This window comes from Methylomonas sp. LW13, from assembly GCF_016865255.1.
Classification (GTDB): Bacteria; Pseudomonadota; Gammaproteobacteria; order Methylococcales; family Methylomonadaceae; genus Methylomonas.
Map to the genome: position 1 here is coordinate 4,785,134 of NZ_CP033381.1, position 55,847 is coordinate 4,840,980.

At 52.2% G+C, this 55,847-nt stretch carries 61 protein-coding genes (2 of these 61 running past the window's edge); 17 read left to right on the forward strand and 44 right to left on the reverse strand.

The window, feature by feature from the left end; translation table 11 throughout:
• From JL719_RS21735 to JL719_RS21760, 6 genes are all read right to left on the reverse strand, one after another.
• A protein-coding gene (locus JL719_RS21735; protein ID WP_033159374.1) for an ABC transporter ATP-binding protein crosses the window boundary here: on the reverse strand, positions 1-137 show its beginning. 808 nt of this gene lie to the left of the window's left edge; the window shows 137 of its 945 coding nt (coding positions 1-137); its start codon is at positions 135-137; its stop codon lies off the left edge, out of view.
• An 86-nt stretch (positions 138-223) separates the two neighbouring features.
• On the reverse strand, positions 224-1,702 hold the full coding sequence (locus tag JL719_RS21740; RefSeq protein WP_033159375.1) for an efflux transporter outer membrane subunit: 1,479 nt from the start codon (positions 1,700-1,702) through the stop codon (positions 224-226).
• Between the two features lie 160 nt (positions 1,703-1,862).
• Positions 1,863-4,934 carry an efflux RND transporter permease subunit gene (locus JL719_RS21745; protein ID WP_033159376.1) on the reverse strand — a complete coding sequence of 1,024 codons (3,072 nt, stop codon included), beginning with the start codon at positions 4,932-4,934 and terminating at the stop codon, positions 1,863-1,865.
• The gene (locus JL719_RS21750) at positions 4,931-6,124 is read right to left on the reverse strand and encodes an efflux RND transporter periplasmic adaptor subunit (RefSeq protein ID WP_225892922.1); all 1,194 of its coding nucleotides are present in this window, start codon (positions 6,122-6,124) and stop codon (positions 4,931-4,933) included. Before JL719_RS21750 ends, JL719_RS21745 begins: the two co-directional genes overlap by 4 nt.
• Before the next feature lie 141 nt (positions 6,125-6,265).
• Positions 6,266-6,724 (reverse strand): PaaI family thioesterase, encoded by a 459-nt coding sequence (locus JL719_RS21755; protein WP_033159377.1) that lies wholly within the window; start codon positions 6,722-6,724, stop codon positions 6,266-6,268.
• Between the two features lie 84 nt (positions 6,725-6,808).
• Positions 6,809-7,624 carry an oxidoreductase gene (locus JL719_RS21760; protein ID WP_033159378.1) on the reverse strand — a complete coding sequence of 272 codons (816 nt, stop codon included), beginning with the start codon at positions 7,622-7,624 and terminating at the stop codon, positions 6,809-6,811.
• Positions 7,625-7,725: 101 nt separating this feature from the next.
• On the opposite strand from JL719_RS21760, the gene JL719_RS21765 reads away from it, so the two are divergent.
• Together JL719_RS21765 and JL719_RS21770 are read left to right on the forward strand one after the other, a co-directional pair.
• The gene (locus tag JL719_RS21765) at positions 7,726-8,169 is read left to right on the forward strand and encodes a winged helix-turn-helix transcriptional regulator (RefSeq protein WP_033159379.1); all 444 of its coding nucleotides are present in this window, start codon (positions 7,726-7,728) and stop codon (positions 8,167-8,169) included.
• Positions 8,170-8,340: 171 nt separating this feature from the next.
• The gene (locus JL719_RS21770; RefSeq protein ID WP_033159380.1) at positions 8,341-9,066 is read left to right on the forward strand and encodes a glutathione S-transferase family protein; all 726 of its coding nucleotides are present in this window, start codon (positions 8,341-8,343) and stop codon (positions 9,064-9,066) included.
• On the opposite strand, the gene JL719_RS21775 is transcribed toward JL719_RS21770, so the two are convergent.
• Positions 9,063-9,983, reverse strand: a complete 921-nt coding sequence (locus JL719_RS21775) for a LysR family transcriptional regulator (RefSeq protein ID WP_033159381.1) — start codon at positions 9,981-9,983, stop codon at positions 9,063-9,065. The genes JL719_RS21770 and JL719_RS21775 overlap by 4 nt on opposite strands.
• A gap of 301 nt (positions 9,984-10,284) precedes the next feature.
• Here JL719_RS21775 and JL719_RS21780 point away from each other — a divergent pair, with 301 nt between their 5' ends.
• Complete coding sequence (locus JL719_RS21780; RefSeq protein WP_033159382.1) at positions 10,285-10,764, forward strand: tautomerase family protein; 480 nt, start codon at positions 10,285-10,287, stop codon at positions 10,762-10,764.
• A 174-nt stretch (positions 10,765-10,938) separates the two neighbouring features.
• Here the strand turns inward: JL719_RS21780 and pmbA are convergent, their stop codons facing one another.
• Genes pmbA through JL719_RS21810 form a run of 6 tightly spaced genes read right to left on the reverse strand, consistent with a single transcriptional unit; the run spans position 10,939 to position 16,780 of the window.
• The gene (pmbA, locus tag JL719_RS21785) at positions 10,939-12,270 is read right to left on the reverse strand and encodes a metalloprotease PmbA (protein ID WP_033159383.1); all 1,332 of its coding nucleotides are present in this window, start codon (positions 12,268-12,270) and stop codon (positions 10,939-10,941) included.
• 57 nt (positions 12,271-12,327) lie between these two features.
• The gene (gene tldD / locus JL719_RS21790) at positions 12,328-13,767 is read right to left on the reverse strand and encodes a metalloprotease TldD (RefSeq protein WP_033159384.1); all 1,440 of its coding nucleotides are present in this window, start codon (positions 13,765-13,767) and stop codon (positions 12,328-12,330) included.
• 43 nt (positions 13,768-13,810) lie between these two features.
• Entirely contained in the window at positions 13,811-14,275 is a 465-nt protein-coding gene (locus JL719_RS21795; RefSeq protein ID WP_033159385.1) for a hypothetical protein, read from the reverse strand.
• 2 nt (positions 14,276-14,277) lie between these two features.
• Positions 14,278-15,144, reverse strand: a complete 867-nt coding sequence (locus tag JL719_RS21800; protein ID WP_033159386.1) for a 23S rRNA (adenine(2030)-N(6))-methyltransferase RlmJ — start codon at positions 15,142-15,144, stop codon at positions 14,278-14,280.
• Positions 15,145-15,185: 41 nt separating this feature from the next.
• Positions 15,186-15,536: a DMT family protein gene (locus JL719_RS21805; RefSeq protein ID WP_033159387.1), complete on the reverse strand. Its 351-nt coding sequence runs from the start codon at positions 15,534-15,536 to the stop codon at positions 15,186-15,188.
• Complete coding sequence (locus JL719_RS21810; RefSeq protein WP_033159388.1) at positions 15,533-16,780, reverse strand: multifunctional CCA addition/repair protein; 1,248 nt, start codon at positions 16,778-16,780, stop codon at positions 15,533-15,535. Before JL719_RS21810 ends, JL719_RS21805 begins: the two co-directional genes overlap by 4 nt.
• Before the next feature lie 93 nt (positions 16,781-16,873).
• Between JL719_RS21810 and JL719_RS21815 the strand changes: the two genes are divergently transcribed.
• The 7 genes from JL719_RS21815 to pqqE all read left to right on the forward strand — a co-directional run bounded on the left by JL719_RS21815 (position 16,874) and on the right by pqqE (position 21,626).
• Positions 16,874-17,662 (forward strand): sulfite exporter TauE/SafE family protein, encoded by a 789-nt coding sequence (locus tag JL719_RS21815; RefSeq protein WP_033159421.1) that lies wholly within the window; start codon positions 16,874-16,876, stop codon positions 17,660-17,662.
• A 154-nt stretch (positions 17,663-17,816) separates the two neighbouring features.
• Positions 17,817-17,891: a pyrroloquinoline quinone precursor peptide PqqA gene (pqqA, locus tag JL719_RS21820; protein WP_054760176.1), complete on the forward strand. Its 75-nt coding sequence runs from the start codon at positions 17,817-17,819 to the stop codon at positions 17,889-17,891.
• Positions 17,892-18,000: 109 nt separating this feature from the next.
• A complete protein-coding gene (gene pqqB / locus JL719_RS21825; RefSeq protein WP_033159389.1) occupies positions 18,001-18,912 on the forward strand; it encodes a pyrroloquinoline quinone biosynthesis protein PqqB in 912 nt (303 codons plus the stop codon).
• An 11-nt stretch (positions 18,913-18,923) separates the two neighbouring features.
• Positions 18,924-19,652 (forward strand): pyrroloquinoline-quinone synthase PqqC, encoded by a 729-nt coding sequence (pqqC, locus tag JL719_RS21830; RefSeq protein WP_033159390.1) that lies wholly within the window; start codon positions 18,924-18,926, stop codon positions 19,650-19,652.
• A 2-nt stretch (positions 19,653-19,654) separates the two neighbouring features.
• Positions 19,655-20,218, forward strand: a complete 564-nt coding sequence (locus JL719_RS21835) for a Uma2 family endonuclease (protein WP_033159391.1) — start codon at positions 19,655-19,657, stop codon at positions 20,216-20,218.
• 33 nt (positions 20,219-20,251) lie between these two features.
• Positions 20,252-20,524, forward strand: a complete 273-nt coding sequence (gene pqqD, locus JL719_RS21840) for a pyrroloquinoline quinone biosynthesis peptide chaperone PqqD (protein ID WP_033159392.1) — start codon at positions 20,252-20,254, stop codon at positions 20,522-20,524.
• Positions 20,502-21,626, forward strand: a complete 1,125-nt coding sequence (gene pqqE, locus JL719_RS21845) for a pyrroloquinoline quinone biosynthesis protein PqqE (protein ID WP_033159393.1) — start codon at positions 20,502-20,504, stop codon at positions 21,624-21,626. Before pqqD ends, pqqE begins: the two co-directional genes overlap by 23 nt.
• 45 nt (positions 21,627-21,671) lie before the next feature.
• Here pqqE and msbA read toward each other — a convergent pair whose 3' ends face one another.
• The gene (gene msbA, locus JL719_RS21850; protein ID WP_033159394.1) at positions 21,672-23,435 is read right to left on the reverse strand and encodes a lipid A export permease/ATP-binding protein MsbA; all 1,764 of its coding nucleotides are present in this window, start codon (positions 23,433-23,435) and stop codon (positions 21,672-21,674) included.
• Positions 23,436-23,492: 57 nt separating this feature from the next.
• On the opposite strand from msbA, the gene JL719_RS21855 reads away from it, so the two are divergent.
• The 5 genes from JL719_RS21855 (at position 23,493) to JL719_RS21875 (ending at position 28,207) form a co-directional block, all read left to right on the forward strand.
• Entirely contained in the window at positions 23,493-24,605 is a 1,113-nt protein-coding gene (locus JL719_RS21855) for a glycosyltransferase family 9 protein (protein WP_051670517.1), read from the forward strand.
• Between the two features lie 69 nt (positions 24,606-24,674).
• Positions 24,675-25,403 carry a glycosyltransferase family 25 protein gene (locus JL719_RS21860; protein WP_033159395.1) on the forward strand — a complete coding sequence of 243 codons (729 nt, stop codon included), beginning with the start codon at positions 24,675-24,677 and terminating at the stop codon, positions 25,401-25,403.
• An 11-nt stretch (positions 25,404-25,414) separates the two neighbouring features.
• Entirely contained in the window at positions 25,415-26,635 is a 1,221-nt protein-coding gene (locus JL719_RS21865; protein ID WP_033159423.1) for an O-antigen ligase family protein, read from the forward strand.
• A complete protein-coding gene (locus tag JL719_RS21870; protein WP_033159396.1) occupies positions 26,628-27,377 on the forward strand; it encodes a glycosyltransferase family 2 protein in 750 nt (249 codons plus the stop codon). Before JL719_RS21865 ends, JL719_RS21870 begins: the two co-directional genes overlap by 8 nt.
• A complete protein-coding gene (locus tag JL719_RS21875; RefSeq protein ID WP_033159397.1) occupies positions 27,374-28,207 on the forward strand; it encodes a glycosyltransferase family 2 protein in 834 nt (277 codons plus the stop codon). Before JL719_RS21870 ends, JL719_RS21875 begins: the two co-directional genes overlap by 4 nt.
• Here JL719_RS21875 and JL719_RS21880 read toward each other — a convergent pair.
• The 29 genes from JL719_RS21880 to hxlA form a co-directional block, all read right to left on the reverse strand.
• Positions 28,204-28,626: a DUF2802 domain-containing protein gene (locus JL719_RS21880; RefSeq protein ID WP_033159398.1), complete on the reverse strand. Its 423-nt coding sequence runs from the start codon at positions 28,624-28,626 to the stop codon at positions 28,204-28,206. The genes JL719_RS21875 and JL719_RS21880 overlap by 4 nt on opposite strands.
• Positions 28,626-28,790, reverse strand: a complete 165-nt coding sequence (locus JL719_RS21885) for a hypothetical protein (RefSeq protein ID WP_165385994.1) — start codon at positions 28,788-28,790, stop codon at positions 28,626-28,628. The genes JL719_RS21880 and JL719_RS21885 overlap by 1 nt, the downstream gene beginning before the upstream one ends.
• Before the next feature lie 28 nt (positions 28,791-28,818).
• The gene (locus JL719_RS21890) at positions 28,819-29,292 is read right to left on the reverse strand and encodes a chemotaxis protein CheW (RefSeq protein ID WP_033159399.1); all 474 of its coding nucleotides are present in this window, start codon (positions 29,290-29,292) and stop codon (positions 28,819-28,821) included.
• Positions 29,293-29,313: 21 nt separating this feature from the next.
• Complete coding sequence (locus JL719_RS21895; protein ID WP_033159400.1) at positions 29,314-30,045, reverse strand: chemotaxis protein CheW; 732 nt, start codon at positions 30,043-30,045, stop codon at positions 29,314-29,316.
• Entirely contained in the window at positions 30,042-30,845 is an 804-nt protein-coding gene (locus tag JL719_RS21900; protein WP_033159401.1) for a ParA family protein, read from the reverse strand. The genes JL719_RS21895 and JL719_RS21900 overlap by 4 nt, the downstream gene beginning before the upstream one ends.
• Positions 30,842-31,723 carry a flagellar motor protein MotD gene (gene motD / locus JL719_RS21905; protein ID WP_033159402.1) on the reverse strand — a complete coding sequence of 294 codons (882 nt, stop codon included), beginning with the start codon at positions 31,721-31,723 and terminating at the stop codon, positions 30,842-30,844. Before motD ends, JL719_RS21900 begins: the two co-directional genes overlap by 4 nt.
• 10 nt (positions 31,724-31,733) lie before the next feature.
• A complete protein-coding gene (locus tag JL719_RS21910; RefSeq protein ID WP_033159403.1) occupies positions 31,734-32,480 on the reverse strand; it encodes a flagellar motor protein in 747 nt (248 codons plus the stop codon).
• Positions 32,480-33,574, reverse strand: a complete 1,095-nt coding sequence (gene cheB / locus JL719_RS21915; protein ID WP_033159404.1) for a protein-glutamate methylesterase/protein-glutamine glutaminase — start codon at positions 33,572-33,574, stop codon at positions 32,480-32,482. Before cheB ends, JL719_RS21910 begins: the two co-directional genes overlap by 1 nt.
• Positions 33,575-33,583: 9 nt before the next feature.
• Positions 33,584-35,794 (reverse strand): chemotaxis protein CheA, encoded by a 2,211-nt coding sequence (locus tag JL719_RS21920; protein ID WP_033159405.1) that lies wholly within the window; start codon positions 35,792-35,794, stop codon positions 33,584-33,586.
• Between the two features lie 10 nt (positions 35,795-35,804).
• Positions 35,805-36,527, reverse strand: coding sequence for a protein phosphatase CheZ (locus JL719_RS21925; RefSeq protein ID WP_033159406.1), 723 nt, complete (start codon positions 36,525-36,527; stop codon positions 35,805-35,807).
• A gap of 17 nt (positions 36,528-36,544) precedes the next feature.
• Positions 36,545-36,919 carry a chemotaxis response regulator CheY gene (locus tag JL719_RS21930; RefSeq protein WP_033193930.1) on the reverse strand — a complete coding sequence of 125 codons (375 nt, stop codon included), beginning with the start codon at positions 36,917-36,919 and terminating at the stop codon, positions 36,545-36,547.
• Positions 36,920-37,018: 99 nt separating this feature from the next.
• Positions 37,019-37,765, reverse strand: coding sequence for an RNA polymerase sigma factor FliA (locus JL719_RS21935; RefSeq protein ID WP_033159407.1), 747 nt, complete (start codon positions 37,763-37,765; stop codon positions 37,019-37,021).
• On the reverse strand, positions 37,762-38,595 hold the full coding sequence (locus JL719_RS21940) for a MinD/ParA family protein (RefSeq protein WP_033159408.1): 834 nt from the start codon (positions 38,593-38,595) through the stop codon (positions 37,762-37,764). Before JL719_RS21940 ends, JL719_RS21935 begins: the two co-directional genes overlap by 4 nt.
• Positions 38,596-38,626: 31 nt before the next feature.
• On the reverse strand, positions 38,627-40,042 hold the full coding sequence (gene flhF / locus JL719_RS21945) for a flagellar biosynthesis GTPase FlhF (RefSeq protein WP_033159409.1): 1,416 nt from the start codon (positions 40,040-40,042) through the stop codon (positions 38,627-38,629).
• Between the two features lie 15 nt (positions 40,043-40,057).
• The gene (gene flhA / locus JL719_RS21950) at positions 40,058-42,163 is read right to left on the reverse strand and encodes a flagellar biosynthesis protein FlhA (protein ID WP_033159410.1); all 2,106 of its coding nucleotides are present in this window, start codon (positions 42,161-42,163) and stop codon (positions 40,058-40,060) included.
• Positions 42,164-42,182: 19 nt separating this feature from the next.
• Positions 42,183-43,310 (reverse strand): flagellar biosynthesis protein FlhB, encoded by a 1,128-nt coding sequence (gene flhB, locus JL719_RS21955; protein WP_033159411.1) that lies wholly within the window; start codon positions 43,308-43,310, stop codon positions 42,183-42,185.
• Positions 43,311-44,087 carry a flagellar biosynthetic protein FliR gene (gene fliR / locus JL719_RS21960; RefSeq protein ID WP_033159412.1) on the reverse strand — a complete coding sequence of 259 codons (777 nt, stop codon included), beginning with the start codon at positions 44,085-44,087 and terminating at the stop codon, positions 43,311-43,313.
• The gene (gene fliQ, locus JL719_RS21965; RefSeq protein ID WP_020483676.1) at positions 44,084-44,356 is read right to left on the reverse strand and encodes a flagellar biosynthesis protein FliQ; all 273 of its coding nucleotides are present in this window, start codon (positions 44,354-44,356) and stop codon (positions 44,084-44,086) included. The genes fliR and fliQ overlap by 4 nt, the downstream gene beginning before the upstream one ends.
• Positions 44,357-44,365: 9 nt before the next feature.
• Positions 44,366-45,112, reverse strand: coding sequence for a flagellar type III secretion system pore protein FliP (gene fliP / locus JL719_RS21970; RefSeq protein ID WP_033159413.1), 747 nt, complete (start codon positions 45,110-45,112; stop codon positions 44,366-44,368).
• Complete coding sequence (gene fliO / locus JL719_RS21975) at positions 45,105-45,548, reverse strand: flagellar biosynthetic protein FliO (protein ID WP_033159414.1); 444 nt, start codon at positions 45,546-45,548, stop codon at positions 45,105-45,107. Before fliO ends, fliP begins: the two co-directional genes overlap by 8 nt.
• A complete protein-coding gene (fliN, locus tag JL719_RS21980; protein WP_020483679.1) occupies positions 45,548-46,000 on the reverse strand; it encodes a flagellar motor switch protein FliN in 453 nt (150 codons plus the stop codon). Before fliN ends, fliO begins: the two co-directional genes overlap by 1 nt.
• Before the next feature lie 18 nt (positions 46,001-46,018).
• Positions 46,019-46,999: a flagellar motor switch protein FliM gene (gene fliM / locus JL719_RS21985; protein WP_033159415.1), complete on the reverse strand. Its 981-nt coding sequence runs from the start codon at positions 46,997-46,999 to the stop codon at positions 46,019-46,021.
• The gene (locus JL719_RS21990; RefSeq protein WP_033159416.1) at positions 47,000-47,548 is read right to left on the reverse strand and encodes a flagellar basal body-associated FliL family protein; all 549 of its coding nucleotides are present in this window, start codon (positions 47,546-47,548) and stop codon (positions 47,000-47,002) included.
• A 283-nt stretch (positions 47,549-47,831) separates the two neighbouring features.
• Entirely contained in the window at positions 47,832-48,911 is a 1,080-nt protein-coding gene (gene fbaA, locus JL719_RS21995; RefSeq protein ID WP_033159417.1) for a class II fructose-bisphosphate aldolase, read from the reverse strand.
• A 101-nt stretch (positions 48,912-49,012) separates the two neighbouring features.
• Positions 49,013-49,999: a transaldolase gene (locus tag JL719_RS22000; RefSeq protein ID WP_033159418.1), complete on the reverse strand. Its 987-nt coding sequence runs from the start codon at positions 49,997-49,999 to the stop codon at positions 49,013-49,015.
• A 285-nt stretch (positions 50,000-50,284) separates the two neighbouring features.
• Positions 50,285-50,968: a hypothetical protein gene (locus tag JL719_RS22005; RefSeq protein ID WP_225892923.1), complete on the reverse strand. Its 684-nt coding sequence runs from the start codon at positions 50,966-50,968 to the stop codon at positions 50,285-50,287.
• A 71-nt stretch (positions 50,969-51,039) separates the two neighbouring features.
• Positions 51,040-53,055: a transketolase gene (gene tkt / locus JL719_RS22010; protein ID WP_033157851.1), complete on the reverse strand. Its 2,016-nt coding sequence runs from the start codon at positions 53,053-53,055 to the stop codon at positions 51,040-51,042.
• 202 nt (positions 53,056-53,257) lie between these two features.
• Positions 53,258-53,791, reverse strand: a complete 534-nt coding sequence (gene hxlB, locus JL719_RS24195) for a 6-phospho-3-hexuloisomerase (protein ID WP_020483686.1) — start codon at positions 53,789-53,791, stop codon at positions 53,258-53,260.
• 3 nt (positions 53,792-53,794) lie between these two features.
• On the reverse strand, positions 53,795-54,442 hold the full coding sequence (hxlA, locus tag JL719_RS24200; RefSeq protein ID WP_033159179.1) for a 3-hexulose-6-phosphate synthase: 648 nt from the start codon (positions 54,440-54,442) through the stop codon (positions 53,795-53,797).
• 433 nt (positions 54,443-54,875) lie between these two features.
• On the opposite strand from hxlA, the gene thpR reads away from it, so the two are divergent.
• Entirely contained in the window at positions 54,876-55,382 is a 507-nt protein-coding gene (gene thpR, locus JL719_RS22020) for an RNA 2',3'-cyclic phosphodiesterase (protein WP_033159180.1), read from the forward strand.
• A gap of 23 nt (positions 55,383-55,405) precedes the next feature.
• Complete coding sequence (locus tag JL719_RS22025) at positions 55,406-55,753, forward strand: phenylpyruvate tautomerase MIF-related protein (protein WP_033159181.1); 348 nt, start codon at positions 55,406-55,408, stop codon at positions 55,751-55,753.
• Between the two features lie 87 nt (positions 55,754-55,840).
• Here the strand turns inward: JL719_RS22025 and JL719_RS22030 are convergent, their stop codons facing one another.
• A protein-coding gene (locus JL719_RS22030; protein ID WP_033159182.1) for a ComEA family DNA-binding protein crosses the window boundary here: on the reverse strand, positions 55,841-55,847 show its end. Its footprint extends 320 nt past the window's final position; only the last 7 of its 327 coding nucleotides appear in the window; its start codon lies beyond the right edge, outside the window — the gene reads right to left on this strand; it ends in the stop codon at positions 55,841-55,843.

The following is a 55,847-nucleotide window of genomic DNA, read 5'->3' on the forward strand; positions in this document are numbered from 1 at the left end:
TTGCCTGCGCCATTGGCACCGAGCAAAGCAAATATTTCACCGCGCCGGATGTCCAGGTTGATATTTTTCAATGCCTGAAAACCGCCGGCATAGGTCTTGTTGACCCCGCGTATGGAAATAATAGGGTCGTTATTCATGGACAATACGCGATTAAGGGTTGCCGATAAGATTTAGTCATGTGGTTTCCTGTGGGCAAAAATTGATATGACTTTCGTTGATGTTGCTATTGCTTGTCGCGGCTAGCGATCGATTCATTGTCGATCCCACTCACCAATGAATCAACTGTCCAGCCGCCGCCAAACGCCCGGTACAACGATACCATCGCCACGCCGACCGCCGTTTCGGCTTTGGCGCGTTCGTCGCTCACAGACAGTTTGCTGCGTTGGGCATCCAAAACGGCCAAATAATTCCCTGCGCCGCGACTATACAAGGTATCGACCAGCCGGTAGGCTTTTTCCGCAGAAGCTTCCGCTTCAGTCAATTTTCCCAAGCTATCGGTGGCGGAACGATGGGCGACGAAGGCGTTTTCGACGTCTTCCAAAGCCAGCAAAAAAGTCTTCTCGTAATTAGCCGCGACTTGCTCCAGCCGGGCATCGGCGGCGGTAATCTGGGCGCGGATGCGTCCGGCGTTGAATATGGGCGCCGAAAGCCCCGAGCCGAGCGCATAAACGCTATCGGCCAGACTCGGAAAACCGCCGACCGCAATCGCGCCTAGACCGCCACTCGCCGACAAAACGATCTTGGGATAAAGATCGGCCCGCGCCGAACCTAGGCTGGCCGCCGCCGCGCTGACTTCGGTTTGCGCCAAACGCAGATCCGGCCGTTGCGCGAGCAAATCGGCCGGCAGTAGCGTGGGCATGATCGGCGTTTGTTTCGGCAACGGGCCGACAGCGGCCAGCCGCGTTCCCAGGCTTTCCGGCGGCTCGCCCAGCAACACGCCCAAACGATGGATCAGGTTTTGCTCGGCGTTGACCAATGTCGGCAGAGTCGCTTCGGTACTCTGTAACAGCGTTTGCTGGCGGGCAAGGTCCGCCTCGTTAGCCAGTCCGGCTTTAACAAATACCTGTACCGTCCTCAACCGCTCGCGCTGCAAGGCGATATTGTTTTGCAGAATGCCGGTGCGTTGCTGCACGCCGCGCAGTTCCAGATAATTGGTCGCCACCTGGGCCAACAGGCCGACTTGCGCCGCATGCAAGCCTTCCTGGCTGCCTTCGGCTTGCGCGGCAGCGGCTTCCGCTTCCAAATGCCGGCCACCAAACACGTCGATTTCCCAACGCGCCGCCAGTCCGCCGCTGACGGCATCGGCGGTCGGCGTAATCAATTTGATGCCTTGCCCGTCCGGCACGCCGACGATGCGGTCGATGCGTTTTTCCCGGCCGCCGGACAGCGAGAAATCCAGACTGGGATACAGCGCCGCTTCGGCAACGGTGACCATGGCGTTGGCTTCGCGGACGCGAGCGGTGGCTATTTTCAGATCGTGGTTGGCGGCCAAAGCCTTGTCTATCAATTCGTCCAGCAAGGGATCTTTGAAACCTTGCCACCAAGTCTTTAGGTCCACCGTTTCGGCGGTTTGAGTATTGGGTGCGTGTTGCCAGGTTGCCGGGCTGTTGAGTGCTACTTGGTCGCCGACGCGGGTTGGTGTACAAGCGATTAGACCAACCAAGGATAGAATGGCTAGCGGTGTTAAATATCGGTTATTCATCGTAAAACTCCGTGGGCGCCGTAGGGTACGCAATGCGTACCCTACGGCTATTTTTTCTCCCCTCTTTGGAAAAGAGGGGCTGGAGGAGATTTTTCAAATAAATCCCCCTCGATCCCCCTTTGTCAAAGGGGGAAGTGTCGTTGATTCGATAGCGTTGCCATTAGCTGAGGGCTTTAACACCTCCGTCCTTGCGCTCTACCCTGAACCACGCCGCATACAGCGCCGGCAGGAAGAACACCGTCAACACAGTTGCCACCGTCAGCCCGCCCATGATGGCGATGGCCTGCGGGCCGAAGAAGTCGTTGCGCGACAATGGAATCATCGCCAGGATCGCCGCTGCCGCGGTCAGCATGATCGGCCGGAAACGCCGCACCGTCGATTCGACGATGGCCGACCAGGTGTCGAGCCCCGACTGTTCGTCCTGATCGATCTGATCCACTAAAATCACCGAGTTGCGCATGATCATGCCGGCCAGCGCCAGGATGCCGAGCAGCGCCATAAAGCCGAACGGTGCCCCGAACAGCAGTAAGGCGAAGGCGGCGCCGATCACGCCCAGCGGCGCGGTGCTGAACACCATGAAAGTCCTGGACAGGTTCTGCAACTGCATCATCAACAAGATCAGCGTGACGATCAGCACCAGCGGAATCCAGATCAGAATCGACTTCTGCGCGGTCCAGGCGTCTTCCTTGGTGCCGCCGGTCTCGATGAAATAACCGGCCGGCAGACTGTCTTGTATCGGTTTAAGTTTCGGGATGATTTGCGCCGACACGTCGGGAGCCAGCATGCCGTCGACCACGTCGGCGCGCACCGAAATGGTGGGGAAGCGGTTGCGCCGCCAGCGCACGCCGTCTTCGAACACGGTCTCGAATTTGACGAACTGCGACAGCGCTACCGACTTGCCATTAGCGGTGCGCACCGCGACGTCCGGCAATTCATCGGCAGCGGTGCGCAATTCGGGACTAGCCCGCCAGACGATGTCGATCAATTTATCCTGCTCGCGCAACTGCCCGACCGGGATGCCGGTGTAATGCGCCTGCAAGGCTTGCGACAGGCTAGCCGTCGACACGCCGAGGGCGCGGGCCTTGTCCTGATCCAACATCAGGCGGAACGACGGCATGCGGTCATGCCAGTCGTCGTTGACGTCCACGGTGCCGGGATGCTCGCGCACGACCTCGGCTACCTGGTCGGCAATGCCGCGCACGATGTTGGGGTTTTCGCCTAATACTCTGAACGCCACCGGATAATCCATCGGCGGACCGACATTCAGGCGCTTGACCCGGCCCCTGACATTCGGGAAATCCGTCTCCAAAATCCGCCGGACGCGCTGCATCACCCGCTCGCGGGCCTGGTTATCCTTGGTCATCACCACCAATTCGGCCAGATTGGTATTCGCCAATTGCTGCACGATCAGCAGGAAAAATCTCGGCGTGCCGCTGCCGATATAGCTGGCGACATGTACCACGTCTTCGTCCTTGGCTAACAGCACTTCCATGCGTTTGGCGGCGGCTTCGGTTTGCTCGAAGGCGCTACCCTCCGGCAGCCACAGGTTGACAATGACTTCCGGGCGGTTGGAAAGCGGGAAGAACTGTTCGGGGACGTGAACCAAGGTCACGATACCGAGGCCGAACAACGCCAATGTGGCGATGATGACTTTGTTACGGTGCGCCACGCAGGCATCCACCCAACGCCGCAGCCGTTTGTAGAACGGCGTATCGAACAAATCGTGGATAGGACCATCGGCGGCGGTATGGACTTTGAGGATCAAAAATCCCAAATAAGGAGTGAACACCACCGCGCCTATCCACGACAGTAGCATAGCGATGCCCACCACCTGAAAAATCGACACAGTGTATTCGCCGGCTTGCGACTTGGCCAAACTCACCGGCAAGAAACCGGCGGCGGTGATCAAAGTCCCGGTCAACATCGGAAAAGCGGTGGCAGTGTACGCATAAGTCGCGGCACGAATCCGGTCCCAACCTTCCTCCAGCTTGCGGGCCATCATCTCGACGGCAATCATCGCATCGTCCACCAACAGGCCCAGCGCCAGAATCAAAGCACCCAAGGAAATCCGTTGCAAATCGATGCCGCAGAGCAACATCACCAGCAAGGTCGCGGCCAGCACCAGCGGCACGGTCAGGGCCACCACGGAACCGGTGCGCCAGCCCAGGCTCAAGAAGCTGACCACCAACACGGTGGCCAGAGCTTCGAAAAAAGTGCCGCCGAATTCAGACATTTGCGTTTTTACGACATGCCCTTGATTGGCGACCGGCTCCACATCCATACCCAACGGTAACTCGCTTGCCATACCGGCAAGCGTGTCATCCAAGGCGTGCTCCAGGTCGATCACATTGCCTTTCTTGTTCATCGTCACGCCGAGACCAAGAGCTGGCTTGCCGTTGAAACGCATCTTGAATTCGGCGGGATCAATATAGCCGCGCGTCACCTGGGCAAAATCCTTGACCTTGAAGGTGCGATTGGCGATGCGTACCGCCATATTGGCGACGCTGTCTTCCGAGTCGAACGAGCCGGTCAGGCGTATCGGCAGATTGCGTTGCGCGGAATATACCGTGCCGGCCGGGGCCATGCCGTTCTGTGCCTGCAAAGCCTGAGCAACCGCCGCCGTGTCCAAGCCCAGTTCGGCCAGCTTCTTGTCGGAAAACTCGACGAAAATCTTTTCGTCCTGCACGCCGATCAGATCGACTTTCTCGACATCCTTGACCCGCAACAGCTGTTGGCGAACCGAATCGGCCGCCAGTTTGAGGTCGGCATAATTAAAGCCGTCGCCAGAGAAGGCATAGAGCAGACTATAGGTATCGCCGAACTCGTCGTTGAAAAACGGCCCGATGCTGCCGGGCGGCAGCGTCATGCGGATGTCATCGACTTTTTTGCGCACTTGATACCAAAGCTCGGGAATCTCCTTGGGTGGCGTATCTTCGCGCGGGGTGACGAAAATCACCGATTCGCCGGGTTTGGAGTAACTGCGCAGATAATCCAGGTTAGGCAATTCCTGAATTTTCTTTTCCAACCTATCGGTCAACTGCTGCTCGACTTCCAAAGCGGTAGCGCCGGGATAGAGGGTCTTGACCACCATGATACGGAAGGTGAACGGCGGATCTTCCTGCTGGCCCAGCGTGTAATAAGCAAATATCCCACCAAGCATCACCAATACCAGCATGAAGCCGGTGAAGGAACGGTGGTTTAGCACCCATTCGCTGAGGTTGAATGCTTTCATAGCTGTTCCTTGGATAGAGGTTCCTGGCCACCGTGATTGTTAGGCAATCCCGGTTGTTCCGGCAAGCGGACAGCCTGGCCCTCGGCCAGGCGCTGCACGCCGGCGCTGACCAGCAATTGGCCGGGAGTTACTCCATCGACGGCAATGCGTTCGCCGGGCTGCGTCTCGCCCAACTTAACTGGCACGGCTTTGACGGTGGCGGCCTGCTCATCGATCAACCACACGGCGGGATGATCGGGTTGGTTTTGCGGGGTATAGACGGCGGACAGCGGGATGGCGATACCGGAAGCGGTGTTCGCCGTTATATGAACGGTCGCCGTCATGCCCAATTGCGCGGCGTCCAGACCTTCTAGCAAGCTGGCCTTGACGCGATAGGTGCGGCTGGCCGGATCGGCGGCCGAGGCGATCTCGCGGATTCTGGCCTTGAGCGGCCGATCATCGTCTAACCACAACGACACATTAACTTCTTGTTGGCGCTGGATTTCCGCCAGTCTATGCTCGGGCACGTCGAAATGGATTTCCTTTTCGTCGAGCTGGGCCAACGTCACCACTGCCTGACCCGCCGCCAACACTTGCCCGGCCTCGACAGCCAAGGCCGTGACCACGCCGTCGCGGTCGGCATGCAATTCGGTATAGCTCTGTTGGTTATGCGCCTCGGCCAATTGCGCTGCCAGCGCCGCCGTCCGCTCCCGCGCCGTGGTATAGGCGGTTTCGTGCCGTTCGAACTCCGGCGGGCTGATGACTTGCTGGGCCAGCAGTTCGCGGTATCTCACCAGATCGTCGCGTAGAAAAGCGCTGTCGGCCTGAGCGGCAACCAGCTGAGCCTTAATGGCCTGCACGGCGAGGCGGTAATCGTTGCCATCCAGTATCGCCAGCAGTTGGCCTTTGTGCACTGGGTCGCCGACGTCGACTTTGCGCTCCAGCAGTTTACCGCCCACCCGGAAGGATAAGGGCGTCTCGAATCTTGCCCTGACTTCCCCGGCAAAGCTTCTGGCGGCGGCGACGGCGTTTTGCTCGATGCGAAACACCTTCACCGGGCGGACAACCGATTGTGTGGGTTTGTCCTGGTCGCTGCAGCTGGCATTCATCATAAGCGGCAACAGCCCAGCCAGCAGCCAGCCTTTGTTGGTGAAGCGGAATTGCGGCCGGTCAGGGGCAATCGGTGTAAACGGCGTATTTGGTTTCGGCATGTGGCTGCCTCCTTCGGTAAAAGGTTGAGTGATATTCGAAATAATCATTCGCTGCTGTTATTGATCAGGATCTCGGCGGCCAACTTGGCATCGACGGCTGCAGGGGAATTACGCTGCAATGGTTCGGCAAAGCAATGGCCATCAATTAGCCTCTCGCCCGAAAATCAATAATGTCGATGACGCCGAGGCATAGAGCTGGTCTTCTGCATCAATCAGACGGGCTTCGGCAAAAGCGACTCGCTTACCTAACGACAAAACCCTGCCTTCCGCTCTTACCAAGCCCGTGTGCTTGGTCATGGCCTGATGATAGGCAATTTTCAATTCCAAGGTGGTATAGGCCTGCTTTCCGGTTAGTCTGGAATGAACGGCACAGCCGCAGGCGGAATCCAGCAAAGTGGCCGCATAGCCGCCGTGAACGGTGCCCAGGGGGTTATAAGCATGTTCGCCAGGCTTGCCGGCAAACACGGCTTTGCCTAGATCGACTTCCAACAGCTCGAAATCCAGCGACATCAACATTCCCGGCTTACGCTCAGAGGCCATCAGGGCGCGCAACTGGTTTAAGCCATTGAGCCCGGCGCCGGTTTTGGTCACAAGACTCATATCGCTACCGTTCCTTCTCGGACATGCTTACCCAATGTCATGGCATTCTTAGATGAATAGATCATGTGCTTATCTTCCAATCATTCAGACTATCGGCAGCTGGTTAAACTGGCGCAAGCTCTTGTCCACCAAGGCTTCCGGCATGAAACGGCGCAGAAAACGCACCTGGCCGGCTTGTTTTCCGGCGGTATAGCGCCTTTTGGGAGCCACGGCAGTCGCGGCTTTCAAAACCGTGTCGGCGACCACCTGCGGAGCGTCGCCCGCATTCACGCCATTGCGCATGACCACTTCCATACCGGCACGCACCGAGTCGTAGACGGCCAGCGGTTGATCGGGCTTGGTTAGGCTGGCTTCGAACGCGGTGCGGGTATATCCCGGTTCAACCAATACCACCCGGATGCCGAAGCTGCGCAGTTCGTGGTCCAGCGATTCGGAATAGCCTTCGACCGCATGCTTGGTCGCGGCATACAGCGCGTTGTAAGGCGCTGGGATAAAACCAAGGGCGGAGCTGATATTGACGATTCTGCCTTTCCCTTGGTTGCGCATGGCCGGCAACACGGCATTGGTCACGCGAGTAATGCCGAACACGTTGACGTCGAACAAAGCCTGGGCTTGCGCGGTGGACGATTCTTCCGCGCCTCCTAGCAAGCCGACGCCGGCATTGTTGACCAGCAGATCGATGCGTCCGGCCTGTTTCAAGACCTCGGCTACCGTGTTGTTTACCGACGCTTCGTTGGTCACGTCGCAGCTCAGCATGGTGATGCCGTCGACGCTTGCAGTTGCCTTGCGGCTGGTGCCGAATACGCGGTAACCCGCGCGTTGCAGGGCCTTGGCCGTTACCAACCCAATGCCAGAGGATGCACCGGTGATCAAGGCTACGGCTTGGTCTTTATTATTCATATCAAGTCTCCCGTGAGGTGGATTGTCTATCGCTTAAGTGTTACTATCATTTTGAAATCAATGTTACTATCAATTTAATATTAAGTCACTACTAAAAACGTATGAACGATAAAAATATTTGTGCTGATCCTTGCCCTATCGCGCGCAGCCTGGCTTTTCTCGGCGACGCCTGGAGTCTATTGATTCTGCGGGACGCGCATTTTGGCCTGACGCGCTTCGACCAGTTTCGGAAAAGTCTTGGCATCGCGCCGACGATGTTGACCCGGCGCTTGGCGACGCTGACAGAGGAAGGTATCTTGGAAAAGCGGCTTTACTCGGAGCGTCCGCCGCGCGAGGAGTATGTGTTGACGGCCGCCGGCCGCGATTTTCTGCCGGTGTTGATCATGATAGGTGCATGGGGTAGCCAACACCGTAGTGGCGGCAAACTGGTGTATATCGAGGACGCCGAAACCGGGCAGGCAATTAAACCGGTGGCCATCGACGAGGTGACGGGTGCAAAGATCGGTTCACGACCGATTCGCTTTGTGTTGCCGGATGTGGGCTAATTTTTGGCCCATTTCTGCGTATAGACCAACCGCATGTCAAGAGCCGGATTCAGCCAAACACTGCATGGTACTATTCGATCACGACACCGTTTGTTTTATAGAGGATGCAATGGCCAGCTATTTCTAAGGAGCATGTCGCCAGTGTTTACAGAGACATAAACAAAGTTCCGCATGATTACGTTGTATCAATTTCCCAGAGCCTGGAACATCCCCAATCCAGGCCAGTTTTGCGTAAAGCTGGAAACCTATCTGCGCATGGCCGGCATCGAGTATCGGATCGCTGAAACCCTGCCGCTTTATGCCCCATTGGGCAAACTACCTTTTATAGAAGACAACGGCCAAAAGCTTGCCGATAGCCGGATGATTATTCGCTATCTGCAACACCATTACGGCGACAGCCTGGATGAGCATCTATCGACCGAGCAAAAGGCCATAGCTCTGGCTTGGCAACGCTTATTGGAAGAACATTTGTATTGGGTGTGCATGTATAGCCGTTGGCAATACGGATCGGAAAATTGGCAAATCAATAAGCAGGCGATCTTTCAAGGGTTGTCGCAACCCATGGCGGATGTGGTGGCCGCACTCTATCGGCTGCGGATTCGGGGGCAACTGCGCGGCCAGGGCATTGGCCGGCTAGCCGCCGCCGACATTTTCGAATTGGGCCGGCGCGATGTGGCGGCTATTTCCGCCGCGCTTCAAGGCAAGGCGTTTTTGTTGGGAGACCGGCCCAGCAGCGTCGATGCTTCGGCCTTTGGCTTATTGATCAATCTATTGGCCTGTCCAGTCAATTCGCCGGTTAAGGATTATGCCTTAACGCAATCCGTGTTAGTCGATTATTGTCGGCGCATCCAGGTCCGCTATTTTCCCGAGCTGGGCGAGCCGAAGTTTGGCGATTAATGGTTCAGCGTAGCGCAAGCGGCGCGAATTTCATCACGTAGCCAGCGGTTGGCGACATCCTGGTCTTGCAGCGGATGCCAGACCATGACCGTGTCGTAATGCGGTAAATCCAGCGGCAAGGGCACCCATTGCAATGGCAAGTTCCGGACGAATTGCTCGGCCGTTCGTTTGGGAAAAGCCATGACCATGTCCGTTTGTGCCACGATCAACGATGCGGACAGAAAATGCGACACGGTCAGCGCCACACGCCGCTCGCGACCGTGTTCCGCCAACCAGGCGTCTACTTGCCCCATACCGGCCCCGGTTCTGGATAGCAGAATATGCGGCAGGTCGATATAGTCTTCCAGCGTCAATGCCGCATTCACTCGCGGGTGGCCTATGCGGGCCACGCAGACCATGAAATCGTCGAACAGGCGTTCACGAAGTAGATGCTTGGGCGGATTCAACATCACTTCAAAACCCAGTATCAGGTCTATCTCGCTTTGCTCCAAGGCATTAATAGGAAAGCGGCTGCTGGTACGTTTGAAATGAATATCTACGCCGGGCGCCTGGCGGGCGATGCGCGGCGCCAGTATCGGCAACAGCAAGGCTTCCACGTAATCCGTTGCTGCAATGGTAAAAGCGCGCCGGCAGATGGCGGAATCGAACGGCGCCGGCGCGCGAATCAAGTTTTCCACCTCTTTAAGTACCGCCGCTACGGGAGCCACCAGGGACAAGGCGCGTAGCGTCGGTGTCATACCCTCCGGGGTTTTCACCAGCAACGGGTCTTCCAATTGTTGCCGCAAGCGTTGCAGCACGTGGCTCATTGCCGATTGGCTAATGAACATTTTTTCCGCCGCCCTCGATACATTGCGTTCCTTCATCAGCAGATCGAAGGCGATCAATAGATTCAAATCAAACGTTCTTAAGTCGGCCATGGCTGGGTTTCCGGAATGTAAACGCAGGCTATGTTACCGAAAATGCCTGGGGCGTTTGGCATCAATTATTTTCATAGGCGCATGAATACAAAGCATTTTACCGTTTGCCTCCTCAGGCATAGATTTACCGCCGACGCAGCCGCCGGCGCTTAGATCCCCCCAAGGAATTTGCAAGTCAACGCGGTGGCGTCGCCTCACTCTCAATCGTGCATCAAGCCTCAGTTTTTGGCGGGATGCTGATTAAGAACAACAAGGCGGTCAGTGGATCACCAAAACTTACTCAATTATCAGGAGAATCATCATGCCTTTGTGGAAAGTCTACCATCCCAGCGGAGCCTTCAGCGCAGAAGACAAACAGGAACTGGCTGAACAAATCACCAGCGTCTATGCGGCGGTGCCAATCCCAAGATTTTACGCCGTCGTTATTTTCGAAGAAGTGGTTAAAGGCAATTGTTTTGTCGGTGGCGTGCGGAATGACAAGTTTATTCGCTTTAAGGTTGACCAAATCGCCCGGACATTGCCGGGGCCAATCATACGAGAATGGTGGATGCGAACGCTTGACGACGTGATTGCGCCTTTTGTCAAAGAGCGTGGTTTCGATTGGGAGATTTCAATTGACGAAACTCCGTTCGATCTTTGGTCGCTGCAGGGCGAATTGCCGCCGCCTTTCGAGTCGATAGCGGAAAAACGCTGGGTCGAGGAAAACAAGGCTAGCCCTTACACATACCCAGAAAAACTCCCCGCAGGCCACTTTTTACTGACCCCTGGCGTAACGGGTTGATTGACTATTCACCCGGCCCTAATTATCACGGGTATTCCGTTCGGGCTGAGCGGAAGCCCTGGCTGGATTGCCTCTCGACAGTGCAAACAGGATTTAAGGGCCGGGTTAATAATGCCGAAGTCGTCTGAGACGCTTAGACTTATATAGCGGCTGAACAGACAACCCACCGGGCATTTACTCGCCCGCAATCGCCATCTGTTCCAGCAAAATCGAGCCCACCCGGATATTGCCGCGCAAATCCACATCGTTGCCGATGGCGACGATGTTGCGCAGCATGGACTTTAAATTTCCGGCAATCGTGATTTCCTGTACCGGGTATTGAATAACGCCGTTTTCCACCCAAAACCCCGAGGCGCCGCGCGAATAGTCGCCGGTCACCCGGTTCACGCCCTGCCCCATCAATTCGGTGACCAGCAAACCGGTATCCAGCAATTTCAGCATGCCGGCAAAATCGTTGCTGCCGGGTTCGACGGTCAAGTTGTGCACGCCGCCGGCATTGCCGGTGGTTTGCATGCCCAACTTGCGGGCCGAGTAGGTGCTGAGCACGTACGATCTTAAAATACCGTCGCTGACAATATCCCTGGCCTTAGTCGCGACACCTTCCGAGTCGTAACTGGCGCTGCCCAGCGCGCCGCGCAGGAAGGGTTGCTCATGAATGCGCACGAAATCCGGCAAAATTTGCGTATCCAGCGTATCCAGCAAAAACGAAGATTTGCGATATAAACTGCCGCCGCTGATCGCACCGATCAACGCCCCGATCAAACCGGACGCCATTTCCGATGCAAACAATACCGGACACTGCCTCGTACTCAGACTACGGGCGTTCAAGCGAGCTATGGTGCGTTGCGCGGTTTTTTCGCCGACTTGTCTAGCCGATTCCAGAGCTGCCGCATCACGCGCCACGCTGTACCAATAATCGCGCTGCATCGCGTCGCCGCTGCCGGCCAGCACCGAGCAACTTAGAGAATGCCGGCTGGATTGGTAACCTTGCAAAAAGCCCAGCGAATTACCGAATACCCGCGTGCCTTGATGCGTATTCACCGACGCGCCTTCGGAATTGCTAATCGCTTTATCGTAGCCGCGGGCGATGTTTTCGCATTCGATGGCGATATTGATGGCTTGCTCGGCGTTAATATCCCAGGGGTGGTTCAGCTCCAGATCCGGAAACTCGGTTGCCAATAACTCGGCATCCGGCAAGCCGGAATAGGCATCGTCGCTGGCGTAACGGGCGATACTACAGGCTGCCTTGACGGTTTCTTTTAGCGAATCACTGGAAATATCGTTGGTACTGGCCGAACCCTTTTTCTGGCCGAAATAAACGGTAACCCCGATGCCTTGATCGCAGTGATACTCGACGGTTTCCACTTCCCCTAGCCGCGCCGACACCGACAGCCCGTTGTCTACGCTGAACGCCGCTTCGGCGCCACTGGCGCCTTGTTGTTTGGCTTCGTCCAATAACTGTTGAACGACATTTTTTAAGCGATTAATTTCTTCCTGATTTTGCACGGTAAGTCTCTTAGAATTCGATTGCAGGTGTGGGCCGAGGCCGAGCGGCCCGAGGCATTAAACGCTGGTGCCGCCGACGGTTAGACCATCGATTTTCAAGGTGGGCTGACCGACGCCGACCGGTACGCTTTGCCCATCCTTGCCGCAAGTGCCTACGCCGCTATCCAGGGCCATGTCGTTGCCGACCATGGATACTTTGGTCAACACATCCGGACCATTACCAATTAGCGTGGCGCCTTTCACGGGGCGGGTAATTTTGCCGTCTTCGATCAAGTAGGCTTCGCTGGTGGAAAACACGAATTTGCCGGAGGTAATATCCACCTGCCCGCCGCCAAAGTTACGGGCGTACAAGCCTTTCTTAACGGAACGGATAATTTCTTCCGGATCGCTCTGCCCCGGCAGCATGTAGGTATTGGTCATGCGCGGCATCGGCAAGTGCGCATACGATTCCCGGCGGCCGTTGCCGGTGGGTTTTACGCCCATCAAGCGCGCATTGAGTTTGTCTTGCATATAGCCCTTTAAAATGCCTTTTTCGATGAGTACGGTATTTTCGGTGGGCGTGCCTTCGTCGTCGATATTCAAGGAGCCGCGCCGCCCAACCAGTGTACCGTCGTCGACCACGGTGCATAAATCCGACGCCACCCGTTCGCCGACTCGGCCGCTAAATGCTGAAGTACCTTTGCGGTTGAAGTCGCCTTCCAAACCGTGGCCGATGGCCTCGTGCAACAAAATCCCCGGCCAGCCCGGCCCCAACACCACGGTCATATTGCCGGCCGGTGCTTCCTGGGCCTGCAAATTAACCTGGGCCAAACGCACCGCTTCGCGGCCGTATTCGAAAGCCCGGTCATTTTCCAGAAAAAAGCTGTAATCGCTGCGCCCGCCGCCGCCCATGCCGCCCTGCTCGCGGCGACCGTTTTCGACCATAATCACCGTCACGTTCATCCGCACCAAGGGCCGCACATCGGCCGCCAACGAGCCATCCTGATTGGCAATCAGCACGCTGTCATAAGCGGCAATCAAACTGACCATCACCTCTTCGATGCGGCTGTCCAGTTTACGGGTTTCGCTATCGACACGTTTTAGTAAGTCGATTTTTGCCTGATCGTCCAGAGACTTTAACGGATTAACCGGTTGGTATAACTGCGGCCAACTCTTGGCGACTTCGATCTGGCGCCGCGCCTGCTGACCGTGTCTGACAATGGCTTTGACGTTATTGGCGGCCTCCAGCAGAATCGGCAATTCGATGCGGTCGCTGTAAGCAAAGCCGGTCTTATCGCCGCTCACCACGCGCACTCCGGCGCCGTGTTCTATGGAATGACTACCTTCCTTGATAATGCCGCCCTCCATGGACCAGGACTCGAAATGACTGGACTGAAAATAAATATCGGCCGCGTCGACCGGCGCACTGAGCAGCGCCGCCATCACTCGGTCTACGTCCTGGGTTTGCAGGCCGTTGCCGGCCAGAATGGATTGGGTAACTTGTTCTAGTAATGGCATAAGAAAATTAAAAATAAAACGGTTTCGTCAACGGTGCACGCCATCACATCACGAAAAATGACGCGATATAAGCAACAGCCACGGCAGTAAAAGCGATAGTCACCTTGTCCCTTATCGTCAGCGACAGCCAATACAACTCTAATTCGGTCTTCCGCCGTACCCAGGTATTCAAAAGCATTTGCTTAAAAGAGGCCCAAAGCCGGGGAACTAATTTCGAGAGTCGATAAAAACCGAACCACGCAATGGTGACCAAAATATAAAACGTTACCACCTGGCTACCGTGGCGGTCGGACTCGAATAGATACTCGATGATTTCACCAACATCCAAAACGTGGAATACCAATTCGACGGCTTCTTCAATACCTAATTCGACATACTCGAAGGCCACATGAAATCCTTCGAACACCAGATGCATCAATTCACCCAGCAGCTCCAACGTCACATCGTACATGACGATAGCAAGTACCACAAAACCGACGATGATCAAGTCGAGATTCTTTCTAATCATGGCTAATTCCTTACCGCGCTCGCCACTGTCGCTTCGGGCACCTGCCACTCTACCCGCCAATGCCCCCGGCCATCCGCCAACGCTTGATTCAAGCAAGGCAACAAGGCTTCGGCTTGACTATCCAGTTGCCACGGCGGATTGATGAATAACATGCCGGAACCGGTCATGCCGCGCCCCGGCCCGTCATCGGCTATACAATGCTCGATGCGCAGTTGGCGAGGAATACCGCTTTGCTCTAGTTGCCGCATGAAGTTTTCAGTGGCCGCGCGGTCGATGACCGGATACCACAGCGCATAAACACCGGTAGCGAAGTGTTTATATGCGGTCGCCAGCGCGGCAACGATTTTTTTGTATTCGTCGCGCATTTCGTAACTGGGATCGATCAGAATCAAGCCGCGCTTTTGGATGGGTGGTAATTTTTTGCTCAAGGTTTGCAAGCCGTCTTCCTTGGAGACGCTGACCTGCTTGTCGCCGGCGAACAATTGTTGAAGGGCTTCGACATCGCTGCTATGCAATTCGGACAATACCAAGCGGTCTTGTTGCCTGACCAAACGCTTGACCAATTGCGGTGAGCCGGGGTAACGCACCAGTTGCCGTCCGGTGTTTTCCGCACGTACCGCGGATAGATAATCTTTTAATTCCGGCGGCGTGTCCTGGCTGTCCCAAAGTTTGGCGATGCCTTGCTGGTATTCGCCGGTTTTTTGGGCAAACTCGGATTTAAAAGAATATTTACCGGCTCCGGCGTGGGTATCGATGTAAACAAACGGTTTGTCTTTCTGTTTCAAAGCGTTGATCGCCAGCGTCAGCAGACTGTGCTTTAAAACATCGGCAAAATTGCCGGCGTGGAAGCCGTGGCGGTAACTAAGCATGCTGTTCACCCATTATTATTGTTATTCCATTCCGTTCAATTTCAGCTTAATTTGGCTCTGAACATAAAAAACACCGCACCCAGCAAACATAGCCCGGCCCAGAGATAATCCAGTTTCAACGGTTCTTTCATGTAATACACCGAGAACGGTACAAAGACGCTCAGCGCTATCACTTCCTGCATAATTTTCAGTTGGGCAACACTGCACTGGGTGTAACCAATGCGATTGGCGGGCACTTGTAACAGATATTCGAATAGGGCGATGCCCCAACTGACGAATGCGGCCAGCAACCACGGTTTGTTATTCAATTCCTTTAGATGTGCGTACCAGGCAAAGGTCATAAAGACGTTGCTGCAAATCAATAAGCCGGCGGAGACCAGGATGGCATTCATGCTGATTCGATTGTTAGTTGCTGATAGCGTTGTTTGTAATCGTTGATGGCCTGAGTCCGCAATTTGCGGATGGCGAGTCCAATCTGTTCGCCTTGCAAGCCTTTCAGCAAAGCCGCCGAGGTATCGACAGCCGTGGCCGCCAGTGCCGCCGAGCGAATGTAGTCGGCTTGCGGGTAGGGCCGGTCTTCGAATCCGGTCCGGCCGCGCGCGTCGGCTTCGCACGCCTGGAGAAATTCAGCCAAATGGCTATCGGGCTTGAATGCGCCCAGGGTTTGCAACATATCGGTCAAGGTATCCGCCCGCAATTCCAAAGCCCGGTGGCAATGGGTGTGGTATTGCATGACCTGCGCACACAGCGATTTAAAATGATTCGGCACCCGCAATCTTTGGCACAGTTTGGCAAGCACCGGCAAACCTTTTTGCTCATGCCCATGATGGCTGGGCCAATGCTGGCTGGGGGTCAAGGCCTTACCTAGATCATGTAACAAGGCCGCCAGGCGTACCTCTGGCTTTTCGGAAAGCCGCGCCGCCTGCTCCAGCACCATCAAGGCATGCACGCCGGTATCGATTTCCGGATGATATTTCTCCGGTTGCGGTACGCCGAATAAAGCGTCGAGCTCGGGAAAAACCACTCGCAAAGCGCCACAGTCTTTCAATACCTGGAAAAACGCCGCCGGCGTTCGCTCCAATAAGGCTTTGTGCAATTCGGCCCACACCCGCTCGGCAACCAGAAAATCCGCTTCGCCGGCCACTACCATCTTGCGCATCAATTCCAGCGTTTCCTCGGCGACAATAAAGCCCAAATGGGCATAACGGGCAGCGAAACGGGCCACACGCAAGATCCGCACCGGGTCTTCACTAAAAGCGGGTGACACATGGCGCAAGATGCGGTTTTCCAAATCGCGCCGTCCATGAAACGGATCAATCAATTCGCCGTCATCCGTCATTGCCATTGCATTGACGGTTAAATCCCGTCGCAATAAATCCTCTTCCAGCGTCACATCCGGTGACGCATGCACCGCAAATCCCTTGTAACCCGGAGCCGTTTTACGCTCGGTACGCGCCAAGGCATATTCTTCGTGATCGATAGGATGCAAAAATACCGGAAAGTCTTTGCCCACCGGCCGAAAACCGGCGGCCAGCATACTGTCCGCAGTCTCACCTACCACCAGCCAGTCACGCTCCTTAACCGGAAAATCCAGCAAACGGTCGCGAACTGCGCCGCCGACCAGATACGTTTTCATGCCTTAGCCACTCGCCTACTTAATGGATCAAAAGACACAGTATAAATGAGTCGCTATCATAGTGCTTTGCTTATTCCCCAGCCATTAATCATCATGACGGAAATTTTTTTAGCCGGCCTTTTACTGGGCATTCTAGCCGGCGTCGCCGCCGGTTTGTTCGGTATAGGCGGCGGCGCATTGATTGTGCCGGTGCTGGTGTGGGCGTTCCAAGCTCAGCGCTTTGATCCCGAGCAAATCATGCTGATCGCCGTGGCCACATCTTTAGCAACCGCAATATTTACTTCGCTGGCCTCTGTGCGTACTCACCACAAACTTGGGAACATCGACTGGCATCGGGCAAAACATTTAGCCCCGAGCATGCTGCTGGGCGCCGTTGGCGGTGCCGTATTGGCCGAATATATCAGCGCCGACTCACTCCGTTGGTTTTTTGTTGCGTATCTAATATATACCAGCGTACAAATGGCTATACCCAAGCCCAACAAAGCGTCATCACACCCAGCCAAATTCTCCCTGGATTACCCGATGGGTCTGTTGATCGGCGTACTATCAGCCATTTTAGGCATCGGCGGCGGCACCATGACCGTACCTTATCTGGCGAGCAACGGCCTGCCGATGAAAAACGCGGTCGCCACCTCCAGCACCTGCGCAATCCCTATTGCCCTGGCGGCTGCGACCAGTTACGCGGTATTGGGTTGGCAAGATAGTCATTTACCTGTTGGCAGTTTCGGCTATCTGTACCTGCCCGCCTTCGCCGGCATAGTCTTAACCAGCATATTTACCGCACCGTTAGGCGCCAAATTGGCGCACAGTTTGCCGGCGCAAAAATTGAAGCGTTACTTTGCGATTGTGCTGTTGGCACTTGCGCTGAAAATGGCCTGGTAAGGCCGGGAACTTAAGCGCAGAGACATCGCTCCAAGTGCTGTTAGTTCCGGTTTGATTGCTCTGTTGCGCAAAGAAAAACTTCATCGTATACTTCGGCGCAGCTTTCTCGATCAAGCTATCGCACACAACAACAAAACCTCTGGAGGGTATATAAATGAAATGGGAAACACCAGCTTACAATGACATGCGTTTCGGTTTTGAAGTTACCATGTACATCTACAACCGTTAATCCTTAGGGATGACGATAAAAAAGGGGCATTTTCCTGCCCCTTTTTTTTGCCTGGCGTTTTTTAATCCCGTATCATGCGGCGCTCATTCATCATTCCCCTTAGGCAAACATGAAGATTAGAGTTCTCGGCGCCGGCGCCGGCGGCGGCTTTCCGCAATGGAACTGCAACTGCGACAATTGCCGACGCCTGCGTAATGGCCAATTCAACGGCAAAGCCCGCACCCAGTCATCAATCGCGATCAGTACCGACAACCGCAACTGGCTGCTGTTTAACACCTCGCCGGACATTCGCGCCCAATTGGAGGCGTTTCCCGCCATTCAGCCTAAAGAAGGCATCCGCGATACCGGTATCAAGGCCGTGCTCTTGATCGACAGCCAGATCGACCATACCACCGGCATGCTGATGCTGCGCGAAGGCAAACCGTTGAACGTGTATTGTACCGAGATGGTCAGGCAGGATTTGACTAGTGGTTTTCCGCTCTTCAACATGTTGAAAGACTATTGCACCGTCAATCACCATCCGATTGCCTGCGACGAAACCCCGTTCGAGATTCCCGGCATTGATGACATCCGCATTTATGCCCACGCCCTGAAAAGCAAGGCACCGCCCTATTCGCCGCACCGCCACGATCCGCACGACGGCGACAACATCGGCGTCATCGTCGAGCAAATTTCCACCGGTAAAAAACTGTATTACTCACCCGGCCTCGGTGAGATCGAGCCTCACGTCCTGCAAGCGATGCTGAACGTTGACTGTCTAATGGTAGACGGTACCTTCTGGACCGATGACGAAATGGTGACACGCGGCATTAGCCAAAAACGTGCTCGCGACATTGGCCACTTGCCGCAGTCCGGGCCTGGCGGCATGATTGAAGTATTGAATGGCGTGGCGAACGCTCGCAAGATTTTGATTCATATCAACAACACCAACCCGATTCTCGACGAAGATTCGCCGGAGCGTAAAACCCTGGATGCCAACGGCATCGAAGTGGCTTACGACGGACTGGAAATTGACTTATAAAAAGGTGTGACATGACTGCAGATAATCAACCGTGGAGCCGCGAAGAATTCGAAGCCAAATTGCGTGGGATGGAAAAGTTCTACCACATCCATCATCCGATGCACACGCTGATGAATGAAGGCAAACTGACCAAGCAACAATTGCAAGGCTGGGTAGCCAACCGCTTTTATTACCAGGTGATGATTCCGATCAAGGACGCCAATATCATGGCCAACTGTCCTGATCGAGAAACCCGCGCCAAATGGGTTCAACGCATACTCGACCACGACGGCCATCCCGGCGACCCGGGTGGCATCGAAGCCTGGATACGTTTAGGCATCGCGGTTGGCCTGAGCCGCGAAGAAATTACTTCGCTGGAACACGTGCTGCCCGGCGTACGTTTTGCCGTGGACGCTTACGTCAATTTCGCCCGCCGCGCCGAGTGGCATGAAGCCGCCAGTTCCTCTCTAACGGAACTATTCGCCCCCAAAATTCATCAACAGCGCTTGGACAACTGGCCCGACGTCTATCCTTGGGTAGAACAAGAGGGTTACACTTACTTCCGCAAACGCCTGACCGAAGCCCGCCGCGATGTGGAACACGGCTTGGAACTGACGCTAGACTGGTACAAAACCCGCGAACAGCAGGAACGCATGGTGCAAATTCTGAAATTTAAACTGGATGTATTGTGGAGCATGGCCGATGCGATGTATCTGGCTTATGTCGCCGACATGCCGCCGTATTTCAATATCGAAAAATAACCATGCAAACCGCCGAGCGACTTCATTTTAGTGCCGAGGATTATCTGGCTTGGGAAGCAACCCAGGCCGAGAAGCACGAGTTCGTCGCCGGCGAAGTGTTTGCGATGACGGGAGCTCGACAGGATCATGTCGTCGTCAGCCTGAATATCGCATCCGCCTTGAAACAACGCTTACGCGGCACGTTTTGCCGGCCTTATATCGCAGATTTGAAATTGAAAGTCGAAGCAGCCGAAGCGTTTTTCTATCCTGATGTGATGGTATCCTGCCATCCTGGCGATCTAGGCAACCAGCAATATATTTCCAACCCAACGCTGATCGTCGAAGTTCTATCCGACTCGACCGCTGCTTACGACCGCGGCGGCAAATTCGCCGCCTACCGCAAACTCGCGTCGCTACAGGAATACCTGATCGTCGACATCGACGCGCGCCGCGTCGAGTGCTTCCGCCGCACAGCCGAAAACGATTGGCTACTGCACGATTACATAGGCGACGTCGATTGCCAACTACACAGTTTGAGCCTCAGCCTGCCGCTCGCGGAAATTTTTGAAGACATCGAAACGACCTGATTCTCCAGGCGTTTGCTTAAACACCGGAACCCCATGACCATCGCCCCAGACCAACTTATCCAATTCTCGCCCCTGCACAGGCTGCAATGGGAAGAAGCCCAGCAAAAATATGTGATTCTCTATCCCGAAGGCATGGTCGAGTTAAACCAAAGTTCGGCAGAAATCCTCAAGCTATGCGACGGTAGCCGGCTGCTGGCACAAATCGTCAGCGAACTGGAGGAGAAATTCGCCACCTCCGGCCTGACCAACGACATCACTAATTTTTTGAACGTAGCATTGCAAAATGGCTGGATCAGACAAGCTTAATATCACCCCACCGCGCTGGCTGCTGGCGGAACTGAGCTACAAGTGCCCGCTGCAATGCCCTTATTGCTCCAACCCCTTGGATTACGCTAAATATCCGAACGAATTAAGTACCGAGGATTGGAAGCGCGTATTAAGCCAAGCGCGCAAAATGGGTGCGGTACAGCTAGGCTTTTCCGGCGGCGAACCGCTAACCCGCCAGGACTTGACAGAATTGGTAGCATACGCGCGCGAACTGGGTTATTACTCCAACCTGATCACTTCGGGTTATGGCTTGAGCGAAGAAAAAATCGTCGAATTGAAACAAGCCGGTTTGGACCATATCCAGATCAGTATTCAGGCCAGCACCCAGGAACTGAACGACCACATCGCCGGCACTTCGACTTATCAGCATAAGCAAGAAGTGGCAAAGCTGATCAAGAAACACGGCTATCCAATGGTGCTGTGTGTGGTGATCCACCGCGAAAATATTCACCAAATGCCGGAAATTTTGCAGATGGCCGAAAACCTCGGCGCCGATTATCTGGAACTGGCCAACACCCAATATTACGGCTGGGCGCATTTGAATCGAGACGCCTTGCTGCCCACCCGCGAGCAGTTTCAGGAAGCGGAAAAAATTGCCCAGGCTTATAAAGAAAAAGTAGCCGGCAAAATGAAAATTTATTACGTGGTGCCAGACTACTACGAAGACCGGCCAAAAGCCTGCATGAACGGTTGGGGCACGACGTTTTTGACCATCGCCCCGGACGGTACCGCGTTGCCCTGCCATTCGGCTCGCGAATTGCCCGGCCTAGATTGCCCGAACGTCAAGGATTTCAGCATCGAAGAAATCTGGAATGAGTCGAAAACCTTCAACTTCTTCCGCGGCACCGAGTGGATGCAGGAGCCTTGCCGCAGCTGCGACGAGAAGCTTAAAGACTTCGGCGGTTGCCGCTGCCAGGCCTTCTTGTTCAATGGCGACATGTACAGTACTGACCCGGTATGCAGCAAATCGCCGGAGCGACACAGAATTGACGCCGCGATTGATTCGGCGCGCGAACTCGCCTTGTCCGACCGGGAAAAGCCGCTGATATTCCGCAACAGCAAAAACTCCAAACAATTTTAAACGCCTATCCCAGCCGGCGGATCATCTGAGCCGCCGGCTGACTCTTCACTCCTGCCCGACAGCAGTCTCCGGCTGCTCTGTTTGACCGCCATCCTGAAACTGCATCTTATGCAATTTGGCATACGCCCCATCGCGAGCCAACAGTTCGCGATGCGAACCTTGTTCGACAATCCGGCCTTTGTCCATTACCAAGATCACGTCCGCACTCTCGATGGTGGACAAGCGATGCGCCACCACCAAAGTCGTGCGGCCTTGCATCACCCGATTTAATGCCGCCTGAATATAGCGCTCCGATTCGGTATCCAGCGCTGAGGTGGCTTCATCCAGAATCAAAATCGGCGCATCTTTTAACAAAGCTCGCGCCAAGGCCAAGCGCTGGCGTTGGCCGCCGGACAGTTTCACGCCGTTCTCACCGATTTCGGTTTCCAATCCTTGCGGCATTTTGCTGATAAAGTCCATCGCATAGGCATCGACCGCGGCCTGCTCTATCTGCTCTCTGGCCGCGCCTTGTAACGCGCCATAGGCGATATTATTCGCGACGGAAGCGTTGAACAAGGTAACATTCTGCGTGACCAAGGCAATCTGTCGGCGCAAACTGTCCAGACGGTAACGTTTTAACTCCACGCCGTCGATCAAAATCTCGCCCTGCTCGTAGTCGTAAAAACGTGGCAACAGGTTAATCATCGTGCTTTTGCCGCCGCCGGACGCCCCCACCAAAGCTACGGTCTGGCCGGGTTCAATTGTCACATTAATATTATTCAATGCCGGGGTTTCACTACCGGGATAGCTAAAACTGAGATTCTTGAATTCGATGCGACCCTGGCTGCGCTCAACCTGATAGTCGCCACCATCGATTTCCGCCGGCTCGTCCAATACTTCGAACAAAGACTCCGCCGCCGCGATACCGCGCAGGATCTCGGAATTGGCATCGCTCAATTGCCGAATCGGTTTGGGCAACAAGAACGCCGCGGTAAAAAAGCCGACAAATTCACCCGGACTAGATGATTTCATCATGATCAAGGCCAAATACATCATGCCGGCCAAAGCAAAAGAAATGACCAGTTGCATCAATGGGTTATTTAACGACACTGTCATGATCAGCTTGCGATGTTGACCACGATTTTCCAGACTGGCTTTCTTAAAGCGTTGCCGCTCGTAATCTTCCCCGCCGAAACTTTTTACGATACGGTTTCCGGAGACCATTTCCGAGGTGATATGCGTCAAATCGCCGACCGTATCCTGCATGTTGCGGCTTAAGCGTTTTAAACGTTTGCCGACATAACGCACCATGATCGCTACCACCGGTGCTATCGCCAAAAACACCAAGGAGAGCTGCCAGTTGGTATAAGCCAGATAACCCAGCAAGCCAACCGCAGTAAAACCTTCGCGCACGAAAGAACGAATCGAATCGGACGTCGCCCGCGTGACTTCGCCGATATTATTGGTAATCCGCGAAATCATGTAGCCGCTGTTATGCGCATCGAAATATTGCACCGACAAGCGGGTGTACTGATTAAAAATCTCGCAACGCAGCTTGTGAATCAAATTGCCGGAAATTCGCGCCAGGTAATAATTACCCAAAAACGAGCCTATGCCGCGTACCAGAAACAACACCACGAAGGCCAGCGGCAGATATTGAATATCTCCCCGATCCGGCGCCCCAAAGCTGTCGATGATGCGCTGAATAATCATCACCACCGCCGGCTCGGTTGCGGCATAGATCGCAAAACCGATGGCAGTTACCAAAAATAAACGCCAATACGGCAACACAAACGCTAACAAGCGTTTGTACACCTGCCCGTCCGTCATGGTTTTGCGCGAATTTTGTAACGTGTTCAATACTGTTTACCTTTAAAATGTACAGCCATGTTGATCAGCCAGCGTTCCATGCCCAACCAAAAACCGCTCAATATACAACCTAAACGCATTTTGGTGATAACCCTGCGATATCTGGGCGATACGCTGCTGGTTACCCCACTCATCTCGTCGCTGAAGCAAGCCTATCCAAACGCCGACATTGACGTTTTACTGCCGGCCAGCAACGCCGGTATGCTGGAAGGCAATCCCGACATCCGGCGCTTATTAACCGTAGCGGGCAAGCCCGGCGGTTTGGCATTCGGCAAATTGTTATTCAGCCTGTTTCGCCGTTACGATTTAGCCATTTCCACGCAAGCCGGCGACCGGCCAACTTTGTGCGCAGCGATAGCCGGCAAAACCAGCATCGGCTTTGTGCCTGGCGATGCTACTAAGGCTTGGTGGAAAAAAGCGCTACTCAAGCGCTGGCTGGTATTTAGCAGCGATTACGGTCACGCCGTCTTGGAAAACTTGCGCTTCTGCAAGTTACTGGGAATAGCGCCTTGCTATCGCCTGACTCCGCCGCAAAGCTCGACGCCGATACCCAGCATAACTGATCCCTACGTCGTTCTACATATTATGCCGCAATGGCGCTATAAACAGTGGCACGCCGAGGGCTGGTGCGAGCTCATCGCCTTTTTAGACCGGCAAGGTTTTAAAGTCGTATTAACCGGCAGCGGCAATCCCGCCGAGTTGGCAGCCTTGCGAGAAATACAGCAACAACTGCCAACAGATGTCATCAATCTTGCCGGTCATCTGTCGCTGGCGCAATTGTCCGCCTTGATTGGCAAAGCCGCATTCTTCGTCGGCCCAGACACCGGCATCACCCACTTGGCGGCGGCCACCGGCACACTGACTTTTGCCTTATTCGGACCCACCGATCCGGAAAAATGGGCACCCTGGCCGTGCGGATACGGCGAAGATAAAACGCCATTCGCGTCTCGTGGTGCAAGCCAAGTAAATAACGTGTATCTGCTGCAAGGCCAAACCGAACAAAACTGCCTACCCTGCCAACTGGAAGGTTGCGACCGGCACCGTGAGAGCTACAGCGCCTGCCTTGATCAGTTATCCAGTGGCCGGGTGATCGACGTGATCGCGCAAACATTGCAAGCCAAACGGCCATAACGATGATGTTATTTTCCACAAAACCGTCGATAATCGCCGCTTTTTTCAGCAGCCTAACTACAATTTCGCATGATGCAATCGCCTAGCCTTGACCGCATTTTGGTTTTGAATGTCAAAGCGTTCAGTCAACGCCGTATGTTCATGGAACAACAACTACGCGATTTCGGGATGTCGGCGGAATTTATTTTCGACTGGGATATAGGCGATTTGACAGACAGCGTGGTGGCCGAGTATTTCCGTGACGACCATCATCTGACTACGGCTCAGCAATCCTGCGCATTAAAGCATGTGGCAGCCTTACAGAGAATTGCGGACGGTAATGGCCAAGGATTCTGTTTGGTACTGGAAGACGATGCCGTGTTCAGTAAGGATATTCAGCTCGGTTTGCAACGCGCGCTCAGTCAGAGCGGGCAATTTCCCGACAACAAAGTCATCTACGTCGGCTCCGGCGGTAATTTTTTTACGCCCAAGAGTCAGCGCAAACCGGATCAATACCTGTATCTCGGGCATCGCGGTCGCTTTGCCGATTCCTATCTTATTGATTCCAGCACCGCCCGCCAGAGACTAGACTGGATTAAAACTAACAAAATAGCCGAACCGATTGACAATCAGTTCGAAAAAATCGACAAACAGCTCGGCATTCAAATGATTTGGCTGGAAGATCCTGTCATCGAACAAGGCAGTAAAAACGGCCTGTTCAAAAGTGCTTTGGAAGCCGATCCGCCCATCTGGCTGAAAGGACTGTTTTTCCGCTGGGAAAAACTCAAGCGTAAATACATTTATCAGTTATGGCGCTAAGGCTACAAAATATGCTTGCATCCCCCCTGACATCCGAGACATCGCTCAACATCTGTCGCTGCCTCACTATTGCCGCTGCTATCGCCGCCCCCGTTTCCACGGCGGTTGCCAGCATAGCCAGCGTGGCGTTGCTGATATTCTGGCTACTTTCCGGCCAGGCAGTGCAGACCCTTAAGTTATCCTGGCAACAGCCTGTCGGAAAAATGATCGTGCTTTTCTTTGCCTGGTTAATCATCGGCACGCTTTACGCCGAAACAGACTGGCACAGCAAATTGGAAACCTTATCCAGCTGGAAAAAACTACTTTACGTGTTTCTGCTACTCGGTGTTTTTCAGCAATCGCAGTGGCAAAAACGTTTTGTCTACAGCTATTTTGTCGCCATGGTGGTGGCTGGCATGATTGCGATGCCGCTTTGGGCGTTGGATCTTATCGTTAGAGACGGCCGGGAAGCCGGTATTTTCATGACCAATCACGCCACCCAGAGCACTGCTTTTGTGGCGGCCCTGCTATGCGCTATCTTCCTGGTGCAGGAACCGCTAACCCCTCGTTGGAAATGTGCCGTGTGGGCGGGAATTGCCATATTTTTATTCAATATTTTCTTCATCAGTACCGGTAGGAGTGGCTATTTGGCCGTACCCATCGCCGCGGTTTTTGCATTGGGCTCGATATATGGCTACAGCAAACTACCACAAATTATTGGGATAGCCGCCATCGTGCTGGTGGCCTTTGGCCTGAGCTCCAACACCTTGCAAGACCGATTCAGACTGGCCTGGGACGAACAATCAAGCTATCAAAGCAGCCAGGATTTAACATCGGTAGGCATTCGGGTGGTCTTTTACAAAAACACCGTGGAACTCATCGAGAAAGCGCCTTGGTTTGGCTATGGCACGTCATCGTTCAAGCCGACCTACAGTAATTATGCCTTGGCCAAAAGCCAGGGATGGCAAGGCACCAGCACTAGCGACCCGCATAATCAATACCTGTTTATTTGGCTGGAAAACGGCTTGGTCGGCTTGCTGTTGTTCTTTGCTTATATTGTCGTCGCATTGCGCCAGGGCATGAATAACAAGCCCTACGGGCCGATTGCCGCCAGTTTTTTGGTGGCAATTTGTGCTTCAAGCCTGTTCAACTCGCATTTCAAAACTTTTGCTGAAGGCTATTTGCTGGCGTTTTTTCTCGGTGCCTTACTCAGTCATCCTGCCGACTCCACCCTTCGTCAGGCCAATGCTTAGCGTTATCGTCATCACCAAAAACGAGGCGCAACATATCGGCCGCTGCCTGGCATCGGTTGCTTGGGCCGATGAAATCATTGTTCTCGACTCGGGTAGTAGCGATGAGACTGTCGCGATTTGCCGACAATTTACCAACAAAGTCTTCATCACCGACTGGCCCGGGTTTGGCCCGCAAAAACAGCGGGCCTTGGATAAGGCGCGCGGCGACTGGGTGCTATCTATCGACGCCGACGAAGAAATCGGGCCGGCGTTAAAAGCCGAAATCCTGCAAGCCATGCAGCAAAACGAGGTGCAGGGCTTCGAAATCCCCCGCTTATCCAGCTACTGCGGCAAGCCAATCAAGCATGGCGGCTGGTGGCCGGATTACGTGCTTAGGCTGTTTCGCCGCGATGTCGGACGCTTCAGCAGCGAAGTCGTGCATGAGCGTATTGAGGTTAAAGGGGTTATCGGTCGGCTCAAAAACCCGCTTTGGCACGAAGCCTTCGTCGATCCCGCCGAGGTGCTGCATAAGATCAACGCTTATTCTTCGCTGGGTGCCGAGAAAATGTTCAATCACGGTAAGCGGGCCAGCTTGGGCAAAGCCATCGGCAAGGGCCTGTGGACCTTCATCCGCACTTACTTCGTCCAGGCAGCCATTTTGGATGGTGCAGAAGGCCTGATGCTGGCCATATCCAACGCCGAGGGCAGTTACTATAAATATCTGAAACTGCGCGAGCTTTGCCGCAAAACGGCAAACAAATGAATGGGTTGATCTCAGTCATCGTCACCACCTACAACTGGCCGGAAGCGCTTTCCGCCTGTTTACGCGCACTGATGGCTCAACGGGATCGCCGGTTTGAAATTATTGTCGCCGACGACGGTTCCGGCATTGCAACGCAGGAATTGATCAAAGGCTTTATCGAAACCAGCGAAATTCCACTAGGGCACGTTTGGCATGAGGATAATGGATTTAGGGCCGGCACCATTCGTAATAAAGCGGTTGCAGCCAGTCGCGGCGATTATCTGCTGTTTATGGACGGCGATTGCGTCGCGCTACCGGATTTTATTAGAAATCATCGGCAATTGGCCGAAACCGGTTATTTCGTTCCGGGCAACCGGCTGTTATTGAACGAAGCTTACACATCACGGGTATTAGGGCAAAAAATACCCCTGCACAAACAGTCACTTGGCTTTTTTTTATGGCAACGGCTGCAAGGCCGCATCAATCGTTTGTTGCCGTTACTGTACTTACCGCTGCACAGCTGGCGTTATCGGCAACCGCAGAATTGGCAAAAAGCCATGACTTGCAATCTGGCGGTCTGGAAAGACGATTTTCTGGCAACAAATGGTTTTGATGAAGTCTTCGAAGGCTGGGGATATGAAGATTCGGACTTGGTGATCCGCCTGATTCATCAAGGCGTCAAACGGAAGGAAGGCCGCTTTGCGGTACCGGTTTTACATCTTTGGCACCGGCATAACGATAGAAGTCAACACGATGAAAATTACCGGCGTTTGTTACAGAGGGTAGCGGATATATCGATAACTCGCGCGGAACGGGGCGTGGACCAGTATCTGGAAACGACCAGCGCCTAACCCAAACCGGAACGTTTGCCGCCGCCATGCAAACGCATTAATAAAACCGCTTCATCACGGGTCAAGCCGCAATCCCGGACCAGCGCCTCAATGCCAACCCCACTACGGATTTTTTGGATGACATCTTCATAGCCGCCTGCGGGGATAGGTTCAGCGGGCGCCACGTCAGCAACGGTTTGCCGTTGCGTGTTGACTTGATCGACAATGCTATTCAATCGCGAGTCGTTCGCCGCCAGCCGCCGATCAACAGCCACAGCGGCAGAGCAAAGGCCGGCCACATCCTCGTTGCTACGCTGCACCCGCTCTTCAAGACGCTGAAATTGTTGTTTTAGTGTTTGCTGCTGGCGCAACAGCCGAACTAACACCGCTAGCATAAATACGACTACCCCCGCCAAAACCAGCACTAAATATTCGCTCATCACACTATTTCGTCAACATGCTCGGCAGGCTGTTTATCGTCTTTGTTTGGGTCGGGTTTGGTCTGCGGTTGTTTTTGCGGCTGGCGCTTTTCACGCTCTTCGCGCTCGACCTTGTATATCGTGTGTACTGGGGAAAAAGGCGTGATCGGTGTTATTTCGGTCATGTTGCACCTCGCATGCCTAGTCAGGCAATCAAAACATATCCAGCTCGGCTTTTTCGTCGTCGCTGAGGAATTTATTCAAATCCACCAGAATTAACAACTGATTGTCGCGACTGGTGACACCTTGAATGTATTTTGAGCTTTCTTCATTGCCGACGTTAGGCGCGGTTTCAATCTCGGAAGCGCGCATTTCCACGACTTCGGCGACGCTATCAACCAAAATGCCGATGATATGCCGGTCGGTTTCGATGATCACTACCCGTGACGCATCATCGGTGTCTTTGGAAGGTAAGCCGAAACGGTTACGGGTATCGATCACCGTCACCACATTACCGCGTAAATTGATAATCCCCAATACATAGGACGGCGCGCCGGGCACCGGGGCAATTTCGGTAATCCGCAATACCTCTTGTACTTGCATGACATTGATACCGTACTTTTCGTCGCCTAGACAAAAAGTCACCCATTGCATGATAGGGTCGCCTTGTTTTTTATCTTCGCTCATTTTGCTTTATCCAGATGCTGTTTAACTATTTTTTCTATGCGGTACCAACTGTTTAACATCGATAATCGCTGTCAACTCGTCTATTACCGTACCGATTAACCATGGTTTTTTTTGTCTGGCCGTTCGCCATCTGACCCCATCGGGCTTTACTTTACCGATGGAGAGAATTTCATCACACACCAAACCCCATTTTTTATCCTGGGTGATTAAAATGCGCTCGAACGGATATTCTTCACTATCAGGCTGCAAGCCTCGGCTTTTACCAAAAATCAGCTGCCGGGTATCAAGCACGCCGATACGGCTATCGTGCTCATCCAGCAACCCCAGAAACCAAGAGGGTTGTCCGGGAATTTTCGTGGGCTTGCGGTCGATTTTGATCGTTCTCGACAACTCGATCAGCGGCGTTGCCAATATCAGCTTATCAACCTTAAAAAACAAAGCCTGAAACTCGTACTGCGACCAATCCGGCATTATAGACAGTGCCTGTAGTTTAGCCGGGATTTCCGGCTCTACAAGCTTGGGTTGCCGGTTCCTGACCAGTGCTTTGGAGCTTGCTTTTGGACTGCCGGTCACGACCGGAGCAGGATCCGGCAATTTGATAGGCTCCTCAACAACAAGCTGTTCCAGCAATATTGCCGGTTTTACGCTAACAGCTTCCTCTGCCTCGGGCACCTCATCCAACAGAGTCTGCAAATAAACATCGAGCGCTAACTGTTGATGAACGATACTGGGGGGTGGTTTTGCCTGAGTCATTTATGCGGTGCCAAGTTTTTGTCTGGACTCTTATCAAGCAATAACAGTTCCAACAATTCGGCATAGGCTTCGGCCGCACGCGCGCTTTTGTCGTACAGGGGTAAGGGAATACCGGCCTGGCTGGCATCCCGCACTTTAGTATCCACCGGGACGACCGAACTCCAGGCATTGTCTGGATACTGTTGATGTAAGGCCGCTAAGCTGTCGCGAGCCGCCTTGGTGCGTTTATCAAACATGGTCGGTACGATAGTGAATTTAGGCGGTGTTTTCCGGGAATGAAAAACCATTTTTATGGTATGCACCATTCTATCCAGCCCTTTTAGGGCCAGGAATTCAGCTAAAACCGGAATCACTAAATGATCGCAGGCCGCCAGCGCATTGATCATTAACACCCCCAACATCGGCGGGCTGTCGATAATCACATAGTCGTATTGGTCGGCCATTTTGTGCAATGCGGTAGCAACCACCAAGCCCATGCCGCCGATTGCGGCGACCTGCCTATCCAAGGTGGCTATAGCAGTGGATGCTGGCAAGACATCAATACCGTCGAAGTCGGTTTTGGCGATATAGACCTGAGGATCGACGTTTTTCTTTTTCTCGCTGGCGTCGAGAAATAAATTGTAAACGCCAAGCTCGATCTCATCCGGATTCATCTTGAAATAGCTGGTCAACGAACCATGGGGATCCAAATCGACCAGCAAAGTCCTGAACCCCCAGGACGACAACAAGCCACCCAGCGTCACCACGGTAGTCGTTTTACCGACCCCGCCTTTTTGATTGGAAACTGACCATATTTTCATAACTGAGCCGGCGCTTCCGGCGTCTTTTCAACTGCGGTTTCAGGTGGCGAACTGGGCTGTGACGGCGCCAAATTCAGCACTTTCGCGCGTTCGTCGTCAGTCATGCCGTAACGAGCAAAGGCTTGCGACATCAGCACCAATACAACTCGCCGATTTTTAAAACGCCCCTCCTCGTCTTTGTTATCGGCGATCGGATGAAATTCTCCATAGCCCACCGCCGATAATCGTGTCGCCGGAATATTGTTTTTCACCAATTCTTTGACCACACTGGTTGCCCTGGCTGAGGACAAGTCCCAATTGGATGGATAAAAGCCGGTGGAAATCGGTACGTTGTCGGTATATCCCTCGACATTGATCACGTTGGGTACGTCGCGCACGGCCTCTGCAACTTTCTGCAACACCGGAACGGCCTTGCTGGAGAGCTCGGCCTTACCGCTGGCAAACAGTAACTCGCTATTCATTTCCAGTTCCACCCAGAAATCGTGCTGTTTGATACCCACCAACTGGCTTTCCACAAAAGGCTGCAAGGCTCGTTGAAACTCCTGCGACACTTCATCCAGCCGGCGTTTTTCCTGCATGATTTCTTCGCTCAGCTCTCTTTCCTCGGCCGTCATCAAATTTGGCAATTCAATCGGCTGGATCGTGGTGGGAATCGTGCCAACCTGAATCGGCTCTGCTTCTTTTTGAATCTTCTCGTTGTGAAACAGAGCCTGGTCCAGCGATTCGGAGAATGTTTCGTACTTACCCTTATTTACCGAGGAAATCGAATACATCACCACAAAAAACGCAAACAGCAAGGTCACAAAATCCGCGTAAGACACCATCCAGCGGTCGTGATTATCGGCCTGTTGCAATGGTCTACGTCTGCGCCGACTCATAAGGCCTCCCTTATTTTTCCAATAAAAAGCCGGATAATTTCAACTCGATATTGCGCGGGTTCTCGCCCTCTGCTATCGACGAAATGCCTTCTATCACCATTTCCCTGGCTTGCGATGCTTCGAAAATCAGACTCTTCAGCTTATTGGCGATAGGAATAAACAACAGATTGGCCAAGCCAACACCGTAAATAGTCGCCACGAAAGCTGTCGCGATACCGCTACCCAATAACTCCGGCTTGGCGAGGTTCTGCATCACATGAATCAAGCCTATTACCGCGCCGATAATGCCGATCGTCGGCGCATACCCACCCATCGCCTCGAAAACCCTGGCAGCTTGAGTATCCAAATGCTCCTTTGTCGTTAGCTCAACCTCAAGGCAATCGCGTATCACTTCCGGCTCGTTACCATCGACCAACAACTGCAAACCTTTTTTGGCAAAACTGTCTTTTTCGGTTTCGATAACCGATTCCAAGCCCAGCAAGCCTTCCTTGCGGGCCAGAGAGCTCCATCGCACGATTTTGTCGATTTGCTTTTTGAGCTGCAAATTTTGCGGCACAAAAATCCAACTCAAAATGCGTAAACTGCGCAGAAAAACCTTGGGCGGAAATTGCAACAGTGTCGCTCCCAGCGTACCGCCCACCACAATAATAAAGGCATGAAAATTGATCAGGGACCCGAGTTCTCCTCCCCCCATTAGGTTACCGCCGATAATCGCGGCAAAGCCTATCAACACACCCAAAATACTGAGAATATCCATCAATGTAATTTTTTAAATTGGTTGGCAATCTCTTCCAGAGAATAAATATGATCCGCCAGACCGGCTTCTGCGATGGCTTTCGGCATGCCGTAGATAGTACTTGTCGCCTCGTCCTGCGCCCAGATTTGCGCGCCGCGCTGCCTTAACTTCATAGCGCCAGCCTTGCCGTCTGCGCCCATGCCGGTCAACACCACTGCCAACACATGCCCGGCGAATACCTCGGCAAGCGAGTCAAAAGTAATATCAACACAGGGACTATAAATTTCCCCACTTTGCTTGGCCCGCAACACAATCCGCCGCTCACCGGCTACTTGCTTAACTTGCATCTGCATTGCACCTGGCCCCAATAACGCGGTCCCCGGCTGCAATACGTCACCATCCCGCGCCTCCCTGACATTAATATTGCAAAGCAAATTCAAGCGTTCGGCAAAGCTTTTGGTGAAATTAGGCGGCATATGTTGCACCAGCAATATGGGTATCGAACACTCAGCCGGAATTTTGCTCAGCACGTATTGCATGGCGACCGGCCCGCCAGTCGAGGCGGCAACCACCAAAAGCTCGATTTTGCTGCTGGTTGCAGTTTTGGGCCACGCGGACGCAGCGCGTATCGGCTTAACTACGGGGTTTTCGGCGGTTGAGCTCTGATGTTCTTCTTGATTCACGCGCGGCAGAGGTCGTGGGGAAGACATTCTAGTCGCCTGAGAAGCCACCATTCTCACTCTATATCTCAGTAAGTAGCGAGCCGTTTCACGATTAGCATCAATGTCTTCCAACTGCTTGGGCAAAAAGTCGATAGCGCCGGCATTCAACGCATCCAGAGTGGCTTGAGCGCCGACTTGCGTCATTGCCGAAAACATTAGTATCGGACAGGGCCGGGTGCCCATGATTTTTTTGACTGCCGTGATACCATCCATGATTGGCATCTCCACATCCATGGTGATAACGTCCGGTTGCAGACTTGCCGCAAGTTCTATAGCTTCGCGACCGTCGTGAGCGACGCCTATCACTTTAAACTCTTGATCCTCTTCTAAAATTTCCCGAATTCTTTTACAGATAAAACTGGAGTCGTCGACGATCAGCACCCGAATGGTCATATTGCCGCGTCACATCGCATACTTCTTCATCAGGCCAGGCACATCGAGTATCAGCGCTATCTTGCCGTCACCGGTGATGGTTGCTCCCGCCAATCCTTCCAATCCATGTAACTTGGCACCCAGCGCTTTAATCACCACTTCTTCCTGACCGATTAATTGATCCACCACGAATCCGACATGCCTGCCGCCAGCGTTGACGACCACCACATGATTGGTCGGCTGCGTTTCGCCTGTGAAATAAGAACCTCTAACCAGCCACTCACTTAAATAAAACAGCGGCAAGGCCTTGTTTCTGACCATTACCACCAATTGACCATCTACCTTATTGGTTTTGCTCAAATCCAGATCGAGTATTTCCAAGACGCTGGCCAAGGGTAACGCGAAAGCCTGCCCGCGCAACTTCACCATAAGGGTCGGCATAATAGCCAAAGTCAACGGCACCTTGATGATAATGGTGCTGCCCTTGCCTTCCACCGAATCAATTTCCACCACGCCGTTCATTTGCGCGATCCGTGTTTTCACCACGTCCATGCCGACACCGCGACCGGACACGTCGGAAATTTCAGTTTTGGTGGAAAATCCGGGCAGAAAAATCAGGTTGTAACACTCTTTATCGTCAAGACGGGCGGCGCTTTCTTCATCCATCAAGCCTTTTTCCACTACTTTGGCGCGCAGTATGTCGGGGTTCATGCCCTTGCCGTCGTCTTTGATGGACAACTGGATATGATCACCTTCCTGAGACGCTTTCAATATCACCACGCCTTCCCGAGGTTTGCCGTTGGCTTCGCGCTCATCCGGCGATTCGATTCCGTGATCTACCGCATTCCTGACCAAATGCACCAAAGGATCCGCCAGAGCCTCGACCAGATTTTTGTCGAGATCGGTTTCTTCACCCACCAACTCCAGCCTGATTTCTTTTTTCAGACTTCTAGCCAAATCGCGTACCACACGCGGAAAACGTCCAAAGACTTTTTTGATTGGCTGCATCCGGGTTTTCATGACCGCCAATTGCAAATCGGCGGTCACCACGTCCAGATTGGATATCGCCTTGGACAACTGCTCGCCTGCTTCAGCATTGGCTTTAAGCGTCTGGAAACGGTTACGCACCAGAACCAGCTCGCCGACCATGTTCATAATATCGTCCAAAATCTGAGTATCTACCCTGACGGTGGTATCGGCTTGGGGTGTGGCGGCTTTACTTTTGTCGGAAACGGAATCTACTACCGGCGCTACTTTGCCTAAGCTATTTTCCGGCTCTACATCGACGGACGGTTTTGCGACCGGCTCAGGTTTAGCCGCCACGAACGGTTTCTCGACAGGCAACTCTACATTTTTAATTGGTGGGTTTTTTTCACCCGCAGCCGGCTCATCAATCTTGCCCAAATTGGCAGCATCGAACTTACCTTTGCCGTGCAAAGCATCAAGTACCTTATCGAACTCCTCATCGGTAATATCGCCGGAATCGCTGGCGGGCGCAGACGGCTCGGTTTTTACCGAAAACTTGCCTTTGCCATGCAACTCGTCCAGCAGATTTTCAAACTCGTCTTCACTGATTTCGTCATCCGCCGCCGGCGCTGCCGATTGCGCCGCAATGTTCGCGGTCGGAGAACCGCCCTTACCATGCAGCGCATCCAGCAAATCTTCGAATTCCTGCTCGGTAATTTCATCGCCATCTTCCGAGGCGGATTCGCTGGCCAATAACTCCTCTGGATCGAGCATTGCATCATAGTCTTGCGCTGCGGATTCTTGAGGGGATAGCGGCGGGGTGGATTCGAAGGTTTCGTTGATGACAGCGGCTTCAACCGCTATCTCAGCAGGCGCGGCAGCTTCGGCCGGCCCCGCGTAAGATTTCAAGCGTTTTAATAGACCTTGATCGGCCGATTTTGGCGTATTACCGGAACGGACTTGCCCGAACATCTCGTTGACGATGTCCACGACTTGCAAAATCACGTCCATCAAATCCGGCGTGACTTGGCGATCACCCTGCCTGAGTACGTTAAAAACGTCTTCGGCGTTATGACAAACATCGACCAAAGCGCTGATAGCCAGAAAACCAGCGCCGCCCTTTATGGTGTGGAACCCACGAAATATCGAGTTGAGAAGATCAAGGTCGCCAGGTGATTGCTCCAGCTCCACAAGCTGCTCACCCAATGAATCAAGAATCTCCCCGGCCTCGACCAGGAAGTCTTGCAATATTTCGTCGTCCAGATCGATCGCCATGTTGTTTTCCTCAGAAACCTAGACTAGACAGTAAATCGTCAACATCGACCTGACTGGTGGCCACATCACCGGCTCTGTCATCTACTCCGGGGACAACCGGTCCGGGCACTTCGGGCTGCAACGCGGCACCGCTGCTTGACGTAATTTTACGACTGGAAATTTTGATCAGATTCACCATGCTGCCTTCAAGATCCTGCACCAAATCGATAACCCGGCGGATAATCTGCCCGGTAATATCTTGAAACCCTTGCGCCATCAATATATCGCTTAGGCCCGCCTGGATTTTCTCCAGAGACACTTGCGACTGCTCAAAATACTGACTGAGATCGGCGCTCATGGCCTTAAACTCGTCGAACGGCATTTCCCGATCCAAAAAGCGATTCCATTGCGCCGACAATTGTTTAACCTGCCCGTTTAGCTCATCTGATACCGGCAACAACTCTTCAACGGCGGTTAAGGTTTGATCTGCGGCTTGCTCCGTCATCGCGATCACATAATGCAGACGCTCCTTGGCATCCGGTATATCGTGCTCAGCCATGGCTGCTATTTTTGAGTCGACGGAAAAACTCACCATAGTGTCGTGCAATTGGCGAGTTAGGCGGCCAATTTCTTTAAACAATTGTGTTTCTCTTAATCCGGCTACTTGATCAAGAATTTCATCGGCAGCCGCTTCGTCGCACTTTTCTAATGCTGCGACCAAATCTCGGGCCAAACTCAGCAGGTCAGTATTCATGGTAATCTCCCTGTGCTTCAGCCGTCGATGCGTTCAAAAATCTTTTCGATTTTCTCTTTAAGCGTAGCAGCCGTAAAAGGCTTGATGACATAACCATTTACACCGGCCTGTGCAGCCATAATGATTTGCTCGCGCTTGGCTTCAGCTGTGACCATCAACACCGGCAGATTGGCCAAACTGGGAGTAGACCTGACGGCCTTCAATAAATCGATGCCGGTCATGCCCGGCATATTCCAGTCAGTAATCAAAAAATCGATACCGCCTTTTTCCAGAATAGGCAGTGCTGTTTTACCGTCGTCCGCTTCCACGGTGTTGGTAAAACCCAGATCTTTCAACAGGTTTTTTACTATTCTCCGCATTGTCGAAAAGTCATCGACAACCAGAATACGCATATTTTTATCCAAGGATAATCTCCACCCAGATTACTTTATTGTTAAGAAACCGCTAAATTGTGACCAATAATTGCGAAAAATTCCTGCAATAACCACACATTAGCTGCACTTTTCATTATCTTTCCCTTCCACCCAATCCGCAAGTCTAGCGCGTAAGCGCAACATCGCCTGACTACAAATTTGGCTAACCCGCGATTCGCTGACATCAAGCACCTTGCCTATCTCACGCAAATTCAGCTCTTCGTCGTAATACAGCGATATGACTAAGCGCTCCCGTTCCGGTAATTCCGAGATGGCCTTGGCTAGGGCTTTTTGAAAATTCTGTTGGATCAGCACATCTTCCGGCTGCTGATTGCCGTGCACATCATCTATAACACTGTCTTCGCCTTGCACCAATTCTTCGACGCTAAAGGTCTTACAAGACACCGCGTCCTGCAAAATATGATGGTATTCAGTCAGATCGATACCCATATGTCCGGCCACTTCGGTATCCTTGGCATCACGTCCCAGTTGATTCTCAACCTCGCGTATCGCCTCCGCCACCATCCGGGCTTTCTTATGCACCGAACGCGGCGTCCAATCCGAACGGCGCAGTTCGTCCAACATGGCCCCGCGAATCCGGATACCGGCATAGGTATCGAAACTGGCACCCTGCCCAGCATCATAATGTTTCAGCGCTTCCAGCAAGCCCAGCATGCCGGATTGAATCAAATCATCGAGCTGCACCGTATCGGGCAGTCGTCCCATTAAGTGGTAGGCAATGCGTTTTACCAGCGGCGCATGCTGAATGACTAAGGCATCAACATTTCCAGCCTGCACAGCAGCATACATTGCCGCTCCACTCATGCAACATCCTCTTTCGCGCTGTACTGAATCATCCGTTCGACAAAAAACTCCAGGTAGCCGCCCGCTTTGGGCTTGATCGGCCAGCTGTCGATTTTTCGCGCCAAATTCTTAATCGCCAGCGCCGCCTTACTTTGCGGGAATGCTTCCACCACTGGCGTTTGTTTTTGCACGGATTTTTTCAAATATTCGTCCTGCGGCACCGCGCCGACAAACTGCAAGGCCACATCCAAATAACGGTCGGTTACCTTACTCAGCTTATTGAACAAGGCCTGTCCATGCTCAGCCGACTGCACCATATTCGTAATGATATGAAAGCTATTCAACCCGTAATCTCTATTCAACAGCTTGATATACGCATAAGCATCAGCCAACGAGGTGGGTTCGTCGCAAACCACCACGATTATTTCTTGGCAAGCCCGGGCAAAATTCACCACGCTTGCCGAAATACCGGCAGCGGTATCGACGATCAACACATCCAACTCTCGGTCGATTTCGCTAAAAGCCCTTATCACGCCGGCTTGCTCGATACTCGACAAATCGGACATCCGCTGAATACCCGACGACGCCGGAATGATTTTCAGCCCCGAAGGTCCGGTCATCATGATTTCCTTCAAGCTTTTTTCGCCGCTCAATACATGCGACAAATTGAATTCGGGAAACATGCCCAGCAAAATATCGACATTAGCCAAGCCCATATCGGCATCGAGTATCGCCACCCGCCTACCCATTTTAGACAGCGCCACGCCGATATTGACGGAAAGATTGGTTTTGCCAACCCCGCCCTTGCCACTTGTTACCGCGATTACTCGCACCGGTTTCATATGTCTCATTTGTCTAATTCCAGCTGCCTGATCGAATGACTTATGCATGGCTTTCCGCCAGCCAGTCTTCAACATTCACATCGTCGCCATAGCCATGGTCCTGATCGACACTTTCCATACACTGCCGAATCAAAGCATCGGCATCGGGCAAGTAAATATCTTCCGGAACCTGCTGACCGTCAGTGATAAATGACAATGGCATACGCCGCTCGATAATCGCCGACAACGCGGTACCTTTGCTAACTGCCTCATCAAACTTGGTTAGTATAGTCGCTTGTGGTTCGAGTATTCGGAACGCATCCATAATTTCCAGCATTGCTTTGTATTGCGTGGTGGCGGACATCACCAGATAAGAGCGTATAGGCAAATCGCCGTGTTGCAAGGTTTTCAGCTGCTCGGCCAAACGCATATCGCGCTGACTCATGCCGGCGGTGTCGATCAAAATCAGGCGTTTATCGGAAAAACTATTGATATGCCTGCGCAATTCTTCCGCATCACCCGCTACTCTGACCGGCACATCCAAAATTCTGCCGTACGTATTGATTTGCTCGTGCGCGCCTATCCGATAATTATCGGTGGTAATCAGCGCGATCTGCCTGGAACCGTGTTTTAAAATAAATTGCGCAGCCAATTTAGCGACTGTCGTGGTTTTACCGACCCCGGTAGAGCCAACCAACGCGGCGATACCGCCTTGATCCAACAGGTTGTCGTCGGCTATCGGCACCAGTCTGGCCAACATTTCCTGGGCTTTGCCAATGGCCAAATCGAATTGCTTGTGGCTACCCAACCGGTTGGCTATCTTGCCTGCCAAGTTTTTCGAGAAGCCACACTCCAACATCCGGTCGCGCAAATCATCGTGTAAAGGTAGCCCGTGTTGCGGCATTTGCATGACGATATTCGACAGTTTGCTGTCCAACATCGTCCGCAGTTCTTTCATTTCCGCACGCATTTCGTCGATAAATTTATCGCCGTTGTGCGCTTGCACCGGCCGTGGCTCGGTCAACGGTTTGATTTTGGGATCGGCACTTGCCCAGGCTGGTTTTTCAATTTTTTCAACTTGGCGAACTTTTTCGGCGATTTTCTGTGCGTTGTTATGCCCAACCTGGAGTTTTTCGGCATAACCGACGTATTGATCCAGGTTGCGACGGATCGGATTTTCCGGAATGCTGCCTTCCGCGCCGCGTTTTCTGGCGCTGCTTAAAACATGCAGCGATTTCTTTTCGGCTTCGAGATCGGGCAAATCGACTTTTTTAACTTCATTGGGCGGCGATTTTTCGTCTTCGCGTTGCTTGAGATTTTTATGAATGACCTGTTCGTCAAAGTCGCGGGCCGCCACGATTTCCACGCCGCCATCCACCGAACGGTTGGACATAATCACTGCATCGGCGCCCAATTCTTCTTTGACCATGCGCATGGCCTGCCGTATGTCTGCTGCAAAAAAGCGTTTAATTTTCATCGCGCAACCTCTGTTTTATTGTCCCCGCTGTCCCACTGTGGAAACCACCCTGATCTGCCGATCTTGCGGGATTTCATTATAGGCCAGCACATGTAAGCCGGATATCGAATGACGAACGAAGCGAGCCAACCAAGGACGAATATAAGAAGACACCAACAACACTGCGGTTTGTCCTTCCATTTCCATCCTTTGCGCACTTTCCTCCAGGGATTTGTGCATCTGCTCGGCTAGACCCGGTTCTAAACCCGCACCACCTTCGCCCGCCGTCTGCAATGACCTATGCAATATCTGTTCCAATCCAGGATCGAGGGTAATAACCGGAATCTCTGTCTGTACACCATTGATTTCATGGACAATTGAGCGCCCCAAGGCCGCCCGCACCGCTGAGGTCAAGATGTCCGGATCTTGACTCTTCACCCCGTACTCCGCCAAAGTTTCGGCGATGGTTCGTAAATCGCGAATGGAAACCCGCTCTTGCAGCAGATTTTGCAGAACCTTGACCAAAATACCCAAGGGCAAGGTTTTCGGCACCAGATCCTCGACCAGCTTCGGCGCCACTTTGGACAAGTTATCCAGTAACTGCTGCGCCTCCTCGTAACCGAACAATTCATGCGCATTGCTTTGCAGAATATGACTGAGATGCGTGGCCACCACGGTGCTGGGATCGACGACCGTGTAACCCAGAGTTTGCGCTTGGTCTTTTTGATTGGCGTCGATCCAGATCGCATCCAAACCAAACGCCGGATCCTTACAAGGCGCGCCTTGCAAAGTACCGAACACCCGGCCGGGATTAATCGCCATTTCTTTCTCGGGCATGATATTGGCTTCGCCGACGCTCACGCCCATCAAGGAAATCCGGTATTCGGTAGGCGACAAATCCAGGTTGTCCCGAATATGCACCGACGGAATTAGAAAACCCAGCTCTTGCGACAATTTCTTGCGCACACCCTTGATACGCATCATCAATTGCCCGCCCTGATTTCTATCCACCAGCGGAATCAAGCGGTACCCCACTTCCAGGCCAATGGCATCGACCGGCATTACATCGTCCCAGCCCAATTCCTTGATCTCGGTTTTGGCCAGTTGCTGCGGCGAAACGATACGTTCCATTTCCAGGGCTTTTTCTTCCTCCAACTTACGGCGTCTGTCGATCAAATAAGCGCCACCGACCAATGTCAGAGCTAACAGGATAAACACCAGATTCGGCATGCCGGGAATGATACCCAGGATACCCATCACCGCCGCCGTCACCAGCAAGGTACGAGGATCTTCGAACAGCTGTGAACTTAACTGTTTACCAATATCCTGCTTGCTGCCGCGAACCCGCGTCACCACCATCGCCGCGGCCACCGACAACAACAGCGATGGAATCTGCGCCACCAAACCGTCACCGATGGTCAGCAACACATAAATATTGGCGGCGTCGGCAAAGCTCATGCCGTGTTGGCCCACGCCTATCGCCAAGCCGCCTATCATGTTCACGAACAAAATGATGATGCCGGCTACCGCGTCGCCACGCACGAATTTACTGGCGCCATCCATGGAGCCGTAAAAATCCGCTTCGGCAGCCACTTCTTCCCGGCGGGCACGCGCTTCATCCTGATTGATCAACCCGGAATTCAAATCGGCGTCGATGGCCATCTGCTTGCCAGGCATCGCATCCAAGGTAAACCGAGCACTCACCTCCGCTACCCGTCCGGCACCTTTGGTGACCACCATAAAATTGATGACCACCAAGATCGCAAACACCACGATACCGACCGCGAAATTGCCGCCGATGACGAACGAACCGAAGGCTTCAATGACTTTCCCGGCGGCATCCCCACCCTCATGCCCGCGAATCAACACGACCCGGGTGGAAGCCACGTTCAAGGACAGCCGCAACAAGGTTGCGACCAGAATGACGGTAGGAAATGAGGCAAACTCCAGCGGCTTGAGGGTGTAAATCACCACCAACAAGATGATCAGCGAAAACGCGATATTGAAGGTAAAAAACAGATCCAGCACAAACGGCGGCAGCGGCAAAATCAACAACGCCAGCAACATCACGATCAATAGTGGCGCGCCCAAGCCCAAGCCGGTCAGCGCCTTAAGTGAGTTGAGTATTTTCGTAAAATCCATAATTCAGCTCGATACCGGGCTATTGCTTAAAGTCGTCGGGTACTTGCACATCGGTAGGCGGAACCGGTTTGTTCCAGCCGTATTGCGTCGAAGCCCGTAATTGAAAAACATAGGCCAATACTTGAGCGACGGCTAAGAATAAGCCGCGAGGTATTTCCTGATTCAGGTCGGTGGAATAGTATAAAGCTCTTGCTAGCGAAGGCGCTGCGACCAAGGGTACTTGCGAGGCCATTGCCAGCTGGCGGATCTGTGCGGCAACTAAATCCGTGCCTTTGGCAACCAGCAAAGGTGCACCATTGCCGTTCTGATCGTATTTTAAGGCTACCGCGAAATGGGTAGGATTGGTGACGATGACGTCGGCACTAGGCACCGCATCCATCATCCGCCGCTGCGCGGCCTCCATCTGCATGCGGCGGATTTTGCCTTTAACTTCCGGATTACCCTCTTGATCCTTAGCCTCGTCCCGAACTTCCTGCTTGGTCATTTTCAGTTGGCGCTGGTGATTCCATAACTGATAAGGGGCATCCAGCATTACCAACAATAAAAAGGTAGCACTCAAAATCACTAAACAGAAGGAAATAATATCGCCGACATGATGGATGGCTTGATCGAGCGGCAAGCGGCTCAAGCCCATGAAATCGTCGAAATACAGTTTGAACAAATTCCAGGAGACAATCGCAACCAGTATGGTTTTGATGATGGCCTTGACCAATTCGACCAAGCCTTGAATTCCGATGATTTTTTTTATCCCGGTCAGCGGATTGAGCTTGGAAAACTTCATTTCGAAGGCTTCGCTGGTAAAGTTCCAGCCACCCAACATCATCGCCGCTGCCAAATCGGCAATCACCAACACCACCAAAAACGGCAGGATCACCCACAAACCTTCGGCAAACGCCGCCTTCAGATAAATCAGCGGAGTCGCCGGATCGAACACAGCCTCCCGCGACAACTGCAAGGGATGCTTCATCATCTCCAGCATACTGCGCCACATGCCTTGCCCGAAATAGAAAAACAGCGCCGAACTGGTAATCAACGTTACAAAAGTGTTGAGTTCCTTGGAACGGGGAATCTGGCCTTTTTTACGCGACTCGCTAAGTCGCTTGCCGGTGGGGTCTTCGGTTTTATCTTGACCGGAATCTTCCGCCATTTATTGCAACCTCAATAATGCATGGACCAGCGCGAAGCCGTTGTGCAGCATATCGCTAAAACCTTCCAGCATGGTCGGCAGGCCAATCCAGATTAAGCCCATACCGAGCATGATGGTGATAGGGAAGCCGACTCCGAATATCTGTAGCTGCGGCGCCGCTTTTGACGCCACACCGAAGCTGATGTTGACGAATAACAAGGTCGCCATCACCGGCATAGCCAGCAGCAGGCCATCAGCGACTATCAGACTGCTCCAACTGATTACTCGCCACACATCGCTCTTATCCATACCCATACTGCCGACCGGTAATGTATGGAAGCTTTGCGCCAACATCTCGATCAGCAATAAATGGCCATCCACCGCGAGAAATAACAAGCTGCCGCTAATCACAAATAGTTGGGCGATCACCGGCACCTGCACCCCAGTTGCCGGATCGACCATGGATGCAAAGCCCAAACCCATGCTGTAAGCGATAGTCTGTCCGGCAAACAACATGATGGAAAACACCATTTGCAGGATGAAGCCTGTGGTCAGCCCCAAGGCGACTTGCTGTACCGCCACCATAAACCCTTGGTAGCCAAATATTTCAATATCCGGCATCGCCGGCAAAGTTGGCATAATGACCCAGGTAATCAATAAGCTGGCGATCAATCTGACTTTGGCCGGCACCGCTTTCACGCTAAAAACCGGCACGGTGATGAACATGGAACTGATGCGAAAGAATGGCCAGACAAACGAAGCAAGATACCGCAGTAGCTCGTCTTCGCCGAAGTTCATCCTATTAGCGTAGGAATATCGCGCATCAAATCTTGGAAATAATCGATGAGCATTTGTAACATGCCGGGACCGGCTATCATCAACACGGCGATAATAGTCGCCAGCTTGGGGATAAAGGTCAGAGTCTGTTCTTGAATCGAAGTCGCCGCCTGAAACATGGACACCAGCAAACCGACAACCAAGGAGGCAATCAGGATAGGACCCATTAATTTCAGGGAAATCAATACGGTGTCCTGGGCTATTGCCGAGATGGTTTCCGGTGTCATCATCGGCTTGGCCTATACGTAAAAGCTGGCTGCCAGCATTTCCATCACCATGGTCCAACCGTCCGCCAGCACAAACAACATAATCTTGAACGGCAACGACACGATCATCGGTGACAGCATCATCATACCCATAGACATCAATACACTGGCAACCACCAGATCGATGACCAGGAACGGCAGAAAAATTAGAAAGCCTATCTGAAACGCGGTTTTCAATTCGCTAGTCACATAAGCCGGCACCAACAAGGAAAACGGCACATCTTCCGGCTTGTCAATTTGTTCACGGCCAGAGATACGTACAAAGGTATCCAAATCCGCCTCGCGGGTTTGCTTGAGCATGAACTGTTTAAACGGCTCGGAGGCATTTTGTAAGGCAGTCACTGCGTCAATTTTTTCTTCCATGTACGGCTGCACGGCGGTTTCATTCACTTTCTCCAGAACCGGCATCATAATGAAAATAGTTAGAAATAGAGATAGCCCCAATAACACTTGGTTACTTGGCGCTTGTGCGGCACCTATGGCTTGGCGTAGCAAGCCCAGTACGATCATGATGCGAGTAAACGAAGTCATCGATAACAACAATGCCGGCAATAAGGTCAGCATAGTCATCAACGCTAAAATCTGGATGGTAACCGTATAGGTTTCGCCACCTTTAGGGTTACTGGTAACGGTAATAGCATCTATGCCTACTGCGGCGTAAACAGCTTCCGGCAAAAACAGTAAGCCTATTATCAGGCAGGAAAAAATCAACTTAATCATGGTGCTTACCTTGCATGACCTGCAGCAATTTCTTGGCAAATACGCTGGTTTCCTGCCCGTCTGCGCTATTCATAAACAAGCGCTGGTCGCCTTCAAGCTCAAGCAGTTTATCGATACGCCCGCCACTAACGCCTAACAGTAGCTGTTTTTCACCGACTTTAACCAAAACCAATTTTTCACGCATACCCAATGACAATCCGGCCAGCACTGCCAACTGACTTTTACCGACAAAAGCCAAACTGCCGGTTTTACGTAATAGCCACACCGACAGAAAAAATAGCGCCAACACCAATAGCAACGCCAACAGCCATTGTGCGACATCCCCGGAAGTCACTACTTTCGCGGTCTGCCTGGGCAACGTAGCCGCTTCGTCAGCCCATGCAACAGGTGCAATCAATACCGAAATAATTTGGGTAGACAGGCGAGATACAGTCATCAGCCGAGCTTTCTGACTCGCTCCGACGGACTGATAATGTCGGTCAGCCGAATACCAAATTTGTCGTTAACCACCACGACTTCGCCGTGAGCGACTAAGGTTCCATTCACCAATACATCCATCGGTTCGCCGGCAAAACGATCCAGTTCCACAACAGAGCCCTGGTTTAGCTGCAATAAATTGCGGATATTAATTTTGGTTCGACCGATCTCCAGCGACACCGTCACCGGCACATCGAGAATGACGTCCAGCTTGACTTCATCACTGCTGGGACCGTTATTTCTGGATTTTTGCTCGCTAAACTCGGGAAACTCCGCTGCGGCAAAACCTTGTTGAGAGCTCTTGGCGGCGTTTGCTTGTTCCTTCAGCGCGTCACCCCAATCAGCTTCAGCATCGGCTTGCTCGTTCATCGCTGCGGCCCAGTCGTCGCCGATTTCGTCGTTTTCACTCATGCTTATCCTTCCCTGCTGTCAAATATTATCCAGCGTCATTTTTTCTGTAATTTCGATGGCGTAGTTACCATCGGAAAGCCCTAATTTGCCCCGAAAAACCGGCACATCCTCAACTTCGAGTAATACGGTTTCCGGCATTTCTATAGGAATCACATCGCCTTTTTTAAGCTCAATCACTTCGCTGATAGACATTTCTTTTTCTATCAGTTTACTGTTGACGACCACTTCGCTACGCATAATTTCAACTCTTAGCGAATCTTGCCAACGGCCATCCACCTCACCCCGGTCGCTGGTTACCGCATCCAGCAATTCTCTGATAGGTTCAATCATGGAGTAAGGCATTGCAATATTGATATCGCCACCGCCGCCCTCCAACTCCACATGGATAGTGGAAATCACCACGATTTCCGAAGGACTGACAATGTTGGCGAACTGCGGATTGACTTCTGAATTGATGTATTCAAAGTCAATATCCATCACGGGTTTCCAGGCTTCGGCTAAATCCTTGAAAATCATGTCGATGATCAGCCGAATAATGCGCATTTCGGTCGGCGTGAACTCCCTGCCTTCTACCTTGTTATAAAACTGACCGCCACCGCCGAAAAAGTTATCGACAGCGGTAAACACCAGTCGCGGCTCCATCACGATCAATGCCCGCCCGCGTAAAGGCGACATCCGAATCACATTCAAATTAGTCGGTACGAATAAACCCTGAATGAATTCGGAAAACTTCTGTACTTGAATCCCGGATACGGAGATTTCTGCGGCACGCCGCAAAAAGTTAAATAACGCTATCCGAAAATGGCGAGCGAAGCGCTCGTTGACCATTTCCAAGGTGGGCATCCGCCCCCGAACAATCCGTTCCTGACTGTTAAAATCATAGACTCTCGCTGTGCCTCGACTGTAGTCTTCATCAGCCCCTGTATCGACGTCGCCATCGTCCACGCCATGCAGTAGCGCATCGATTTCGTCTTGTGATAATAGATCGGCGGTTGACATTTATTGCATTACAAATTCAGTGAAGTACACATCTTTAACGGTGTTTTTACCGGCCATTTTTTCCAAAACTTTACCAATTTCGGCTTGCATCATGGTTTTTAACTCTTGTTTTCCTTCCAAGGTTTTCGCCTTTTCCGCACCCACTGCACTGATGGCCATCAACAAATTGTTGCGTATCATCGGCTCATGCTTTTTCATCGCATCCTTACTCGCCTCACCTTTCATCAGTATTGTCAGGGATATTCTGATCACTTTTGCGCCGGAGCCGGCGGGAAAATTAACCAATAAGGGGCTTGGTAAATCATAATAAACATCAGGCTCAGCGACTTTTTCGTGGCCGGCCTCTTCTTCATGCGCTGCTTCATCCTTGTGCTCCGCCTTGTCGTGCTTGGCATCGCCTTCTTCTTTATGCTCGGCGTCAGCCGGCTTATTCAGAAAGAAATAAGCCCCACCTCCCGCGCCAGCCAAAACCAAGACAACCGCGACGATTATTATGATTATTTTCTTGGAAGACTTCTTACCTTCTTCTTTCCCATGGGCTTCTGCCATTTTCCACCTTTTAAATTTTTACAGCACAATACGCGCCAAAATATTCAAGCTCAATCAGACCACTGTACGAAAATCAGCTGGATTTGATCATACAAGAAAAAACATCGTTTTAGAATAATAGTATAGCCGTCACTGGAAAGCAGTTAGGCAAAAAGCGGAGCTCAGGTATGCACAAAATACCTGGAGGAATTGTAGCTGTTAAGTCAAATTTTTGACTCAGCTTGTGGATGTTTTGCAGAAAGAACTGCAAAGACCTCACGGCCTTTGCAGCTTTATCAAGATATTACAGCGAATTAACTGCGTTTAATTCTTGGAAGGCTTGCTCTAAACGAGTCACCATGCCAACTTGCCCGGCACGTTGCCAAACACGTGGGTCATAGTATTTTTTGTTCGGTTTATCGGCACCTTCCGGGTTACCGATTTGACTTTGCAAATAGCCTTCGTTCTTTTTGTAAAACTCCATCACACCGGCCCAGCTAGCCCATTGAGTATCGGTATCGATGTTCATTTTGACAACACCGTAACTGATGGATTCTTTGATCTCTTCAGGAGAAGAACCTGAACCACCGTGGAAAACGAAGTTCAATGTGTTATGCGGCAAACCGAATTTCTCGGAAACAAATTTTTGAGAATTGTCCAGAATTTTCGGCGTCAATTTAACGTTACCTGGAGAGTAAACGCCATGAACGTTACCGAACGATGCGGCGATAGTGAATCTGTGACTGATTTTGCTCAGTTGCTCGTAAGCGTAAGCAACGTCTTCAGGTTGGGTATACAGCGCAGAATGATCCATACCGCTGTTGTCGACACCGTCTTCCTCACCACCGGTACAACCCAGTTCGATTTCCAGAGTCATACCCATTTTGGACATGCGCTCCAAATACTTACCGCAGATTTCAATGTTTTCTTGCAAACTTTCTTCGGAAAGATCCAGCATGTGCGAGCTGAACAAAGGCTTGCCGGTTGCAGCGAAGAATTTTTCACCTTCATCCAGCATGCCGTCTACCCATGGCAGCAATTTTTTTGCCGCGTGATCTGTATGCAAAATAACAGGTACGCCATACAGTTCCGCCATGCGGTGAACATGGTGAGCACCGGAAATGGCGCCAACGATAGAGCAACCTTGGCCTTCCAGTTTCAGACCTTTACCAGCAACGAATGCGGCGCCGCCATTAGAAAATTGAATGACGACAGGTGACTTGGCTTTTGCTGCCGCTTCCAATACCGAGTTAATGGTATCGGTGCTGATGACGTTTACAGCCGGCAACGCAAAATTATTTTCTTTGCAGATAGCAAAGATTTTTTGTACATCTTCACCGGTGACAACACCCGGCTTAACAACATCAAATATTTTTTGTGGCATAAATTTTATCCTGTTAATAACAAATCAAGGCCGCGTACTCGATTCGGCGGCCTTGCAAATCTTAAACAACCGAGTGCCTGCACTCGGCGGCTAGACCAAGATTAGGCTTCCAAGGCAGCCAAACGGTCCGACAACAATTTTTCCAGTGCTTCCAGCGCTTTGGCGAAACCATCGATACCTTCGGCCAATTTTTCTTTAGCCATCCGGTTTTCTTCATGCATGCGGTCAAAAGTGGCTTTGTCGACTGAAATTTTTTCGATTGAAGCTGTTGCTGCTTTGGCAGGATCCAGTTTGCGCGGCAAGTCACCCTCAACGGATTGCAACTCTGCCAATAAAGACGGCGCGATGGTCAACAAATCGCAGCCCGCCAATTCGGTGATCTCGCCGATGTTACGGAAGCTGGCGCCCATGACTTCGGTTTTGTAGCCGAATTTTTTGTAGTAGTTATAGACTTCGGTCACTGACAATACACCTGGATCTTCAGCAGGCGCATAAGAATCACGGCCTGTGTCTTTTTTATACCAGTCTAAGATACGGCCAACGAATGGTGAAATCAGTGTGATACCGTTTTCCGCACAAGCAATCGCTTGGTGCAAACCGAACAACAATGTCAGGTTGGTGTGAATACCTTCTTTTTCCAATACGGCGGCAGCTTGAATGCCTTCCCAGGTAGCAGCGATTTTAATTAAAACGCGCTCTTTGGAAATGCCTGCAGCTTCGTATTGAGCGATCAAGTCGCGACCTTTAGCGATGGTGGCTTCGGTATCGTAAGACAAACGCGCATCGACTTCAGTCGATACACGACCTTCGACGATTTCCAGAATTTTCAAGCCAAAAGACACGGCCAAACGATCAAATGCCAGGGTCACAACTTCTGCAGCCGAAGCAGCGGCACCCAATGTTGCTCTTGCACCTTTCAAAGTATCGTCAACAATTCCTTGATATTGCGGCATTTGTGCAGCAGCGGTGATCAAAGAGGGATTGGTGGTTGCATCGCGCGGTTTGAAAGTTTCGATCGCTTGAATATCACCGGTATCGGCGACAACCACAGTTATTTCACGGAGTTGTTCGAGTAAATTTTTTGCCATAGGATTATCCTCAGATGTGTTGTTAATTTTTCCCCCTCGTTTGAACCGAGCTTTACAAGCAAAAGATGTTCAGCAATTCTTGCAGGAGATTGATTTGCAAAAGAGTCCCTGGTGATGAAACTCTATTTTTAGCTATATTGATAAGACTGAATCGCCACTTGGCATATATTCAAAGCCGAAACACACGCTTTAAAACATACGAAGTGGCGATCATTTAAATCTACCGGTTCAGAGTTAACGCTTAACCCTTAAGTTCCAGCAATCAGCATCAGGAATCAGATGCTATTAAGCTTTATCACGTAAATACTTTTCCACGCCAGTCGCTTTCGCAGCGGCAGCTTCCCGATCTCTTACGATTTGCTTTGCCATGTATTTGGCAACACCGGTAGCAGGATTGGAATCTTGTTTTTCCAAGTATTTGGCAACGCCGGTTTTATTCGCACCCATTTTTTCCAGATACTTTTCAACGCCGGTTGCGCCAGATGCAACTTGGTAATCATCAGCTGAAGAACCTTTGGCACTTTTAGGCGATTTTTTGTTGTAGATAAAAAATCCGGCTACAGCCAACAAAATTAAACCAATGTAGGAAAAATCAGAGGACGCAGCCTTTTCTGTTTGTATCACATCTACCGCTGCTTCCGCAGAAGTTGTGGAGGCAGATGACGAGCTTGACGATTTAGCCGCAGTTGGTGCTGCAGAGCTGTGCTTGTAGTCAGCATCGCTGTATAACACTTTAGGTTGAAAATTCGTCGCTGGGAAAGCTGGATCCGCTTCAACTTCTTTTACAGCTGGTTTCGCTGCAGGTGCTGTGGCAGCCGCAGGGGCAGCTTTGCTGTCGTTATATTCAGGATTGGTATAAAGCACCTTTGGCTGATAATCAGCCGCCGGATAATCCGATCCCGCCATAGCTAAGGAACTGGTCAGCATTAGAGCTGCCATCACGCCTTTCGTTAATTCATTTCTTTTCACGTCTATCACCTATGCTGTTAGAAACGTGAGGCTTCGATCATTTAATCCAAACCTCACCTAAGTTTACAAAATTAAAGAACGGCTTCCACATTAGCGACGACATTGTCCACGGTAAAGCCGAACTCTTTGAAGAGCTGACCTGCCGGGGCCGATTCGCCGAAACGGTCCAATCCTACGACTCTACCCGCGCTGCCGGCGTATTTCCACCAGCTGTCGGTTACTCCCGCTTCTACTACCACGCGCTGGGTCACGCTTGGCGGCAATACGCTGTCTTTGTAAGCTTGATCTTGCGCTTCGAAGACGTTGGTAGACGGTAGTGACACCACGCGGATTTTTTTGCCTTTCGCGCTCAATGCGTCAGCGGCTTTCAACGCCAATTCCACTTCGGAACCGGTGGCAATGATGATCGCGTCCGGCGCGCCGTCGCTGTCTTTCAGGATGTAGCCCCCTTTGCTGATCGCGTCAATTTGTGCGGCGGTGCGAGGCACGTGCGGCAGGTTTTGACGAGAGAAGATCAGGGTGCTCGGTCCATCTTGACGTTCGATAGCGGCTTTCCAGCAAACGGCCGACTCGACGGCGTCGCAAGGACGCCAGACGTGCATGTTGGGAATCATGCGCAGGGTGGCGGTTTGTTCGACCGGTTGGTGGGTCGGGCCGTCTTCGCCCAGACCAATGGAGTCGTGGGTGTAAACGAAGATGGTCGGGATTTTCATCAACGCGGCCATGCGCAGGGCGTTACGGGCGTATTCCGAGAACATCAGGAAGGTGGCGCCGTAGGGTTTGAAGCCGCCGTGCAGGGTGATGCCGTTCATGATGGCGGACATACCGAATTCACGCACACCGTAGTAGGCGTAGTTGCCGTCGAAGCCCGGTTGGTTGACGTCTTTGCAGCCGGACCACAGGGTCAGGTTGGAGCCCGCCAAGTCGGCAGAGCCGCCCAGCAGTTCGGGCAACAAGGGGCCAAAGCCGTTCAAGGTGTTTTGTGAGGCTTTGCGGCTGGCGATGGTTTCGCCTTTGGCATCCACCGCAGCGATAAACGCTTTGGATTTTTCAGCCCAATCGGCAGGCAGTTGGTTTTTGATCACGCGACGTTCAAATTCGGCCGCGAGTTCAGGATGTGCGGCTTTGTAAGCGGCAAATTTGGCGTTCCAGGCGCTTTCCAGCGTGGCTCCTTTGGCGTTGGCATCCCAACCGGCTTTGATGTCAGCAGGAATGTCGAACGGCGCATGCGGCCAACCCAGGTTTTCACGGGTCAAGGCAATTTCAGCTTCACCTAAGGCTGCACCATGGCATTCTTCTTTGCCTTGTTTGTTCGGCGAACCGAAGCCGATGGTGGTTTGGCAGCAGATGATAGAAGGCTTGTCGGTGACTTTTTTGGCTTCTTCAATCGCGGCTTTGACGGCGTCGGGGTTGTGGCCGTCGACTTTAGGAATGACATGCCAGCCGTAGGCTTCAAAGCGTTTCGGAGTGTCGTCGAGGAACCAGCCGGCAACGTTGCCATGACCACGGACTTCGCCGTCGATGGAGATGTTGTTGTCGTCGTAGAAGGCGATCAGTTTACCCAGTTTCATGGAGCCGGCCAGGGAGCAGGCTTCGTGGGAGATACCTTCCATCAAGCAACCGTCACCCAGGAATACGTAGGTGTGGTGGTCGACGATGTCGTGACCGGGACGGTTGAATTGGCCGGCCAGGGTGCGTTCGGCCAAGGCGAAACCGACGGCATTGGTGATGCCTTGTCCCAAGGGCCCTGTGGTGGTTTCCACACCTTCGGTGTAACCGTATTCAGGGTGTCCTGGGGTTTGCGAGTGCAGTTGGCGGAACTGTTTCAGTTCTTCGATCGGCAGGTTGTAGCCAGCCAAGTGCAGCAAGGAATAAATCAGCATGGAGCCGTGACCGTTGGACAGGATGAAGCGGTCGCGGTTGGGCCATTTGGGGTTGCTGGGGTTGTGTTGCAGAAAATCATTCCACAATACTTCTGCGATGTCGGCCATCCCCATCGGGGCTCCGGGGTGACCGGAGTTGGCTTTCTGTACGGCGTCCATGCTAAGTGCGCGGATGGCGTTCGCTAAGTCTCGGCGCGAAGGCATGTTGGTCTCCTTTTTATTTTGTTATTTTAGTTGCGACATTCGATTACTCAAACATCACTCTGGCTGAGGCTGGTAAATACAAGGAAGACCAAAACCACACTCTCGTTCATTCAGACTGCTGGAATCGGTATCGCCTTGACACCCGAATGTAATGTAAAAAACCCGTGACCGAATTGCTCCGGCCACAGGTTTACACGCTAAGTTATTCCAAATTGGCGTGTCTTGATCTCATTTCTTCTTCTGCAATACCTTTGTCATGGATTACATGCGAAATTGTCGCTTCCAGGAAAAACAAGGTAGATAATTCAAACACAGTACCCATAGGCATGCCTTTGACTTTACCGTATTGTTCTGATCTGCCGATTTGCAAAGTGACATCAGCCATGTCGCCAATCGTTGAATCGTCCTTAGCCGAAATCAACACAATCTTTGCGCCGACTTCTTTGGCTTTTTTGGTAAAGGCAATCAACTGCTCGGTTTCACCGGAGCCGGAAATAATGATCAACAAATCGCCAGCTTTGATGCTTGGCGTAACAATTTCACCCACAACGCTAACGTCGTAGCCGCCATGCATCAAACGCATGGCAAAGAAATTGCCGACTAGCTTTGAACGGCCAGCGCCCGATATAAAAATGCGCTTAGCCTGATCCAGCATGTCCACCAAGGTTTTGTCATGCGAATCGGGTGTCGCTTCCAGAATCCCTGAGATTTTGTCAATAATTAACTGCTGATGCATGACTTATACCGCCGCCGCATCAACCAATTCACGGATTTCACGAGCTGCTTCAGCAGGTGAAGGAGCACCGTAGATAGCTGCACCAACAACGATGATATTAGCGCCAGCTTCAACGACTTGTTGTACAGTCGCTTGTTTGATACCGCCAGCAACAGAGATACGCACATTCAGACCCAAACGAGCGATATCGTTCAAATCGGTGAAAGGTGTATGACCGGCTGCTTGCGCGTCCAGACCAGTGTGAATACCAACGATTTGCGCGCCCAATTTGACAGACTCTCTTGCGCAGTCTGCTTTATCGGCCACGTTGATCAAGTCGATTTGAGTTTCAGCGCCGTGTTTTTTCGCAGCTTTGATAACGCCAGCGATAGTGGCCAAACCGGATACGCCCAATACGGTGCAGATGTCCGCGCCAGCAGCATAGAAAGCACCCGCTTCGTATTCGCCTGCGTCCATGGTTTTCAGGTCAACCAACAACAATTTGTCAGGGTAACGTTGTCTCAGTTCTTTAACCAGGTTGATACCGTTGTATTTAATGCAAGGAGTGCCGATTTCAAAAATATCGACATAGGGTGCTACTTGATCTGCCAACGCAACGGTTTGGTTGAAATCCAGTGAATCCAACGCCATTTGAATTAATGGTCTTGCCATGTGATGTGCTCCGAAAGTTTTAATTTTTAGTAATAGCCGATTCTTGCAAATTGCCACAACCCGCTAGGCTTGTCACGTACGTGTGATGCATTTGTAACTGTAAGGTAGAAATGGGATATATGTCAATGCTTAGCAACTGCGCGCAGCCTACAGGTTATGCGAACAAATTGTTACTAGACAAGTCCGCGGCGTAAGCTTAGGCTGAACAAAACCGCAGGCAAACCGAGCAAAATTCAATTTCAATTTTAGGATTCATCGCTTACGAACTGATAAATCTGGATATTTTTTTGGCTAATTGTCTATCCTCGCCGCAATAACACAGCATCCTTTAGCCTGATCACCAGCTCTCGACACCCAAATCGCCGCATTTTGCCTGCCATCGAAAAGATGAAAAAGTCATACCTCGATCTAATAACAACCGGAGAGGAACAGCTTGAAACGTCTCTTTTTTGCCTTATGGCCGGAACAAAACGCCAGGCAACAATGCGCGGCTTTAATCAGCCAACTAAACCGAACCGGAAAACCCGTTAAGGAAGCAAACTTACATGTCACCGTGTTGTTTTTAGGGAGAATTTCTGCAGAACAACAGGCCATAATCACCAGGGAGGCAGGAAAACTGCCAACACCGCTGATAACGTTAAATTTTGACCACCTGAGTTTCTGGAAAAAACCTGCCGTGCTATGCCTGACCGCCAGCCAATTCGATCAAAGCGTGTCGACATTAAACGAAAACTTGGCCCGCATAGCCAAACAACAAGGGATACCCATCGAAAACAGACTATTCAAGCCGCATGTCACTTTAGTTAAAAAGGCTAGTTCGGCAATCGATTTCGATTTCGCCCCCATACTTTGGCAATCAATAGGATTCTGCTTGGTAGAATCCTGCTCAGGTCCGGATGGCGTTGAATATCGAATTATCCAACGCTGGCCGGCAATTTAGCACCTCAAAACAGGAGACTGATCATGCCCTTTTTAAAATTGAACACCAACTCAGTGCTCGATACAGAACTGAAATCAAAATTGTTAGACGAACTATCACAACTGGTATCCAAAGAGACCGGCAAACCGGAGCGCTACGTCATGATTAGCATTGAGCAAAACGACGCCATGCTGTTTGCCGGCAGCACTACCCACTTGGCATATCTGGAATGCAAGAGCATTGGCCTGAGCAGTAGCCAAGCCAAAAACTTGTCTGCATCGATATGCCAATTGCTCAATACCCGGCTTTCAATCCCTCAGGATCGGATTTATATCGAATTCAGTAACTGTCCGGCTGATTTTTGGGGCTGGAACGGCTCGACATTTGGCTAAACTACCCGGACGTCGAATAAATACGATTCAGACAAAACAGACTCAATGAGTTGGCGCACCAAGCCCAAGCGCGCCAACTCAGTCGCCTTATTTT

What these genes read in the sequence shown, in the direction of transcription:
- JL719_RS21740 (WP_033159375.1), bottom strand. Translation starts at nt 1,702, where the DNA reads ATGAATAACCGATATTTAACACCGCTAGCCATTCTATCCTTGGTTGGT.
- JL719_RS21745 (WP_033159376.1), bottom strand. Translation starts at nt 4,934, where the DNA reads ATGAAAGCATTCAACCTCAGCGAATGGGTGCTAAACCACCGTTCCTTC.
- JL719_RS21750 (WP_225892922.1), bottom strand. Translation starts at nt 6,124, where the DNA reads ATGCCGAAACCAAATACGCCGTTTACACCGATTGCCCCTGACCGGCCG.
- JL719_RS21755 (WP_033159377.1), bottom strand. Translation starts at nt 6,724, where the DNA reads ATGAGTCTTGTGACCAAAACCGGCGCCGGGCTCAATGGCTTAAACCAG.
- JL719_RS21760 (WP_033159378.1), bottom strand. Translation starts at nt 7,624, where the DNA reads ATGAATAATAAAGACCAAGCCGTAGCCTTGATCACCGGTGCATCCTCT.
- JL719_RS21765 (WP_033159379.1), top strand. Translation starts at nt 7,726, where the DNA reads ATGAACGATAAAAATATTTGTGCTGATCCTTGCCCTATCGCGCGCAGC.
- JL719_RS21770 (WP_033159380.1), top strand. Translation starts at nt 8,341, where the DNA reads ATGATTACGTTGTATCAATTTCCCAGAGCCTGGAACATCCCCAATCCA.
- JL719_RS21775 (WP_033159381.1), bottom strand. Translation starts at nt 9,983, where the DNA reads ATGGCCGACTTAAGAACGTTTGATTTGAATCTATTGATCGCCTTCGAT.
- JL719_RS21780 (WP_033159382.1), top strand. Translation starts at nt 10,285, where the DNA reads ATGCCTTTGTGGAAAGTCTACCATCCCAGCGGAGCCTTCAGCGCAGAA.
- tldD (WP_033159384.1), bottom strand. Translation starts at nt 13,767, where the DNA reads ATGCCATTACTAGAACAAGTTACCCAATCCATTCTGGCCGGCAACGGC.
- JL719_RS21795 (WP_033159385.1), bottom strand. Translation starts at nt 14,275, where the DNA reads ATGATTAGAAAGAATCTCGACTTGATCATCGTCGGTTTTGTGGTACTT.
- JL719_RS21800 (WP_033159386.1), bottom strand. Translation starts at nt 15,144, where the DNA reads ATGCTTAGTTACCGCCACGGCTTCCACGCCGGCAATTTTGCCGATGTT.
- JL719_RS21805 (WP_033159387.1), bottom strand. Translation starts at nt 15,536, where the DNA reads ATGAATGCCATCCTGGTCTCCGCCGGCTTATTGATTTGCAGCAACGTC.
- JL719_RS21810 (WP_033159388.1), bottom strand. Translation starts at nt 16,780, where the DNA reads ATGAAAACGTATCTGGTCGGCGGCGCAGTTCGCGACCGTTTGCTGGAT.
- JL719_RS21815 (WP_033159421.1), top strand. Translation starts at nt 16,874, where the DNA reads ATGACGGAAATTTTTTTAGCCGGCCTTTTACTGGGCATTCTAGCCGGC.
- pqqB (WP_033159389.1), top strand. Translation starts at nt 18,001, where the DNA reads ATGAAGATTAGAGTTCTCGGCGCCGGCGCCGGCGGCGGCTTTCCGCAA.
- pqqC (WP_033159390.1), top strand. Translation starts at nt 18,924, where the DNA reads ATGACTGCAGATAATCAACCGTGGAGCCGCGAAGAATTCGAAGCCAAA.
- JL719_RS21835 (WP_033159391.1), top strand. Translation starts at nt 19,655, where the DNA reads ATGCAAACCGCCGAGCGACTTCATTTTAGTGCCGAGGATTATCTGGCT.
- pqqD (WP_033159392.1), top strand. Translation starts at nt 20,252, where the DNA reads ATGACCATCGCCCCAGACCAACTTATCCAATTCTCGCCCCTGCACAGG.
- pqqE (WP_033159393.1), top strand. Translation starts at nt 20,502, where the DNA reads ATGGCTGGATCAGACAAGCTTAATATCACCCCACCGCGCTGGCTGCTG.
- msbA (WP_033159394.1), bottom strand. Translation starts at nt 23,435, where the DNA reads ATGACGGACGGGCAGGTGTACAAACGCTTGTTAGCGTTTGTGTTGCCG.
- JL719_RS21855 (WP_051670517.1), top strand. Translation starts at nt 23,493, where the DNA reads ATGTTGATCAGCCAGCGTTCCATGCCCAACCAAAAACCGCTCAATATA.
- JL719_RS21860 (WP_033159395.1), top strand. Translation starts at nt 24,675, where the DNA reads ATGATGCAATCGCCTAGCCTTGACCGCATTTTGGTTTTGAATGTCAAA.
- JL719_RS21865 (WP_033159423.1), top strand. Translation starts at nt 25,415, where the DNA reads ATGCTTGCATCCCCCCTGACATCCGAGACATCGCTCAACATCTGTCGC.
- JL719_RS21870 (WP_033159396.1), top strand. Translation starts at nt 26,628, where the DNA reads ATGCTTAGCGTTATCGTCATCACCAAAAACGAGGCGCAACATATCGGC.
- JL719_RS21875 (WP_033159397.1), top strand. Translation starts at nt 27,374, where the DNA reads ATGAATGGGTTGATCTCAGTCATCGTCACCACCTACAACTGGCCGGAA.
- JL719_RS21880 (WP_033159398.1), bottom strand. Translation starts at nt 28,626, where the DNA reads ATGAGCGAATATTTAGTGCTGGTTTTGGCGGGGGTAGTCGTATTTATG.
- JL719_RS21885 (WP_165385994.1), bottom strand. Translation starts at nt 28,790, where the DNA reads ATGACCGAAATAACACCGATCACGCCTTTTTCCCCAGTACACACGATA.
- JL719_RS21890 (WP_033159399.1), bottom strand. Translation starts at nt 29,292, where the DNA reads ATGAGCGAAGATAAAAAACAAGGCGACCCTATCATGCAATGGGTGACT.
- JL719_RS21895 (WP_033159400.1), bottom strand. Translation starts at nt 30,045, where the DNA reads ATGACTCAGGCAAAACCACCCCCCAGTATCGTTCATCAACAGTTAGCG.
- JL719_RS21900 (WP_033159401.1), bottom strand. Translation starts at nt 30,845, where the DNA reads ATGAAAATATGGTCAGTTTCCAATCAAAAAGGCGGGGTCGGTAAAACG.
- motD (WP_033159402.1), bottom strand. Translation starts at nt 31,723, where the DNA reads ATGAGTCGGCGCAGACGTAGACCATTGCAACAGGCCGATAATCACGAC.
- JL719_RS21910 (WP_033159403.1), bottom strand. Translation starts at nt 32,480, where the DNA reads ATGGATATTCTCAGTATTTTGGGTGTGTTGATAGGCTTTGCCGCGATT.
- cheB (WP_033159404.1), bottom strand. Translation starts at nt 33,574, where the DNA reads ATGACCATTCGGGTGCTGATCGTCGACGACTCCAGTTTTATCTGTAAA.
- JL719_RS21920 (WP_033159405.1), bottom strand. Translation starts at nt 35,794, where the DNA reads ATGGCGATCGATCTGGACGACGAAATATTGCAAGACTTCCTGGTCGAG.
- JL719_RS21925 (WP_033159406.1), bottom strand. Translation starts at nt 36,527, where the DNA reads ATGAATACTGACCTGCTGAGTTTGGCCCGAGATTTGGTCGCAGCATTA.
- JL719_RS21930 (WP_033193930.1), bottom strand. Translation starts at nt 36,919, where the DNA reads ATGCGTATTCTGGTTGTCGATGACTTTTCGACAATGCGGAGAATAGTA.
- JL719_RS21935 (WP_033159407.1), bottom strand. Translation starts at nt 37,765, where the DNA reads ATGAGTGGAGCGGCAATGTATGCTGCTGTGCAGGCTGGAAATGTTGAT.
- JL719_RS21940 (WP_033159408.1), bottom strand. Translation starts at nt 38,595, where the DNA reads ATGAGACATATGAAACCGGTGCGAGTAATCGCGGTAACAAGTGGCAAG.
- flhF (WP_033159409.1), bottom strand. Translation starts at nt 40,042, where the DNA reads ATGAAAATTAAACGCTTTTTTGCAGCAGACATACGGCAGGCCATGCGC.
- flhA (WP_033159410.1), bottom strand. Translation starts at nt 42,163, where the DNA reads ATGGATTTTACGAAAATACTCAACTCACTTAAGGCGCTGACCGGCTTG.
- flhB (WP_033159411.1), bottom strand. Translation starts at nt 43,310, where the DNA reads ATGGCGGAAGATTCCGGTCAAGATAAAACCGAAGACCCCACCGGCAAG.
- fliR (WP_033159412.1), bottom strand. Translation starts at nt 44,087, where the DNA reads ATGAACTTCGGCGAAGACGAGCTACTGCGGTATCTTGCTTCGTTTGTC.
- fliQ (WP_020483676.1), bottom strand. Translation starts at nt 44,356, where the DNA reads ATGATGACACCGGAAACCATCTCGGCAATAGCCCAGGACACCGTATTG.
- fliP (WP_033159413.1), bottom strand. Translation starts at nt 45,112, where the DNA reads ATGATTAAGTTGATTTTTTCCTGCCTGATAATAGGCTTACTGTTTTTG.
- fliO (WP_033159414.1), bottom strand. Translation starts at nt 45,548, where the DNA reads ATGACTGTATCTCGCCTGTCTACCCAAATTATTTCGGTATTGATTGCA.
- fliN (WP_020483679.1), bottom strand. Translation starts at nt 46,000, where the DNA reads ATGAGTGAAAACGACGAAATCGGCGACGACTGGGCCGCAGCGATGAAC.
- fliM (WP_033159415.1), bottom strand. Translation starts at nt 46,999, where the DNA reads ATGTCAACCGCCGATCTATTATCACAAGACGAAATCGATGCGCTACTG.
- JL719_RS21990 (WP_033159416.1), bottom strand. Translation starts at nt 47,548, where the DNA reads ATGGCAGAAGCCCATGGGAAAGAAGAAGGTAAGAAGTCTTCCAAGAAA.
- fbaA (WP_033159417.1), bottom strand. Translation starts at nt 48,911, where the DNA reads ATGCCACAAAAAATATTTGATGTTGTTAAGCCGGGTGTTGTCACCGGT.
- JL719_RS22000 (WP_033159418.1), bottom strand. Translation starts at nt 49,999, where the DNA reads ATGGCAAAAAATTTACTCGAACAACTCCGTGAAATAACTGTGGTTGTC.
- tkt (WP_033157851.1), bottom strand. Translation starts at nt 53,055, where the DNA reads ATGCCTTCGCGCCGAGACTTAGCGAACGCCATCCGCGCACTTAGCATG.
- hxlB (WP_020483686.1), bottom strand. Translation starts at nt 53,791, where the DNA reads ATGCATCAGCAGTTAATTATTGACAAAATCTCAGGGATTCTGGAAGCG.
- hxlA (WP_033159179.1), bottom strand. Translation starts at nt 54,442, where the DNA reads ATGGCAAGACCATTAATTCAAATGGCGTTGGATTCACTGGATTTCAAC.
- JL719_RS22025 (WP_033159181.1), top strand. Translation starts at nt 55,406, where the DNA reads ATGCCCTTTTTAAAATTGAACACCAACTCAGTGCTCGATACAGAACTG.